The organism is Alphaproteobacteria bacterium, from assembly GCA_017308135.1.
In the GTDB taxonomy this organism is placed as follows: Bacteria; Pseudomonadota; Alphaproteobacteria; order CACIAM-22H2; family CACIAM-22H2; genus Tagaea.
Window position 1 is genome coordinate 1 of sequence record JAFKFM010000013.1, and the last position, 56,007, is coordinate 56,007.

Below are 56,007 nucleotides of genomic sequence, written 5' to 3' on the forward strand. Positions count from 1 at the left end.
CGGCCGATCGGACTCAGAACTCAAGCCCGGAGGAGCCTAGTTCATCCGAACCTGACCCGGCACCGGGCGCCCATGAGATGGCTGACCCCAGCAACGCTCGAACCGCCAGCGCAATCCCTATTCGCATGGTGGTCGAACTCTGTCCCGACATCGTCGACTATGCGCGCGGTGGCATCCGCACCCCGCAGGATCTCATTGCGACCGCATCCACCGTTCGTTCCATGCTCGGCATTAGTCCAAGCGCCTGGGAGGAAGCCCGCATCGCAATGGGCGATGGACAAGCCAGTGTAGTGCTCTCGGCCATTCTGCAACGGGGCAACGCCATCAAGAATCCAGGAGGCTATCTCCGAATCCTGGCCCGGCGCGCCGCAGCGGGCAAATTCTCGGTCTGGCCGATGCTCATGGCGCTTCGGCGGCAAGGGCAAGCTGCCCGTGACAGAGACCCACCCTCATCTTCCTTCCCGGACGACTTTTCGTAAAGGTGATCCTGCTTGTGTCGCTTCCCTCATTTGGTGCGTCGCGTGGCCGCGAACATGCGGCCTCAGCGCGGACATCTCTGTCAGGTTTCGCGCGACGGCGGCAAGCGGCCGATCCGTTTGAGGTGGTCGTAGACAATGCGGTCGATGATTCGAAGCGGATGTGTTCGCTCCTCGGCGGCCATTTGACGGACCACAAGGTCGATCGCATCGGGGAAGCGCAACGCGTAAGGTCGCGATGAGGATCGCTCGCCATAGGCATCGAATGGATTTCGATCGCGGGCTTTCTGAGGGCGCGACGGCGTGCGTGCGGACGCGCTATCCGTCGACGTCGAATGCGCTACTGGCGCGGCGACCTGATCTTCATACGCAGGCGTCACGACGACCGGCTTTGCCGCGGGGGTATCGGTCGGCGCCGTGTTTACGCGATGAGCGCGGAACGCGTCGCGGGGCAGGGGAGGACGATCGGGTTTCTCTGCAGAGGCGGGATCCGTCATGCGGCGCTGTCGCCCTCGCCGGCACCCTGGCTTGCCGCGAGCAATTCGCGGACGACCTGATCGGCGTTGTAACGGGCCTTGCGGACCGATTCGTCCTTGTTGCTCATCTGGTACAACGTGCCGTGTCCACTTGTCATGGTGCGATAGGTGACGCGCCGGTACAGGGCATTGGCGCAGACGGGAACTTTTTCTGCATCGAAATAGGCGACGACCTCCTTGAGGGGGCGGGTGTTTCTGTCGAGGCTGTCATATTCGTTGAACAGAACGCGATGCTGGCTCATCGGCAGCGTTGAACTGGCCGCATGCTGTTCGAGATTGCGGATGGTGCGCACGACCTGCGAGGCATCGAAGGTGTGCACCTTGCAAGGCAAGACGACGAGATCAGCTCGCAGTGTCGCCTGAATCAGGACGTCGCCATAATAGCCGGGGGTGTCGATCACGACGACGTCGTAGCCGTCCAGACGATCGATCGCCGGGGCGAGGGCCTTTTCATCAGGCGCGCGCACGAGGTCCACGCCCTGCGGGCTCAAGCCCCGCGCGATCGATGACGCATGCCATTGGTAAGACGACCCCTGCGGATCGGCATCGACGATGGCGGCCGAATAGCCGTGCTTGGCGAACTCGCCGGCGAGGATGATCGCGACGGTCGTCTTGCCGCTCCCACCCTTCGGGTTTGCCACGGCGAAAATGCTTGGCACTTGGACCTCCGTTCGGCGCTTCGCTAATTAGTGTGTGGAACGACAACATACAAAATAATGAACGTTCGGCAATCACGCATTATCTCTTTTCGGTAGATCGCGATTGCCGCCTTGCCGCAAGGCGCTGATGGGCCAATCGGGCATTTCGCAAATGCGGTGCTGCGTCATTGTCGCGATATCGGAAGCGGTTGTTACGGTATTGATGGGTTCGCATTCTGCGGGATTGCGATCTTGTCCAGTCGCGGTGTTTCCGTGTTTGGGTGGTTCGGCAATCGCGACATGAGACAACGCGGCAGTGCCATATTGCGGTATTGCCGCAATCGGGAGCTTATGGAAGGCACTGCGCGCCATAAGGTTGGAGAGTTCCTTCGGACAGCTCTTTCAGACGCGTGCGCCCTTCGTGCCCTGAGCATCTAACATTCAGTGTATTAGATATTGGTTGACAAGATACCGGTTTGTGGGCCAAACCGGGAAACGGCTGCTGAGCGCAGCCGAAGGCGCTTTGGCGCGACGCCGGCGTCCTGAGAGAACGCTCGGCGTATTCGGCTCCGGTCTGACGACCGACGAGCCGCTCAACCGGGAAGAGGGTGGGGACGCCGATGGCTGGCTCCGCAGGACTGAGACGCAAGCCGAGGCTTCGGACCGAGCTGTCCGAAACGGATGAGCAGCGTCTACAGGAGGCCGTCGCGTTGTTCGGCTTGCCGAAAGCCGAGGTGGTGCGTCGGCTGATCCGCGCCTCCGTCCAAGCAGGCCCCGCTTTGTCGACCGAAAACACGCGCGCTGTTGTGGAGTTGGCGAGCCAGGTGCGCATGGTCGGCCGCAATCTCGCGCAAGTCGTCAAGGCGATTCACCGCGGCCAAGCCGTTCGCATCGAAGACACCGAGCCGGTGTGGCGAGGGCTGCACGAGGTCATCGCGGCGATCAACGACGAGCTGACCGAGATGACGGTCGCCTACGGGTCGAAACTACGTCGCGAGGCCAAGCTCGCGCTGCCGGCGGAGATCTCAGGCGAGGAATTGACTTGAGCCGTGCCGCACAGATCGTCTGGTGGCTTGAACAGGTCGAGGCGGCGCGTCGGGCAGTCGCGGAGGCGCGCGCGGAACGTCGGCGGCCGCGTCAGCCGGGCGGGTTGGACGATAACGTCGGCGCACGGCAAGTACACGTCGCGCCGCTTCCCAAGATGCCGCCGGCACAAGATATCATTCGCGGCGCGACAATCACGGGCGAGCGGGATGAGGAGCGGGCTCGCTCGATCCCGGCCGCGAGCGGAGGTGCCGGCGCAGGCCCTGGGGCCTCACCTTCGCGTGGGGCGCGGGGCCCGATCTCCGGAGGAAGCAGCGCCGGTGCTGGAGCCGGAGTGAACTCGACCGGGGGAGGGCAGGGCGGTCCCCTTGGTCGAGCCCGGCAGCTCGCTGCCGGCTACCAGCCTGCCGTCATCAAGGTGGTTTCTTATGCGCGCGGTGCCGCGCGCGCCACGGCGACCGGCCAGTATGTGCAGCGCGAGGATGTTACGCTTGAGACCCATGACGGGCGGCTGTTGACGGACCGGGAGGCCGTGGCCGAGGAGATGAAGGCCTGGTCGACCGACTTTTCGAAGCGCGCGGAAAGCCAAGACGTCGGCGCATTCCGTCTCAAGGTTGCAGGTGTTGCAGATAACACCGAAGGCCGAGCGATTTACGAGAAGGCGATCGCGTCCGCGTTCTCCGGACATCGCCACGCGACCCGCATCGATGTCGACGATAAGGGACAGCTCGAGGCGCACGTTGTCGCGGCCATGGCCGGGAGCGGCAAGGAGCGGTTCCGCATTCGAGAGGCTCAGGCCGCCGATCAGGAATACGACGCCAGACCACGCCGTCTCGATTCCGTTTCAGATGCCGCGGTTCGTGCCAGGATCGCAGCGGCCACAGGCATTGATGCGGAGACTGTGGTCATTCGGCCCGGGGCGACGAGCCATGGCCGCGATGGCGTCACCTACAGGCTCAACAAGCTGATTGAGCGGGGTCCGGCGACCGACGATCGCGGGAAGAGCCTGTCCAACGTGGCGGATGCGCGGATTTCCGCCCGCGAATGGGGGCTGTCGCTTCGATCGCAATCCGCGCGCGATACCATGCACATGATCATTTCGGCGAAGGCCGGAACTGATGTGGCGGCCTTGATCGACGCAGCGCGCGCCTTCCTGCACGACCGCTTTGCCGATCACAAATTCATGTTTGGCGTTCACACGGATAAGGAATCTTCCGGGCACATCCACGCTCACGCCGTCATCACCGTGAAGAACGAATCCGGCCAGAAGATCCATCCCAATCGGGACACTTTTGCGGAGTGGCGCGAGGTCTACGCAAAGCATGCGCAGGCGCAGGGCCTGAAGATTGTCGCCACCTCGGCGAAAGAGCGAGCCTCGTCGCAAAGTTATGGCCCGAAGGACAAAGCGATCGTCGACGCCGCCGATCGGCCACGCCCGGCACGCGCAGCCCGCGATCGCGCCTACGCCGCGGATCCCGCCAATCAGCGTCTCATCGACAATGCCCGGCAGCGGATCCGGACGGCGAAAACCAACCCTATCCGCCTGCCGATGTCAGCGCCCGACCGCAAAGTCGTGAACGAGAGTATCGTCGCCTGGAAGGCTGTTGCGGTGGAGCAGCCATCAAACAGGATGGCAAAGGATATGCTCGAACGGCTGTTGATGGCGCAGACCGTTGGGGCCATCCTTCACACAATCGGCAAGCGTGTGGAGTTTTTGACCAGGGAGAGCGAGATGCCAATTACATCGGAGCAGATGGTCCAGGATTTACGCATCATGAATGATGCGGTCTCCCGGACTAGCGATCTCTTAGATGGAGAGACGAAGCCGCAATTTCGCGAAACGTCGGGGCGCTACCTGGAAACGCTCGCCAATCGTATTGATCTGCAACGCCTGCAGGAGCGTGGCGTACAGCAACTCAGCCCGGCGGACGTCGAGGCTGTAGTTGGCGCGAACGCCGATCGGCTCATCGAGCACGCCCAGGAAATCCGCGTCAAGGAAGAACGGGAAGCGACATCTGCGGAGCGTCTCGCGAATCGTGCAATCGACGTCGAGCGGGGGCAGGAGGCGCGAGGGAGTATTGATCCTACTTCGCAAGAGGAATTGAAAGCGGAAAGGGCCATCGTTGTTGGCTCGCAACAATCCGCGGCGCGTGAAGCTCGAGAGGCGGCCGCGGCGGTCGAGGCAGCGCAGGCGATCGCGGAACATCCGGCGCAGCCGCTGCCAATATCCCTGATCCAGACCGATGCCTTGGCGAAGCTTCGCGCGGAGCAGGAAAAAATCGTGCGTGAGCTCGAAGCCGAAAAGCCAAGCTTGCAATCAATCAAGGGCCAAAGGCGAAGTTGAGGGGCGAATATTACCAGCGATCTCTAAAAGGAATCGCAAATATGATTGCTACGCGTTTGAACGCGCTCGCTGAGGGTGACTGAAATGTTCCTGGAGTTTGCGACGGAGATCCTAGCCCAAAATCTTTAGACGCATGGCGATTGCGATCGCATGTGTCTTGTTAACAGCATCAAGTTTCTCGCGAGCGGAAGCGATGTGTTTCGCTACCGTCGGTCGAGAAATGCCGAGAATGACCGAGATTTCCCAATCGGTTTTTCCCTCCCCAGCCCAGAGAAGACAGTCAAATTCACGAGGTGAAAGCTTATTGCTGCGCGTTGATCTCGGACGACGCAAACTCAACCAATGCCCGATGGCAAAATTTGCAAGAAACGTAAGGGCTGATCGGTCGTTACTGCTGAGATCGTCCTTTGCTCCGCCGAAGGACAATGCGGCTGACCGCTGATCAAGCGTCGTGACCGGGATCACGAAGCCTTCGACTAACCCGAAGTCGGCAGCTTCCCCTCCGATTATCCGCGCGTTGTCTGGCTCCGAACACGACTTGTAACTTTCAGCCCAGGAAAAGGCATTTCGATCCTTTTGAAGGCGACCAACGATCGGGTCGCGCGGAAGATAATTTTGAGCGACGTATCTGGTCGCCCAGGCTTTGGGAAAATGTTGCACCATAGAGCGGGTTCGAATCTCGGTCCTTGAATTTTGCATATCAGCTGGTGGTACGATTCCACCAAATACTGAAGCAAACCCGTAACTATTGGCGATACTTATAAGACAATCTTGAAGGGCGCTTTGGTCGACCGCTTGCTCTATCAGCGAGATAACTTCCCAGGTGCTCCAAAATAAGTCTGTCATTCTCAGGCCCCCCGCGACTGATCATGTTCCGAGTAGATCCGTCTCGCAAAAGGCGGATGAGAGGGTCTCCCGCGACGCGCGAGATTCTAAGTGCAGAAGTGGTTCGGTATAGCGGTCAGGCGGCGCCATTATCAAACCAAGAAAAATGTTACTGGAATTCGGCGAAAGAGGAGTGTGATATTTTGTGTTTATCGCCAGCTATAGAACCTGGTTCTCGTGTGTACGGTGCCTGTAGGTTCGGGGTTTAGCGATGCGCGTTCTGCTTTTGGAAGATGATGCGATGATCGGCGAGGGCCTTTCCCGGACGCTTGCGGAGGAAGGCATGTCGGTGGATTGGGTGCGCGCCGGCGGAGAGGCGGAAGCCGCGCTCGCCGATGGCGGACATGCGATTGTGCTGCTCGACCTCGGGCTGCCGGGCGCTGAAGGTTTCGATCTTTTGAAGGCGGCGCGGAGCCGGGGGTTCGATACACCTGTGCTGATCATCACGGCGCGCGACGGGCTTGATTCTCGGGTGGCCGGGCTCGATCTCGGCGCGGACGACTATCTCGTCAAACCGTTCGAGACACGGGAGTTGCTCGCCAGAATGCGGGCAGTCCTCCGCCGCCGGGCGGGCAGAGCGACATCCTATTTGGTGGCCGGCGCGATTGAGCTCAACACCGAGACTCATGAGTTGTCGCATGCTGGCATCGGGCAAGTTCTGCCTGCCCGCGAGTACGCTTTGATGCACGCCTTGATGGAGCGCCCGGGTCGTATTCTTTCCCGCGCACAGGTGGAAGAGCGTATTTACGGCTGGGGAGAAGAGGTGGAAAGCAACGCGGTCGATGCCCTGATCTACTCCATTCGACGCAAATTCGGGAAGAACATCATCTTCAATGTGAGGGGGGCGGGCTGGATGGTACAAAAATCATGACGACGGTATCGCTCCGGCGAGCAACCCTTGTCTCGATGACCGTCCTTCTGGCCTTGGTCGGCGCCGCCGCGATGTTGCTCGCCTACAAGCTTGCACGTGACGAAGCTGCTGATTTTCTTGACGGACAGTTACGCCAGGTCGCACTCAACGCCGGCTTGGGTCTTCCCGATGCTGACGCGCCGCCGGCCAGCGATCAGGATCCGGAAGATCAGATTGCGGTAACGATCTGGAAGCGCGGCGTCGTTGCCCACACCACGCTTCGCGGCGTCGAAATCGCGCGGCCGAGGAAGCCCGGCTTTGAAAATGTCGTCATCGCAGGCGAGCCCTGGCGGGTCTATTCGACGGACAACGACACCTGGACCGTGCAGGTCGCGCAGCGCGACACGGTTCGTCAGGAATTTGCCCGAAGTGCCGCCGTGGGGGCCGCGGCGCCCATTCTGATCGTCATACCGCTGTCCTGGCTCGTCGTCGGTTGGGCGCTGAACCGGATGCTTGGACGGCTGGACACTCTGGCGCGGGATATTGCGAATCGAAGCGCGGTGGCGGCCGCAGCCATTCCCCTCACCGGAATTCCGATCGAAGTGGCGCCCTTGGTCGAAAGCATGAACGGCCTGATCGTGCGCCTGCGCGCCGCCGTGGAAGCGCAGAAGCGATTTCTCTCCGACGCGGCGCATGAACTCCGCACCCCGCTCGCCGCGATGCAAATCCAGGTTGATAACCTCAAGATCAACAGTTCCGGCTCGGTCGGAGCGGAATTCGAAGCTGGCAAGGCGGCACTTGCGCAGGGCGTAAGGCGCGCGAGCGCCCTCGTCGGTCAACTGCTGCGGCTGGCTCGCCTTGATGAGCCCGTAGCACCCCTCAGCGAAACGGTTGAGGTGGGTCCGCTGCTGCTTGACTGCGTCGGCGATCATGTGGTGCTGGCCGAACACAAGGGCATCGATCTCGGGGCCCAGATGGAGACGTCCGCGACGCTGCATGGTTCGGTCGAGGAATTGCGCGTTCTGTTCGCAAATCTGATCGATAACGCCGTGCGGTACACGCCATCTGGCGGGCAGGTGGACATTTCCCTGACTCTGCGCGACGGGCGAAGCGTTGTCGAGGTTCTGGATACGGGTACCGGTTTGCCGCCCGGCGCCATTTCCCGCATCTTCGATCGGTTCTATCGCGCGTCGCCGCCGGACGTCGAGGGAACCGGTCTGGGGCTGGCGATCGCGCGGCGAATTGCCGAGCGCAATGGTCTTGTCCTGACCGTCGAGAACCGCCCCGACGGGGCAGCCGGCGTTCTCGCGCGTGTCACATTACCGGCATAGCGCCCTTTTCTCTTCTCGCCGCACCCAGGCTCATTCTGTCCTCAGTCTCCGGGGCCATGGTCACCTCATCGGAGCGGGCCGTCGCCGACGCGTCGCGCATCCGTCCGCAAGCGGGGGCGAATCGGAGAGACACATGATCAGGACTACCCCGTACCGCCTGGGCGCCTTGGGCGCCGCAGGTATCTTGCTGGCGCTCATGGTGCCAGCGCTGGCCTACACCGGTCAAAAGCTTGCCGGTCAAGCGAAGGTCACCATCACGCAGGCCCGGGAAACCGCCCTCAAGGCCCATCCCGGGAAAGTCACCGACGAAGAGCTTGAGCGCGAATCCGGAGGCAGCGGCCTGCGTTATTCGTTCGACATCAAGAACGGCTCGCGGACGCAGGAAGTCGGCGTCGATGCCGCGAGCGGCAAGGTGCTCGAAAACAAGACAGAAGGTCCCCATCCGGACTGACCCGCAGCATGGTCCCACGAACAAACCCGGTGCGTCCTCGCACGCGCCGGGTGGCCGGCTACATAACGGAAATGCAATCATGACCCCAGCCCAGAAATTCGCATTGAGCAAAGTCCCTGAAGTCACGCTCGGCTTCTGGATCATCAAAATTCTTGCCACAACGCTCGGCGAAACCGGCGGTGACACCGTCACCATGACGCTGAACTGGGGTTATTTGGCGGGGACAGCCTTGTTCGCGGTGCTGCTCATCGCCTTCGTGATAGCACAGATCGTAGCGAAACGCTTTCACCCCTTTCTTTACTGGGCGACCATCGTGGCCTCGACCACCTTCGGCACCACGATGGCCGACTTCGCCGACCGGTCGCTCGGGATCGGTTATACCGGCGGCTCATCGCTGCTGTTTCTCTGTCTCGTGAGCGTCCTCGGGCTTTGGTACTGGTCGGAAGGAACCGTCTCCGTCAATACCGTCTCCACGCCGAAGGTCGAGGCGTTTTACTGGGGAGCGATCACGTTCTCGCAAACCCTCGGGACTGCGCTCGGCGACTGGCTGGCCGACACCGGCGGCCTTGGCTATGAAGGGGGCGCTCTCGTCTTTGCGGCCGGGCTGGCCGTCGTTGTCGCACTCTATTATCGCACAAACGTGTCGCGGGTGCTGCTGTTCTGGGCGGCCTTCATTCTGACCCGTCCGCTCGGCGCGACGGTTGGCGACTTTCTCGATAAACCGGTCGCTGCCGGGGGTCTCAGTCTCAGCAGACCGCTCGCATCGGCCGTGATCGCAGCCTTCATCCTTGCGTGCCTGATCCTGTTGCCGCAGCGCGCGGGCAAGCATCCGGCGTGACGCTACTGCGTCGGCTCTCAAGCGATGGCGATCCTCATGAGCGTTCGCAAATTTTCAAGCCTGGCGCGTCGAGCGATGCAGGATCCGTAGCCGTCTGAGAACGGCTCCCACGTTCAATTTGTCAATTTGTCGTTCAATCTGCATCGTCGTTTCGGAGAAAGCCGCATGGACAGAATCTTCAGCACAGAAGCCAGCAAGGTGCCGGCAATCACGCTTGGATTCTGGGTCGTCAAGATATTCGCGACCACTCTGGGCGAGGTGGGCGGCAACGCGGTGACGTTGACGTTGGGTCTCGGTTATCTGATCGGCACCGCAATCTTTGCCACCGTATTGATTGTGGCCGTGGGTGCTCAGATAAGGGCGATGCGATTTCAGCCCTTCCTGTACTGGGCAGCCATCACGGCGACCACGCTCGCCGGAACGACGCTTGCCGATTTGGTCGATCGTTCGCTCGGCATTGGCTATCTTGGCGGCTCCCTGTCGCTCTTCACGATGGTCATGGCGACATTGGGCTTGTGGTATTGGTCGCTCGGCTCCGTCTCCGTCGAAACCGTTACGTCGCCCAAAGTCGAAGCGTTCTACTGGGCGACCATCATGTTCTCGCAGACCCTCGGCACGGCGCTCGGCGACTGGATGGCCGATGACACCGGGCTCGGTTACAACGGCAGCGCGCTTGTGATTGCCCTCGTCTTGGCAATCGTCGCCGTTCTTTATTTCTTCACGAAAATGTCCCGCACCACGTTGTTCTGGGCGGCTTTCATCCTGACGCGTCCGCTGGGCGCCACAATCGCCAACTCGCTTGACAAGCCGGTCGCCGCCGGGGGGCTTGCTGTCGGCGACTTTTCCGCCTCGGCAGCCCTCATCGTCGTCATCGCCGTTTGTATTCTCGTCATTCCGCAGCGGCCGGGGCGGCATCCCGGCGCATATTCGCGAGTCCCCGAAATTCGCGCACTCGATTGATAGCGGAATAGAAGCCCGACGTCACCGAAGGAGTTCTGGAATGGAGGAGCATCGTTCCACACCGCGCCGCCGGGTCTTGAAGGCTGCGACAATCTCGTTCCATGGAGGCGCGATCAGTTGCACGGTTCGGAATCTTTCCGAGTACGGCGCCTTGCTCGACGTGACGTCACCGATCGGAATTCCCGACGTCTTTTCGCTGGTAATGGACAGCGGCCCGCAGCATTGCCGGGTGATCTGGCGCAAGGAGAAGCGTATCGGCGTTCGCTTCACTGGGGCGAATAGCGAAAAATAGGAAAGACCATGTACGCTCGATCGCTTCGCGACGTGCCCGAAAGGCGCTCATCAGACGGTCGATATAATCGATCATGCCGTGACGAAATCCCTAGGCCCTATGCCGCCGGACACTCTCGGCGAGAATTGCAGCAAGACCGGCGAACAGGATTGCGCCACCCCAGGCCGAACCGGCCGTCAGCCGTGGCAGCACAAGCCACGCGATGCCAAGCCAAGCAACGATTGTGATAGCGAAGCTGCCGTCATCCACGAACAAACCGAAAAGCTCTCGAATGATCGTCCTGAACCAGCGCATGCGGAACTCCTATCGTTTCGCGGTGCCGCGCGCGCCCGAGCGCATCCGGCAAAGCGGGGTTGCGATCGATGCGACGATCAGGAAGCCAGCGACGAGACCGAGGATCGACCAATCCTGACCGGGCCATCGAAGTCCCATGCCTTCGCCGACCCAGAAAGTGCCAAACGCGGAGAGCAACACCCCGACCATAAACTTCAGCGTATTCTCGGGAATGGACGCCAAGGGCTTGTGAACGACAAAGCCAAGCAGCACGACGACAAGCAGCGCGGCGAGCGCCCCCATGCTCGCTGGAACAAGCAAGCCCACGCCGCCGGAACCGACAGCGATAACGATGAAAACCACCTCAATGCCCTCGAGCATCGTGATCTTAAAGGCCGTTGCGATAGCCACCTTGTCCCATCCCCGCCCACGCTTCCCAAACTTGCGCAGCGATTCCGTTTGCCTGGAATAGATCGCGTCCTCATCATGCAAAGGAATAACGCCGGCGGAACGCAGAATCGCCTTGCGGAGCCATCGCATTCCGAAGAGGAGCAGAAGCACTCCGACCGCGAGTTGGAGCACATCCAGCGGAATACGCGTGAGCGCTGGACCGATAGCTATCACGATAGCCAGCAGCACGCCAAGCGCGGTCCCGCTCCCAATCAATGCAGCGCTCCAGCCGCGAACGGCGCCAACCGCCAGCACGACGGTCAGAGCCTCGACGCACTCAACGAGCGAGGCCAGGAATGCCGCTATTACCGATGGCCAAACATGCGCCCAATCCACGATCACGTTGATTCTTCCAGTGAGAATTCGCGGACAGCGCCCGAACGCGATCCGATGAAAAACGAACGCAAGGACGCTGAGTTGTATCTTATCTATTTCGGTCGGTAGGTGCTTCGAGAACGATGCCGATGCTTGGCAACTTCGGAAATTGTGATGACTTGTCTTTCCGAAGAATGGCCGGTCGGCGTCGAAAGTGCCAAGATTGGCATCGATTTCGCTCTGGTCTCAGCCGGCACTCCATCTCGGACAAGATGACTTGAACCTTCCTCCCGCGCCCATGCCGGCGCATTCCTGAGAGGCGCAATGGAAACCTGGAATACCGCACTTTTTCTGGCCCTCAATGCCCCGGCTTCAGCGAATGTCGTAACGATAGCGTTCGCCAAGGTAGCCGCGGAATATCTCGTTTATGTGGCTGCCGTTTTGGCGGTCTGCTTGTGGGTGCGGGGATCGCGCGACCAACGCGATGCGTTGATTTCGATCGGGACCGGACTCCTGACCGCGTTTGCACTGAGCTGGACCATTAGCCTTCTCTGGTATCATCCACGCCCCTTCGCGATAGGCTTGGGCCATACCCTTCTGGCCCACTCGCCCGACAGCTCGTTTCCGAGCGATCACACTACATTCCTTTGGATCTTCGGCTTCGGTCTCCTCGTCACGCGAGTACAGCGCGGGTGGGGATGGGCACTGGTCCTCGCTGGTCTTGCGACGGCCTGGGCTCGAATCTACGTGGGCGTTCACTTTCCCCTCGATATGGCCGGATCCGCCATTGTCGCGGCCACAGGTGCTGTCGTGGCAAGGGTCGTTCACCTGCACGTTACAGCCCATCTCTTGCCGCTGATCGAGAGGCCTTACGAATACCTGCTTCAGGCGTTGCGTTTGCCCCGGGCGATTTTCCCCCGCGGCCTCTCGGATCGATGAAGCGGCTCGAGGTGATGCCCGTCAATGCGTACCAGCCGTTCGTAATCTCGATCTCAGCATCATCTTGCTTCGCTTCATGTTTTCTGCCTCGGCCTCGATTACATCACTCAGGTTTCGGCAAGCCACCGGCCGAAAGCCGCCCGTATGTTCGGTCCATGGCGATCGATCGGCTTCCGAGCCAGGGAAAATGCCCGTAGCGGAACGAGATTTGATGAGCTGCAATATCGGCAGGGCGCCTTTCGACAAACCGCTCAAACAAGGCTGCCGCCAGTCCAGTCCGATCGGAGCCGCTTTGACAGTGGATCAATATCGGTCGTGGCGCGGTACGCATCGTCTCCATCAGTTTAGCGATCGTCGCATCCGCCGGATCCTGTAGGGCCGACATTCGAACATCCGCGTGAGACGCTCCATGTGCGGTCGTAACCGCCACTTCGTTGTCGTACCACCAGGACCCGCTATTTGCGCCGCGCAGATTGATCACCGATTTGATGCCGTAAGCGTCCATCACATCGGCCAACTTCTGCCCGTTCAACTGTGCGGAGCGGTAAAGCACCCCGGGTTCGACGACGTGAACATTGCCGACCAGTTGAAGGCCGATGGCCCAACCGCCGGCAAGCCCGGCGCAAACGAGAAGCGCATTCGTCGTATAGGTCAGGCCGCGGCCAACCGGATGAAATTTCAAAAACTGGTTCGATGCCGCAATGCAAGCGAGACAGGACGTCCCGATATTCGTTTGGCGCGCCCACTTGTGCGACTTTCCCTCGATCATTGGGAGTTTCCGATATACGCCATCGGAGGCGCCGCGCGATCGAACTCGGCCTCCTGATTACGAACCCATGCGACGGCGTCGAGTCGCCGACCGATGGCGGTCGCGTTCTTCTCGATTGCATCGAGGGCGAAGCATTGGATCGGCATTGCCGATACGAATGTGGGAAATGTCATGTTTCACCTGATGCCAGTGAGACTTGCCTTTGCGCGACGGTCGTATCGGCAGCGAGGCGATGAAGATGAATATCGCCCGTCGCGAACTCGACCGAGGTGACAGATTCGGGCGATAGCCTGTCGAGAACCATGACCAGCGAGCGCAGGCTGTTTCCATGGGCGACAACTAACGTCCTGTCGCCACGCATGACTGCGGGCAAGATCGTTTGGATGAAGAATGGCAATATTCGTGCGGACGTATCCTTCAGGCTCTCTCCGCCCGGCGGCGCTACATCATAGGAGCGGCGCCACAGATGAACTTGATCGTCGCCCCAACGCGTTCGAGCCTCATCCTTGTTCAGACCGGTGAGATCGCCGTAGTCTCGCTCGTTGAGTGCGGCATTGCGACACTGCCGTACATTGGCTTGCCCCATGTTCTCCAGGATGATCGAACACGATTGCCATGCCCGTCGAAGCCTTGAAGTGAAGGCGATATCGAACCGAACATCCAACGCTTGCAACCGTTGCGCAACACCGCTGGCTTCGGCAATTCCCCGTTCCGTCAGACCGAGATCGCGCGAGCCAGTGAAGATGCTCTTCAGATTTCCCTCGCTTTGGCCGTGCCGGACGAGGACGAGACGCCGGTCGATCGATGGCTGCGTAGCAGGATTGTCAAAGGACATGCGCGCTCCTTTGCGTCGGCCAAACGGCGTCCCTCGCGACATGCCTTTGCCGATGTAACCCTTTCAAGAAATTAAACTCCGCGTCGCCCAGAGTCCGATGAACAACGCCGTAGCAGACGCCAACACCGAAGCCAGAACGTAAAAGGCGAGGACCACCAACTCGCCGCGCTCATAAAGCAGGGCGACGTCGAGCGAGAACGACGAAAAGGTAGTGAAGCCGCCAAGAATGCCGGTCGCGAGAAACAACCGCCAGTGCTGGGAGGCGCTTCCGCTCGCCATGAAATAGCCGGCGATCAAACCCATCGCCAGCGACCCCACGATGTTGACGATCAATGTGCCGTAGGGAAAATTCAGATCGAAGACGCGAGCGGACCAGACGTTGACTCCATGTCGGAAAGCACCGCCGATGCCAGCGCCAAGGAACACGATCAGATACGCTTGCATCGCGCTATCTTCGATTCTTCGCGCGCGACCGCGCTTCGAAGATAGCGGTGACTAGTCCGAGGACAAGCAGGCCGCCGACGAGGTCGTAGGCCACGCCCAATCCGAACGCGAGAAAACAGACCGCGGCGACGGCAGCAAGAATTGACGCGGCAAAGCCATCGCCCGCGATCAATTTAAGCCATTCGCGCAATTGCCTGGTAAGAATGTCCATGCGGCTGCCCTTGCAATCATCGAAGGGCAACAAAAAACCCGCCTATGGCGGGTTAAACAAAGCTCCCGCCATGACGGAGCTTTGCAGCCCCATCCCAGCAGGAGTCATCAGCCCACGACGGGCGGGTATCGGGGGACTCCATCCCCATCTGTACTCCAACACTAGTCGCTCCGACCAAATCGGTCAACGATCGATCCGAGTTCGATGCTCGACGCGCCGTCCGGCCATCGTCCCAGTGAAAGCATAAAGTTCCTAGAAGAGCGGTCGACGCTCCACGCCGCCGTCGCACGGGTTTGCGAAGGGTCGGAGGATGGGTGTGATGACCGAAACGTGACCTCGTTCGGATCGCGTCGATATTGTCGTTATATTCAGAGGACGGGTAGCCGCCGGAATGTTTGGCCTTTTCATCCGGCTCGACGTGGCTCGACAATGCATCGATCGCGCTCATTGCGGGGGTCGAGAGCACCAGATGGCCGATGAGTTCGCTCGTTCCGGAAACATTCGGCTGCGGGTACTGGTAAGATATTAGCTCGAGTTTTGTTTCGCCAATTCAGGCGAACCGCCGCCGAGTTCATCGACGGCCGACTCGAACCGCCCGAAGCGCAGGGCTAGGGTGGGTAAGACAAGCAAATTCAGGGTCATCGAGGTCAGCAGGCCTCCCAGGATCACGAGCGCCATGGGGCCTTCTATCTCACGGCCTGGATCTCCCATTCCGATCACGAGAGGCAGGAGACCGAGCGCAGTAACGAGCGAGGTCATCAGGATCGGCGTCAGCCGGTCGCCGGCGCCTTTGATTGCAGCTTCGAGACCCCAAAGCATGCCGTCAGTTTCGACCAGATGCTCATAGTGGGAGATCATCATGATCGAGTTGCGCAGCGTGATTCCGAACAGTGTCACGAAACCAACCATCGAACCGAGTGAGAGTACGCCTCCGGTCGCAAATACCGCCAGCACGCCACCAACGAGCGCGAAGGGCAGATTGACGAGAACGAGCAGCAGGTTTCGCCAGTTGCGCGTTACGATCGACAGCAGCAGCACCACGCCGATTGCGGCGATCGACGAATGAATCAGCAGGTCGCGCCGGGATTGCGCCTGCGCCTGCGCCGAACCGGCGAATTCCACGTAGACCCCGCTCGGGAGTTCTACGTTGGCAGAGACCGCGGCCTGAGCATCCCGCACGAACGAGGCGACGTCACGGCCGGCAACGTTCGCCGTCACCGTTTGGAGACGTCGGCCACCGAGATGAGATACCTGATAGCGCCCGGCGGTTTCGTATATGTCCGCGATTTGCTTGAGAAGCACATAGCTGCCGCTCGGGGCGCGTAGCGCGAGGTCACCGACCTTGGTGATACTATTGCGGCTCTCGGCGTCAAGCACCGTGATGACGTTGAAAACCCGGTTGCCATCATAGCTCTGGCCCACAACATCGCCCTGATAGGCGGTGCGGACCAAATCGAGGACGTCCACCGCATCGAAGCCCCAGCGCTCCACGTCCTTTTTCCGGAGTCGAATGGTCAACTGCGGCATGCCAGGCGGCGATTGCAATTGCACGTCCGTCGCACCCTGGATACCCCCAACGGTACGCGCGACGTCCCGTGCCGCGCGATCGAGCGTGTCGAGATCGTCGCCGAAGATGTTGACGACGACGGCAGCCGTGTAGCCTGACAAGGTTTCCTCTACGCGCTCGGTCAGGAATGGCGTGACCGCGAAATTGACTCCCGCGAACCCTCGGAGCGCCTTGCGTACGTCGGCCTGCGCTCCTTCCGTCTGGTCGCCCGATAATCCGGATTTGAGGTCGACTTCGAACTCGCTTTCATGCGTGCCCGCGGTGTCGTCGGCTTTCTCGGCGCGGCCGATGTGCTGGGCGACCGAGCGCACCATCGGTAGCGCGGTCAAAGCCTTGGTCACAAGCGCACCGAGGCGCTCGGATTCGGCGATCGAAGTGCCGGGCACAGCCGACATGTGAAGAATGAAATGCCCTTCCTGGAGTTCGGGCAGGAAGGCGCTACCGAAGAACGGAAGGGCGGCACAACCGGCCACGGTAAAAACCAGAGCGGCGGCGATCGCCATCCGCGGATGGATGGCGATGCCGCCTAAAATTCGCTCATAACGCCCGCGCGTCCAGCGAACGACGGGCGGCTCTCTATCATGGGCGACCGCACCCGCGCCTTCGCCCCCTCGTCCGCGGCCGGCGAGCAGCAGCATCGAGAGCGCCGGCGTCACCGTCAGCGCCACGACAAGCGATGCGAGAATGGCGAAGATATAGGCCATGCCGAGCGGCGCAAAGAACCGGCCGGAGAGACCCGGCAATGTCAGCACGGGCAAGAAGACAAGGATAACCGCGAAGGTCGCATAAAGGACAGCGCCGCGCACTTCGAGCGAGGCGTCGAGTACGACCCGGCCCACCGGCCGAGGTTCCGGCAAACGCCTGTTCTCGCGTAAACGTCGGACGATGTTCTCAACGCCGATCACCGCATCATCAACGACTTCGCCGATGGCGATCGCGAGCCCGCCCAAGGTCATTGTGTTCAGGCTCTGCCCCAAAGCGTCGAGGACAATGACGGCGGCAAGCAGTGACAGCGGGATCGCTGTGCAGGCGATCGCTGCGCTGCGTAGATCGAACAGGAACAGAAACAGCACCACAATGACGAGGATGCCACCAAGAACCAGCGAGTCCCGGACATTGTTGGTGGCCGTATCGATGAAGTTGGCCGGACGAAAAAGATCGCCGTGAAATTTAATACCGGCCTTCTCCAGCCTCGGCCGCAAGCTCGCCAGCGCCTCTTCGACGCGCTGGGTCACCTCGACCGTATTGGCCCCGTATTGCCCCGAGACATTCAGCATTACGCCGGGTTGGCCCATAATCGTCGCGCCGCCGATCGGCGGCTCCGGCGCATAGACCACCTCGGCGACGTCGCCGAGAAGCACGCTCGAAGCGCCCTGGTTCAGCAGAACAGTGTGAGCAACATCCTCCGCCTGGAGTGACTGGCCCTCGGTCTGGAAGACGATGCGTTGATTGGTTGTGTCGATAAAGCCCGCACCGCGCACGCCGGTCGCCTTCTTCGCCGCGGTCAGAACGTCGGTGAGGGTGAGATTATAGCGAATGAGCTGGTCCGGATGTACCTGAACCTGAAGCGAACGAAGATCGCCGCCGAACACCGCGACCTTGGCGACGCCCGGCACGGCGAGAAGCCGCAGGCGCAGCGTCCAATCGGCGATAGTGCGTAAATCCATCAGCGAGTGCGTGTCGGAGGTGAGCCCGGCGACAAGGATGGTACTCGTCGAAGAGGTCAGCGGCGTCATTCCCGGCGGCCCCGTCCCCGCCGGGAGCTGTTGTGCGGCGACCGCCAGACGCTCGGCCACCACTTGCCGATCCCGATAGATGTCACTTCCGGGCGCGAAGATAACCGTGATGACGGAGAGCCCCTGGATCGAGGTGGACCGCAACGATTGCACGCCGGGGACACCATTGATGGCATTCTCGATCGGCTGGGTGACGAGAACCTCGATCTGTTCTGGCGTAAGGCCGGGCGCCTCGGTCTGGATGCCGACCTGGGGCGGTGCGAACTCCGGGAAGACGTCGTATTTAGCGCGAACAACCGAGAGGACGCCGTAGCCGAGCAGCACCAAGGCCATAGCCACGACGATGCCGCGGAAGCGGATCGCGAAGCCGATGACATTCGCTTGCAAGCCCGACGGCGTTGAGGGACCGGGGGTTGCCTGCGTCATTTGTTGTCCTCGCCGACCTGGATCTGCGCGCGGAATTCTTCGGACAACAAGATCTGCGCCCCCTGTGCCACAATCTCCGGAGTGGGTTGTGGGAGGCTCTTGACGGAAACGATGAAGCCGCCTCCGGGCGCGGGCACATCGGTTGGAATTTCGTGGCGGGTGAACGTGTCCGCGCCGGTGCGCAAATAGACCCAGGCGCGCCCCGTCCACCACACGACGGCGGAGGCCGGAATTTCGATTCCGTCGATGGGAGCACCGGCGGGCAAGAATGCAAGGACGTTCATGCCCGGCAACAGATTACTCGCGGCATCCGCGGAATAATAAAAACTCAGACCTTGGATCTTCGGGTCCGTTTGCGTGGCGGGCGAGATGAATTGGACTTGATGGCGCGTGGCGCTTGCACCGAATTGGACCATCGCGTTCGGTGCCCGGGTTATGAATTTGTCTGGAGGTAGCGTGATCTGAAGCAGGAAAGTCTGGCGCTCGATTAGCGCGGTCACCAATGGGTCGCCCTCGACGAGCGCCTTGCCAATCACCGTTCCCCACTCTTCCAGTGCCGTCGCCCTTAGCGTCCTGACCTGAACCTCTGTTGTAGCGACGCCAGCTTGATCGGCGCGGAACGTGGCCTCGGCCGTCTGGAGTTGTGCCAGGGTCGTGACCTTGTCCCTGGAAAGCGCCTGCGCACGCTCGAAGGCCGCCTTCGATGCAACGATCCTGGCTTGGGCGCTCTGAAGCTGAGCGACGGCACTCACATAACTGTTGTCCAGCGTGACCAGCTTGTCGAGGTCAAGCACGGTCCCGTAGGCGCGGACCTGATCCTGGTACTGGGTCGACTTTGGTTTGGTGACTTCAATCCCGTTCTGCTGGCGCGTTGCGGCGTCGAGCGTCACGACGGGTTGATCGCGGCCGTTATCCGACACGCGCAAGGGAGCTTTGACCGGACGTTCTCGCTCGGCTTCCAACACCGCTTCGCCTCGTCCGGCGAGGAACCCCCAAACGACAAGCGCGCCAAGCGCTCCGACCGCCGCCAGGATAACCAAAAGCCGAACGACACGACGTCCAGGTCCACCGGGGTTCTTGTGCTCATCACCGGTCATGCTCATATCCATCGACATTTTCCGATTGCTCTACGTTGATGAGGTGCTCGCTGAAATCCTTCCGGAATTGCTTTCGTAAGCCGAGCAGACCGGCCAAAGCGATGGCGGTAAACGCTGCGCCGGCCAGGAAGGTCGCGACCGGTCCGTAGACATCCCACAGCGCTCCGGCGACCACGCTGGCGATGAGCAGGGCAATTCCGCTTGCGAGGTTGAAAACTCCAAACGCGGTTCCGCGCAGATCGGCAGGCGCGGTGTCGGCCACCAGCGTTGCAAGCAGCCCTTGCGTTAGGCCCATGTGCAGGCCCCAAAACATCACGCCGAGCAGAAGGATGGACACCGATGTCGTGAGTGCCAGAAGCAGATCAGCGATCACGAGTGCGGCGACGCCGACGATCAGGACGCCCTGACGCCCGAACCGATCCGACAGTACGCCCGCCGGATAAGCCGCGAACGCGTAAGCGATGTTCATAACGACCATGACGACCGGCACGATCGCAATGGCGAGGCCTACGTTCAGCGCTCTGAGAACCAGAAAGGCTTCGCTGAACCGAGCCAGTGTCAGCACTACCGCAACCGCCACCACGGCCCAGAATGGCCGCGAGAGCCGTCTGGCATCGGCGAAGTGCGGCTTGGGTCTTGCAGCAACGCCACCAACACGTTCCGGCTCCTTCACGGCGAACGCCATCAGGCCAAACGCGATGAACGCCGGGATGACCGCGATCCAGAACACCGCGGCGTAATTGTCGCCGGTGAAAAGCATAAGCCCGATTGCGGCCAGCGGGCCGAGGAAGGCCCCGATCGTGTCGAGGGACTGTCTTAAACCGAAGCTTGCTCCTCTCAACGGAGCGGGCGCGAGATCGGCCACCAGCGCGTCGCGCGGCGCCCCGCGAATTCCCTTGCCCACCCGGTCAAGGAAGCGAGCGGTCACGACCCATTCAATCGTCGTTGCGAGCGGGAAGATCGGCTTGGTGAGGGCGGCAAGACCGTAGCCGATAACGGCCAGCAGCTTGCGGCGACCCAGCCAATCTGACAGCGCGCCGGAGAAAATTTTAGTGATCATCGCCGTCGCTTCGGCAACACCCTCGATGAGCCCGACCATGAGCGTCGAGGCTCCAAGCACGGTGACGAGATAGACCGGCAGGAGAGCGTGGATCATCTCGGATGAGAGGTCCATGAACATCGAGACGAACCCAAGCGCCCAGATTCCGCGCGGCAGGTCTCGAACTAACGTGGAGGCGGCAAGAACCCGGTCAGCCATCCCGCGGTCTCCCTCGCTTCTTGAGAGGGGGATTCGGAGTCGCGGTATCCGACGAACCAGTGCGGTCATCAGCCGCGTCTACAATGCCCTCTTGCGCATAGACCGCGTCGGCGAAGGTTCGCAAAGCGGTGCCACAGGTCTCGAGCGTTTCATTCGCCTGCTGCATTCGGGCGTCGGGGAAAAAGTCGCGCGCCTTGATCTTGGAGAGCCAGGTAGAAAGCTTGTCGAGGTCATCCTCAATCTCCTCAAGCTCTGCAAACGTGAACTTCCGGCGCCGGGTCTCCTTTTCGATCTCGGCAAGAAATTCGCCGGACCGCTCGGCAAACTCGTCGTATTCGCGTGCTCGGTCAGCCTGAAACCGGGCAACGATGGCGCGCTCTTCTTCGTCGCTGGTTGCAGCGGTCGCAAAAACGGTGGCGCTGCCGCCTTGCGCGCGAACCATCTCGACGAGTTGCGCATAGAGCAGTTTGTGCTCGTCCGTGACCGTTAGAATCCAGGCCCCGTTCAGCACGCTGGCGGCTCCGGCGGCACGAAGACGGCGCCACAGTGCCACGCGCCCGCTGGAGGGAGCGGCAGGAAGTTGCCCCAAGAACAGAAGCCACTGATTTGGAATCAGAATATTCCCCTGTTAAAACACCTGTTGCATATCCGGAAGGCTAGATGAATGCAACACCTGTTGCATTCATCTTATGGCTCTTCAAATGTCTAGCGACCGCGTTTTCACTGCTGACGCGGTATATCTTCGCCGCAATGCGCGTCGACGCTCGCCATCTGGCGTGAAACGGCAGGCTGGCGGTGGATGCCGGTCACGTTCGCCTCTATGTTTGCGCTGGCCTATGTGGTGAGCCTGCTGACAACGCCGCGCATGCCTTTAGCCGGGGGACAGATAGTGGCTGGTTCGCGAACTTATCGTGCTTGGCGCACTCGTCGCTCATCGCATTGTTCGCAAATTTGACTGGAAACGATCCAATCGTGACAGCAAGAATTGCCCCTTTTGATGCAAACACTATCCGGCGCGAAGCGCTTCGAGATCAGGCTTGCTGGAACGCGTTTGCATCAAGGCGATTGCGATGGCGCCGCAAGCAAAGCTTGAGACGATCGCGACCATCAAATACAGCCAGGGAACCGACAAGGCTTCCGGAGGGGGATCGAACACACCTGCGAGGATCGCCACCATAGCCGCCGCGATCGTGAATCCTGTGATCAGTCCAAGGGTCGTGCCGCCGGCGACAACGAGCAGTCCTTCGACCCATAAGAATCCTCCGAGTTGCGAGCGTGTTGCGCCGAGCGCGGTCAGGAGCGTGAAACTGCGCTTGCGCTCCGCTAGTCCTGGCGACGTCGATCGCTTGGATGAATGGTTTAGGCATCGACAATACGTCCGTCTTCGAGGCGAATGACCCGGTCCGCCCGTCCGGCGAGCGCCTAGCTATGTGTCGCAATCAAAATTGCAGTCCCGGCCGCGCGTTGTCTGCCAAGAAGATCCAGCACGCGCTCCTCTGTCGCGGCGTCGACTTGCCCTGTGGGCTCATCGGCAAGAAGAACGCGCGGGGAGGTGGCCAGAGCGACGGCCGCCATCAAAGCCCTCCTCCGGCGGTCGTTCTGACTTTTTGGACGCACCATTGGCGCGATCCGGATTCACATTGTTTTTGAGATATGTCGGTTTCTCGTGCGAGGTGCCTGTTCGAAAACATAATAGTCGGGACTTAGTGGCGAATGAGGGGTTCGGCTGCTCGCAGACTCCCGTCTGCCTCTGATCGCGGATGGATCGCGGAATCCGACCCATATTCAAGCCAATGGCTATCGCCGGAGGACACGAACACCAGGCCCTGCACGAACCCGGCGACCTTCAAACGAACTTGTGCTCGTTTGAAGGTCGCCGGATCTGAATGCAAACTTCAGCTTTGACCGGATGCTTTATAGGACAATCCGCGATTGCCATGTCTGATAGTCATAAAAACAATGAGGCCGAAAATGCATACGAAGAAGATCACGCTGGTGAGCGTCGCGCCGAGCCCCAGTCCGCCCTTGTCGAGCGGCTGCGAAAGCAGATCACCGAACGAAGCTCCCAACGGGCGGGTCAGAATATAGGCGAGCCAGAATGACAGAACCGCATCCATCTTCAGGAAATAGTAGGCGAATGCGGCGACCGCGATTAGCGCGCCGAATATGAGTCCCGCCTGTGCGTAACCCAGCCCCAGCCCTTCTGCTGTGAGATCCCCGCCCGCCGTGCCGAGAGCGAAGGTGAGCAAAATAGCGAGCCAGTAGAACGCTTCGCGGCGCGTCGTATAGATTGTATGGATCGACAGTGTTCGCTCAACCGCATACCACACGGCGAATGTGACGAGCAGCGCCATGCCGAAAAAGAGCGTGGTCGCCTTGAGACTGATGCCGAGGTTGTCGACGAGATTATCTGTAGTCAAGGTGCCGACGACGCTGATGAGCACGACGGAGATCCAGTAGATCGACGGGACATATTTTTTGCGCGCGAACTGTACGATCAGTGCGACGGCAAGAAACGCACTCATAATCCACGAGGTGACCGTGAGTCCAAAACCCAGATTTGTGTTCAGGAAATCGGCGGCCGTCTCGCCGACGGTCACGGCCATGGCCTTGATGATCCAGAACGAGATAGTGATTTCCGGAACCTTGTTGAGCATGGTCGAAACACGCTGATTTTCCATCGCGATCATAGGATGCGCCCCATTGATTGTTCAGTTTGCAGCTCTCTCATCGCGCAGCGAACGGCCAGCTTCGTCGCGAAGCCTTGCGGTCGCCAAATGACGCAGACGATGTTGCAACGATATTCGCAGCTTTGCGTCGTCGTGGTCGTTATCATCAGAGCCACCTAAAGCTCTTCGCCATCAGGAGCCACTGATCGGCGTTGTCCGCGCCGTATGGCGCCGACAGAGTCAAGGTGGCAAGCTTACCGCCCTTCCAGAAGAAGTAACGTTCGTTCTCCAGACGGATCGCCTTATTGGTCACCGGATTTGCATCCGAATTCGAAGCGTATGAGATGACGATGGCCGGCCCCGAAGGAACACTCGTTAATGTGACCCCCGATTGTGCCCGGCTGCGCCTTCGTTGCGGCGGCGCGGGCCTGATCGAGGGTGATCGCAGCTTCCTTTGCGAGGCTGCTGCCGCCCATGGCGTACGAAGCGGTCGCGGTCAGAAGAGTAAGTCCGATCAAGGTCGCGCGGGATAGATTGTTCGCAAGCTGTGGCATGTTGATTTCCTGGATGCCGTAAGTCGCCACCGTCAGGGGTCTGTAGCCATCAATTGTTAGGGGCGAATGAGGGACTCATCGAAAAGGCATTTAGAGATTGCTTAAAATTCAACTTTGTTCCACACGGCAAGGTTTCCGCGCGAACCATATTTCAGTTTTCCGGGTCGTTGTCGAACACGACACCAATGCGCCGCTCCTTCCGCCAAACGACATGGCAACCCCGCCGGATGCGATCCGATTCGATCACCAAGGTGAATTTGTGAGGAATGCCGACGGGGCTCTCGACTTCCAACGCCGCGCCGGTTTTTGAAAGGTTGCGAACGGTGCAATCGATCACACCACCATCAAATGCTATTTTCCCCGCTTTGAAAACGCGATGTCGCGATGCAGTCCGCTTATCGTTCATTTGACATGCCAAACAGTTTCAGATCGAAGACGGGACTTCGATTTTTAAAAGCGTTGCCGTAGATTCTTAGCGATCGACCAGCCAAAAAGATGCTCCCCCAAACGGTCAGGCGCGCGCCAATTGTGCGGCCCCCCGGCGATGCAACGACCAATACGGCTATCGCGGCTACCACGGCAGCGCCGACAATATCCAATGGATAGTGAGCGCCGAGAAAGATTCGAGCCCAGCCCACCGAGACGCCCAGAACCACAGCCAGAGCTCCAAACTGACGACCTGGCCTGGATGTGGATATCAAGAGTGCGAAGCCCAGCGCGAATAACAGGGTGCTGTGATCGCTTGGAAAGGAACTGTCCGGAGCGTGATTGAGATAGTTGCGGATTGGCAGAACCGTGAAGGGACGAGGATGCATCCATACGGACGAGACGATGACCGCCGTCATCAACGCCAGAAGCGACGAAAAGCCGGCATCGACGGCAGCCCGCCGCTCGGCGTGCGCCCCAAAAATCCAGAGGAGGACGAGCAGGCCAAGGACCGAGATACACAGCAGATTGAGCCCACAACATTGCGAAGGTGAGGCTCCCTCCTGCAAGCATTGGCGCTGCCGCGATTGCGTCGAAAAGGCGATCGGTCAACGCTTCGAACATCACGGAGAATTCCAATAGCGATCCATCAGCAAGGATGGACTTACTGGCCCAAAGTAGTCGCGAAGACTTAGGAGGGAATGAGGAAGCTTGGCCCGGTGACCCGCGCGATCATGCCCGAGCGATCGGTCCGGTTTTCGACCGTCACGACCCATCCGTGACGCCTGGCGATCGCGTGCACGATCGTAAGCCCCAATCCGCTGCCATCGATTTCAGCCGGAGCCGCCCGAAAAAATTGATCGAAAAGGCGAGGCAAATCGCTCTCCGCCACCCCGTAGCCGGAATCCACAAACTCCACAACGGCGTTGCCATGCGCAAATCGCACCGAGACGTCGATCATCCCGCCGCGCGGAGTGTAGCGGACTGCGTTGTTCAGAAGGTTTCCAAAAAGAATCTTCAGTTCGCTCGGCGCGCCCGAGATTTCAACGGGATCCCGCGCAACGATGCCTAGATCGATCTCCTTGCCGGTCGCGATCGCCATCTGGTCGGCCACGCATTCGGTTATGTGGCCCGACAAGCTGATCCGTGCCCAATGCTCCAGCCCGACAGGTGCTTCGAACCTCGCCATCCGGAGAAGTTGTTCCAGCAGGACCGAGGCGCGGCGGATCCCGTTGCCCAATTCCAAAGCTGCCTGCCCGATTTTCCCAACGGGGGCATCGTTCCACAAGTTCTCGATCTGAAGCTGCAGTGCCGTCAGGGGCGTTCGCAATTCATGCGCGGCATCGGAAACGAAGCGCCGCTGTTGATCGAGCGCGATTTGCAAACGTCCAATCAAAATATTCATCGCGTCAACAGGGGCCTCACCTCCCTCGGCACTCCCTCGACGGAGAGAGGTTCCTTGCTATCGCCGCCGCGATCGGCGATCGCCTGCGCAAGCTGCGCCAACTTCCCATTACGCCGCCAAGCGACCAGCCAATAACGAGCCAGGTCAACGGAATGACGGTCAGGATCGGCGCGGCCGCGGCGATCGCAGCGCTCTCGGCAAGCTCCTGTCGAACGACCATGCGCTGTGCGACCTGCACGGTACGTCGGGCATCGCCCAATGTGTAGACTCGCCACTCTTCGCCGCTTGCCGAAATTGTCGCAAAGCCCGGACTTGCCTGAAGAGGCACCTCTATTTCGCCGGTAGAATTTCTGATCTTCTTTGCCGCAGCGTCCCATATCTGAATAGCGAAGTCGTCCTCCGGATCGTAGTCTGCCGGGGGTGCCGCGTCGGCGACCAATCCCTGGCCGGCGTTGAGTGCGATCTGACGTACCTGGCTGTCGAGGAAGCCTGCGGCCTCGTTTCACGCCAGTTGATACGAAATCACGACTGCTAATATCCCCACGACTGTCAGGAGCGAGGTCATCCACACAAGCGCAGTGTTTCGTAAGGATTTCATGGCGAGGTCTTGATGATCATCCACCCGGCCCCCGGACATTCTGGATGATGTCTTTGTCAAACTTTTTGCGGACCGAGTGGATCAAGACATCGACCGCATTGCTTTCCGCTTCCTCGCCCCAGCCGTAGAGCCGCTTCTCGATCTGTTCGCGAGACAGGATAGCGCCGGGTCTGTCCATCAGAGCTCGCATCAGCGCGAACTCGCGAGCGGGAAGCAGGACGTGGTTGCCTCGGAAGGCCACTTCATGAGTCTCCATATCTAATGTAATCCCACCTGCTTCGAGCACCGATCTGGCGGAACCGCTTTGCCTTCCCATGACGGCGCGCATGCGTGCGACGAGTTCGCGTACTTCAAATGGTTTGGTGATATAGTCGTCGGCTCCCAGGTCCAGACCAGCGATCCTGTTGTCCAGGTCGTCGCGAGCCGTCAGCACGACGACAGGAATTTTGTTTCCGGCCGCTCGCGCGGTCCTGAGAACATCCAGTCCTGATTTGCCAGGCAGCCCCAGATCCAGCAGCACCAGCGCGTGGCCTCCGACGGCCAATACTTCTTCGCCCTCAATGCCGCTCGTTGTCCAATCAACGGACATGCCTTGATCGCGCAACGCACGGACCAGGCTTTTGCCGATCATCGGGTCGTCCTCAATTAGCAGAATTCGCATATGCTGCTTCCGTCAAACGACAAACCGTCGATAGCGATTAGAGGCGTCTGATTGCTGTCAATCAAATATCTTGCAATCGGCGCAGTCGAGCCGCATGAGCGACGGTTGGGCCTCGTTCCGTCGGGATGGGTCACTCCGCCGGCGCATTATTAAGCGCGCCACGCATCATAAACAGACCTACTAAAGAGAATGAAGAATGCCCCGGCCAGAAAACTGGCGGCTGACCATGAATATCCCACAACGGTCCCGCGACAACACCGGCGACGGCCATCGAGAGCCCGGCCGATAGAAGTAGCCGAACGCTGTGACGCGCAGTTCAGCTGGAGATGCGTCCGCGACCAATCTCGCGAACAAACCCTGTGTCACACGGCACCCGCAACCAGGCCTTGGACGATTTCCGTCCTTGATCGCCGCTTAAATGCCGCGGCGGCTATCGCCCGAGCGTCTTCACCCGTGCTGACGAGGGTGGTCGGGTATGCTCACTTCACGCCGACACTAGGCGGCTCCGATAAGAATGCCGACCGCAAGCACAATCGCGCCTCCGAGCACAATCTGGAAAACGGCTTGGAGGAACGGCGTGTCCATGTATCGGGCCCGGATGTATGCGATCGCCCAAAGCTCGAAGAATACGACGACACCGGCGATGGCGGTTGCGATCCAAAACGCGTTCTGCCAGGAGTCGGGAACGAGATAGGGGATCGTGTGACCCAGTCCTCCCAGCGTCGTCATTAGCCCGCAGATCCCCCCGCGCAACCATGGCGAGCCGCGCCCGGTCAATGAGCCGTCGTCCGACAGCGCTTCCGCAAAGCCCATGCTGATACCGGCTCCGATTGATGCCGCCAAACCTACCAGGAACGTCTGCCAGTTGTGATGGGTGGCGAAGGCTGCAGCGAAAAGCGGCGCCAAAGTTGAGACCGAACCATCCATCAGACCGGCGAGGCCGGGCTGCACATATTGAAGGACGAACATGCGTTTGCGTGTCCTGTCCTCCTCCTCGCGGACATTCGGCGTGAGAATCTTGTCGGTAAGCTTTGCCGCCAGGCTTTCGTGGCTTTTCTCGATTTCCGCCAGGTCCCCCAAGAGCTTTCGGACTCCCACGTTGGTAGCCTGCTCCGCTGCCTTGGAATAGAAGCGCTGCGCTTCGAACTCCATGATCTCCGCCTCCTTGCGGACGACGTCGAGCGACAAGTTCTTCGTCAACCAAACCGGACGGCGTCTCAGGAAGCCTTTCACGTCGGTGCGCCGAATAGGGGGCAGATTCGGACCAAAGCTCTTTTCGTACATTTCGAGCAGGAGATGACGATGGCCCTTTTCCTCCTCTGCCATCCCCTCGAACAGTTTGGCAGACTCCGGATAGCGCTCGCTGAGATCTTCGGCGAAGCTCATATAAATGCGGCTGTCTTCTTCTTCGCCGGAAATGGCAACAGCCAAAACTTCGCGCTCAGACAGATCGGCAAATTTTTTCACGACGCACCCATTATTTTGTTTAGAATGATTCTAAATCGTGTATAGGGGGGAGCGGCGCCGCGATCAATCCTTCTTTTTGTCGTTACGGCACCCCGTCTTCGCGGAGCTGCATAAACCGATGTAACCCGTAGTGCGGCCAAAAATGGACTCTCTCAACCAACGATCATAGGAACCGAGTATGGCCACCGAACAGTATCATGAGCCTGCTGCAGAACTCTCTTCGGAGACACGCACCTTTGCGCGGATGATCACCGGGCTTGTCGAAGAAGCCGAGGCAATCGGCTGGTATGAGCAGCGAATTTCACTGGAGAAGGACAAGGAAGCTCGCGCGATCATGGAAAATGCCCAAAAGGAGGAGTTCAAGCATTTCGGCATGGACCTGGAATTTCTACTTCGACGCAAGAAGGAGTGGCGAGAGATTCTCAAGGGCATTCTGTTCACCGACGGGGATATCGTCGAAGCGGCGGAGAAGGCCGAGAAGAAGGCAGACTGAGACTGCGATCCATTCCTTCTCATTGAGACTTAGATTGCCGAATGACAAAACAACTCAGCTACGGAAATACCGCCAAGGTCTTCCATTGGATGATCGTGGCGCTCCTCCTGGTCCAGTTCCCGATCGGTTGGCTGATGCCCGACATTCGGCGGGGCGCGACGCCCGGAAAAGCCATGACTTTGCACATCTCGATCGGGCTTATCATCCTGATGCTGATCGTCTTGCGCTTTGTATGGCGTCTGTTCCACCCTGTCGCACCGGCGGATACGCTGCCGCGCTGGCAGCGTCTCATGTCAGAGAACGTTCATTGGCTTCTCTATGGATTGGTCTTTACAACCACCGTGACAGGCTGGTTCTTTGCATCGTTTAGGGGCTGGCAGATATCATTCTTTTTCGCTGTGCCGCTGCCGATGCTGACCGCTCCCGAATCCGTCGCTGGCCGCCTGATCGGTGGCTGGCATCAAACAGCCGAATGGGGACTGCTCATCGCCATCGGCATTCACGTTATTGCAGCCCTCATACATGTCTTCGTCTTGCGCGACCGGATCATGCAGCGAATGCTTCCCGGGTCATGATCACTTCGGGCTCCTGTCAAGGCGGCGGGCTAATTCGCTCCTAACTCTGTCGGGCTAACTGTTCTCAGGCACTTGCAGCCAGACGTTCGCGCTTCGGTTAGTCTCGTTGCGCAGCGGAATAGGTGCGACAAAATTTGGCCTACGGTTCCCGGATTAACGACAAGGTTGATCAAATAATGGAAGCTCCTCGCAAAACAGTCAGTGTTATCGATCTTCATGCAAGCAAAGTTCCGGTAGTCACTTTGGGTTTTTGGATCATCAAGGTCGCCGCCACGACGCTCGGCGAAACTGCCGGTGATGCCGTCTTAATGTCGATGCATCTTGGCTACGCAATCGGCAGCGCGATTTTTATCAGCATCTTCGTTGCAGCCATCGCCGCACAGGTATCCGCGAAGAAATTCCACCCGTTCCTTTATTGGCGTAATCGTTGCAACCACGACCGCGGGGTCCACCATGGCCGATTTTGCGGACCGATCGCTCGGCATCGGTTATGCCGGCGGCGCATCGATCCTTTTCCTGTTCCTCATGGCAGCCCTAGGCGTTTGGTATTGGTCGGCCGGCTCGGTATCCGTCGACACCGTGAATTTCGCCGAAGATCGAGATGTTCTACTGGGGCGCTATTCTGTTTTCTCAAACCTGGGTACGGCGCTCGGTGATTGGATGGCTGACACGACCGGGCTCGGTTATGAAAGGGGTGCGCTCGTATTCGGTGCCGGTCTTGTCGTGATTGCTGGAGCTTATTTCTATACAAATGTATCACGCACCCTGCTGTTCTGGAGTGCGTTCATCCTTACGCGGCCACTGGGAGCCACCGTGGGCGACCTGCTCGATAAGCCGCTTGCTGACGGCGGCATGGCCTTTAGCCGCTTCTATCTCGGCAATTCTCGCGGCGTTTATCGTCGCCTGCATACTGCTGCTGCCGTAGAGGGCTGGCAGGCATCCAGGCGAGAGCCGAATAGAGGTGGGAACATAAACGTAATCGAGCAGCTTGCCCTGTCGGACCAGCCCTGTCAAAAACACCTCAGCCGGATCGAAGGCTAGGTGCGCGGCCTTTCCAGGATGGTGGAGGAGGAGCGTTACTGCATCGACATCGTCACGCAGATTTCAGCGGTCCGTGCCGCGCTGCGGCGGGTCGAGGAAGAAGTCCTGAAAGACCATGTCTCCCACTGGGTCGAACACGCCATCGCGAGTGGCGACAAAGTAGACCAGCGAAAGAAGGTCGCCGAATTGATGGCCGTCATTGGCCGGACGGAACGATGAGCGGCGATGCAAGTTCCATCTTGGCGGGTAAGGGCTTCTATGCACTCCCCGCCAATGAGCATGCAGGCACGGGGTCGCATGGCTGGAAAGAGGGATCGAATGGAACGGCGGTGCAGCTATTCGATCGATGTCAGATTGTGCGAAACTGTCCCATCATGCCGTTGTCCTCGTGCTCCAGGATATGACAGTGATACATAAATGGCGCTATTTCGGCAGGCTGATTGAAATGCACGAGCAATTCCACCGGCTCTCTAATGACTACGGTGTCACGAGTACCGGCGTCGCGAAGAATCGGCTTGCCGCCGTTGCGACTAAGGACCTCGAACTGCACTCCGTGAATATGGAAGGGGTGGAACATCATCTCTCCCGATACTTCCCAGATTTCAGTATCACCCAGCCGGACTTTTTCGTCGATGCGGTTCATATCGAACGGACGGCCGTTGATGACCATGCCGCCACCCGAGTCCGTCCCTCCGCCCATCATACCCCCCATGCCCATTCCACCCATCCCCATATTCAGAACAAATCGGCGTCGTGTGTTGGCTTTCGACGGATCCGCACGCGGCCGTTCCACAACGCGCTCTGGAATCTTGCTAGGCGCGCCATGGCCTCCAACGGGGTCAAACTGCAATACTGTCTCGCCCTGACCGCCAAGAATTTCCTTCGCGAAATTGCGTGCTTTTGCCAGCGGTCCCATCATCATCGGCATGTTGGTGTCCGGAGCCGTCTTGAGGGACACGGCTTGGCCATTCGAAAAGTCCACCAACACCTCGGCGCGCTCGCCCGGCGCAAGTGTGAGCGAGCTGACGCTGATGGGGCGATCGAGAAGACCGCCCTCGCTTGCGATCCAGTGAAACGTTCGATTGTCGCTGAACGAAAGGTCATAGATTCTGGCATTAGACCCATTTACGAGCCGCAGACGCACCAATCGATTTGGAACACGCGCCGTGGCGTTCGGGGTGCCATTGGACAAGATGGTATTGCCACGACGTCCCTGCATCATCGTCATCATTCCTTGCGGGACCACCATTAGCCCGTCCTCGAACTGCCTGTCTTGAATGACCACGGGAAGGTCATCGACACCGTACTCAGAGGGTAAAGCAAGAGCCCGCTCGGCCTCATCGGTAACAAGCAGCAAGCCTGCCAGCCCGGAATACACCTGCACTCCAGTCCGCCCGTGAACGTGGGAATGATAGAACAGCGTGGCGGCTGGCTGGCGAATAGGCAGCACCGGACGCCAGACGTTACCAGCGGTGATGATCCGGTGGGGTCCGCCATCGAGTTCGGCTGGAATGAGAAGGCCGTGCCAATGAACCGTGGTGTCTTCGTTCAGCGTGTTGGTCACGGCAATCTCAACGTCGTCCCCCTGATAGACACGGATTGAAGGACCAAGGTAGCTCCCACTGTACCCGAGACTAGCGCTCGCTCGTCCCGGAAAGAATTCAGTCGTGCCCGCTTGCACGCGTAGCGCAACCGCGTTGCCTTCTTTCCGCGCGTCAATAAGTGGAGGCATCCGCAGGGGCTGCCGTTCCGCTGCCGCATCCGCCGCGGTCCAATCGGCATAATAGGACGTGAAGGCGCCTGCGCCGATAACCCCAGCACCGGCAAGAAAGGATCGGCGGTTGAATTTCATCGGTACGCCTGCGGTTCAATGGATGTCATTCGAACGCCCACGTGCTGATGAGAAACAGATATGGCGGCCGAAAAAATTAGCAATATCTAATATTATATCAGAACCCTGGGCTCAATCGCGGGAGAAGAACCCAACGGTCATCCGAGATATCGACCAGGCGTCCCTTTGCGGCTAACGCGCATTTAAGGCCTGTTTCGGCCACCTTCCGTGACGCGAATAGAGTATCCGGACTGGCATCTGCACGAGGCCTCTTGAATTAATATCATAACACACTAAATTAGCAATTACTAATGCAATGCAAGTGACAAAGTGACGACTATGCTGAATCTCGCGGACTTTGAGAAAAGCGCCATGGAAGTGGCGGGCATTCTCCGCGCGCTCGCGAATGAGCGTCGGTTGATGATTCTTTGCCAGCTGGTCGAATACGGCGAAGCGACCGTGGGTTCCCTCGTCGATGCAGTCGGCATTAGCCAATCCGCGCTGTCTCAACATCTTGCGAAAATGCGCGACGAGGGAATCGTCACGTTTCGACGAGATTCCCACACGGTTTGGTACCGAATCGCGGACGGGCGGATTGAAGAGCTTTTTGCAACGCTTCATCGGCTGTTTTGTAAGCCGGTCAGAAAATCAGGAAAACGCAAATGACCACACATCATGATCCACAGGAAGCATTGCGCTTGATCAATGAAGAGGGGGCCTTGCTCATCGACGTGCGCGAACCGGACGAACATGCGCGCGAGCGTATCCCAAATGCCAAGCCTGTTCCATTGTCCCGCCTTACCGCTCCGCTGGATCGGCACGAGGCGCAGCTGCTGATCTTTCACTGCCGGTCAGGAAGCCGAACCGGTGCAGCGGCGGAAAAGCTCGCGGTCGCTGCCGGCGGCGACGCACACATTCTACGTGGCGGACTGAACGCCTGGAAAGCGGCCGGGCTGCCGGTTCTCAAGGATACCCGCCGGCCGATCGAAATAATGCGGCAGGTGCAGATCGCGGCAGGCAGTCTCGTGGTTCTTGGCGTTGGTTTGGGCGCGCTGCTGCATCCGGGGTTCTACGCCCTATCGGGATTCGTCGGCGCCGGTCTGATCTTCGCAGGGAGCACCGGCACCTGCGTTATGGCCCGAATTCTCGCGTTTGCTCCGTGGAATCGAATGGCTCAGGCGTAACAGGGAGCGTTGCTGAGCCATGATGGACTTTCCCGTCGGCATTTCGACAACGATTTCGGGCGGAATTGTTGGTCTGGTGCTCGGCCTTGTCGGAGGCGGCGGTTCTATCCTCGCAGTTCCTCTTCTGGTTTACGCTGTCGGGGTCACGTCGCCACATGTCGCTATCGGCACAAGTGCTATTGCGGTCTCACTGAGCGCACTCGGCAACGTGGTGAGCCATGCCCGCGCCGGAAATGTGAAGTGGCGCTGTGCGGCCGTCTTTGCGTCAGCCGGCGTGTTCGGGGCGGTTGCGGGCTCTACGGTGGCCAAAGCGCTCGATGGGCAGAAACTCCTGGTCCTGTTCGGCGCGCTGATGATCATCGTGGGAATCACCATGCTGCGCAGCCGCAGTACGGCGGGGAATCGGGAGGTGCGATTGTCGATGACAACGGCACGCGAGCTTTTACCGCTGCTGCTGGGCATCGGTTTTGCGGTCGGACTGTTGTCGGGTTTCTTCGGAATTGGAGGCGGTTTCCTGATCGTGCCCGGCCTCATGCTTGCGACCGGGATGCCCCTGACGATGGCGATCGGCACCTCTCTCGTTGCCGTCGCAGCATTCGGGGCAGCAACTGCAGCGAGCTATGCAATCTCCGGAATGATCGACTGGCCGATTGCCAGCCTGTTCGTTCTCGGCGGCCTGGTTGGCGGCGTCGCCGGTGTGGCGTTCGGAAAAGCGCTCGCAGCAAGGAAGCGGTCACTCAATCTGACGTTCGCTGGCCTGGTTATTCTGGTCGGCCTCTACGTCGTCGCGCGCGGAACGGTGACGCTGTTCGCGGCTTGAACATCTCTTATCTCCAGGAAAGGACGGTTGCATGGTGAAGTCAGCGTTGCAGGGGCGTCCAATCGTCAAGGGGTTCTTCGACAAACGCACCTTCAGTGTGCAGTATGTTGTCGCGGATCCCGAGACCCGGCACTGCGCCATCATCGACCCTGTTCTCGATTTTGATGAAAAGTCCGGTTCAACAGCTACGTGGTCGACCGATGAGCTACTCGATCATGTGCGGAACGAGGGCTACACGCTCGAATGGATTCTCGACACGCATCCGCATGCCGACCATTTCTCGGCAGCGGCCTATCTCAGGGGCAAAACGGGCGTCCAGACCGCGATCGGCGAAAAGGTCGTCGAAGTGCAGAAGCTCTGGAAAGAAATCTACAATTACTCCGACACCTTCCCGACCGACGGCTCGCAATGGGACAAGCTGTTCGTCGACGGCGAGCGGTTCAAAATCGGCAGTTGTGATGTCGAGGTGATGTTTACGCCGGGGCATACGCTTGCCTCGATCGCCTACGGTGTCGGAGATGCAATCTTCGTTCATGACACCCTGTTCCAACCAGACTTCGGAACGGCACGCGCCGATTTTCCGGGTGGGGATGCGCACGCACTTTGGAGAAGTATCCATAGGATTCTTGCGTTGCCAGAGGACACCAAGGTTTTCACCGGACACGACTACATGCCAGGCGGGCGCCAGCCCGCCTGGGAAAGTACGGTGGGACAGCAGAAATCCGAAAACATTCATCTTAGAGAGGCGAAGACCGAAGCTGAGTTCGTGGCGCTTCGGCAGACTCGTGACAAGAAACTGCCTATGCCGAAACTGATATTGCAATCCCTGCAAGTGAACATTCGAGGCGGTCGGCTGCCCGATCCAGAGTCGAACGGCCGGCGTTATCTCAAAATCCCCCTTGGGGCGCTCGAAAGCGCGCCCTGGAATGAAGGAGACCTCCATGAACATTAAGAGCGCAAAAGAACTCGTCGCCGAGGCCACGGCGGAGGTCGAGACGCTTTCGGCGGACGCCGCCGTGAAACTGATGGACGACCCGAATGTGGTATTCGTCGATGTCCGGGAAACCAACGAGCGACGCAAGACTGGCGTTCTCAAGGGATCGGTGCATGCCTCACGCGGATTCCTAGAATTCCATGCCGACCCCAACAGCCCAACCCATGTCAAGCCGTTGAGCAGCGGCAAGCGGCTGGTGCTCTATTGTGCTTCCGGCAACCGATCAGCGCTGGCTGCGAAGACGCTCAAGAGCATCGGTATCGCCAACGTCTCGCATGTAGCCGGTGGATTCCCGGCGATGCAAAAGGCGGGCGGCGAAACCGAAAGCGCGGCGTGAGTCGGATCGTGACGTACTAGTGCAATCTAAACAGAAGGACCCAAGACAATGATGGACGGTGCAGGCGGAGGAATGATGTTTGGCATGGGCCTCACATGGATTGTCGTCATCGTGGTGCTGGTGTTGGCAGGTGCAGCGCTCGCCAAGTACCTGTCCTCTGGCCGATAAACGAGAGCGTTAATTGGCGTGCGCCTGGGCCGTTCATCTCAAAGATTGAAGAGTGACATTTATTGCGCAATTACAGCGGTTCTCGAAAACAAACTCAAGCTTCTCGGACCTCATTTTTCGCGGTTGCCTCAGCCTCATTTTCATCGTTGGCGGGCTCGGACATTTCGTGGAGCATCGTCAGATGCTTGAGCGGATAGCTGAATCGCCGTGGGCAAATACAATCAACACGATCGGCAATCCATCTGTTTTGCTCTGGGTTTCCGGAGCTATTTTCGTTCCGGCCGGGGTCGCGCTTGCTATCGGTTTTATGACCCGGCTGTCGTCCGTCGCGCTTTTCATGACTCTGGTGCCGATTACGATTACGCTGCACGTGGCTCCCGGCCACGCCGGGCCGTTGTTCACGAATATAGCTATCCTTGGCGCGTTGATTCATTTCGCCTTTAACGGATCGGGTGCGATTGCAATCGACCGCGCGTTAGCTTTAGCCGTTGAACCTACTGTGGACGGGAGTGCTACGAATCGTGCGAAGGCGAGCTAGGAAATAGCTCTCGGTCGCGGCTGGAGTCACCGCGACGGCCGGTGCTGCTGCCGCCGACTGAACGCGGCTAGTGGTAGGCGTGCTGTCGTTCGACCCGAGCCATTCGCGATGTCAGTGAACCTTAGCTGTCGAACGGCGTTAACAGCGAAGCTAACCCCGCATATTTTACCGCGCCTGGAGAAACGCTCATGAGCTACCATTTTTCTAAGACTGTCGATTTGCCGATGGAAGCCGCCGTTTCTGCGACTACCGAAGCCTTGAAGAAACATGGTTTTGGTGTGCTCACCGAGATTGATGTGCAGCAAACATTAAAGAAGAAGCTGGATGTGGACTTTCATCCTTACCGTATCCTAGGCGCTTGCAACCCAAAAATGGCGTACCAAGCGCTCCAGGCTGAGGATAAAATAGGCACCATGCTTCCTTGCAATGTTGTCCTGCAAGAGCGTGATTCGGGTCGTACTGAAATTTCAGCTGTGGATCCGGTAGCGTCTATGCAAGCAATCGAGAACCCCAAGCTCGCTGGAATTGCAGCAAGCGTCCGCGCTGCGCTGCAGGAAGTAATTGCAGACATTGGAGCCAAGCAAGCTCCGCCAGCGTAGCGGAGGTCGAATGACACAATCCTGCAATCTGACAGTTATTCAGATCAACGACACACATGGCTACCTGGAACCCCATCCAGAGCTTGTCTGGAGCGGAAGCAAAGCGTCTTACCCCACGCTCGGAGGATACGCGCGAATCGCTTCGCTGTTAAATTCCGCGCGTCGTGAAAATCCTGGCAATGTCTTGGTTCTCGACAATGGTGATACGTTTCATGGGACATACCCCGCCGCCGTAAGTCGCGGTGAAGCTTTGATCCCGCTCGTCAACGCGCTGAAACTCGACGCTATGACGGCGCATTGGGAGTTTGCCTGGGGCCCCGCGCACTTCCGCAAGGTGGTCGATCGGCTTGACCACCCGATGCTCGCCATCAACTGCTACGACAAGGCGACCGGTGATCGAGCTTTTCCCGCATCCGTGGCTCTCGAGTGCGCCGGACTGCGCGTCGGCGTGATCGGAATCGCAGCCACAATCCTTGACAAAAGCATGCCGCCACATTTCAGCGAGGGCCTCCGCTTCACCTTGGGTCTAGATGAGCTACCTGCAGAGATCAATCGGCTAAAGTGCGCCGAGAGAGTCGACCTGATTGTCGTATTGTCGCATTTGGGTTTTCCTCAAGATGTCAAACTCGCGGCCTCCGTTAAGGGCATCGACATCCTCGTCAGCGGTCACACGCACAACCGGCTCGAACGCCCCGCCCGGATCGGGAACACACTCATCATTCAGTCCGGTTGCCATGGATCCTTTGTTGGACGGCTGGACCTGAACGTAACCGACGGAAGGATTTCTGATGTACAGCATCAGCTTATTTCCGTCAGCGATGCTATAGAGCCGGACCCGGTGATGCAGCGCCTTGTTGACGAAGTAATGAGTCCCCATCGCGCCATGTTGGCAGAGATTGTCGGCAATACACCTATCGGATTGCACCGCGACACGATCCTTTCCGCGTCGATGGACGATGTGCTCCTTGCGGCCGCTGCGAAAGCCGGGGGAACGGATATCGCATTTTCAAATGGTTGGCGATATGGTGCACCGGTCCCACCAGGCCCGGTTACCATGAACGATCTCTGGAATATCATTCCGAGCAATCCGCCGATCTCGACCGTAGACCTTACCGGCGTGGAAATCCAAGAGATGATGGAGGAGAGCCTAGAGCGGACATTTTCAGCCGATCCTTTCGGGCAGATGGGCGGCTACCTCAAGCGCTTCAGGGGATTGACCATCTACGGCAAGCTTGAAAATCCTCCGGGCCATCGAATCGAGCACATCTTTACGGTAGACGCGGCCCTAGCGGCGGACCACAGCTACAAAGCAGCCTTCGTGACCGCCCAAGGTGTGCCTCAGAAATTTGGTCGGAATCGGCAAGACTTGCCGGTCAAGGCGATCAATGCACTACAAGACTATTTTCGGAGGCAATCAACTCATCCGAACGAGGGTCTGGGGCGGTTTATTCCTGTGTGATGAAATCGCAGGACTTACGGGACATACATTTTGGCATTCCAGTCGCTACCACCATCCGGGGATCAAAGGGCAGCGGAACGCGCGGAAGCTCCCGAGAACTTGCCTGCTCGGTCGACGACGTCTGTCAACCTTCTCGCGCTAGTCTCGGCTGGCTGTTTCATGATCTTGCTGGCAAGACTGTTCATCGCGACCGCGATTGCGGCGGACGGCAGCGGCATAGCAGCGAATGGCAACGATAAGGGGGCGCCTGCCTGTTCCGCCTGCCATGGCAATCAAGGCGAGGGGCGGCTCGATGCCGCTTATCCGAGGCTTGCCGGACTTGATAGCGGATATCTTCTGCGCCAGCTCAACGATTTTGCCGACAGAAAACGCGAAAGTGAAACCATGCACCCCATCGCCAAGGCGCTTGGCGCGGACGAGCGCGGAGCGGTGGCGTCCTTTTACGGCGTATTGTCGGCCCCCAAAGTGCAGGAGCCGAAAAAGCCGGATGACAAGACCCTCGCCATAGGTGCTGCTCTCGCGCTGCGAGGAGATTGGTCCAAGGGCTTGCCGGGCTGTGGGCAATGTCACGGCCGGGCCGGACAAGGTGCTGGTGATTCGTTTCCGAAGCTGGCCGCCCAATCCGCCGAATATATCGTAAAAGAGCTGAAAGCGTGGAAGGAAGGAAAGCGCGGCAACGATCCGTTGAATTTGATGACGGGGATCGCGAGCAAGCTCGATGAAGCGCAGATGGCCGCGGTCGGCGCATACTATGCCAGCCTGCCAGTAGTCGCTTCGGCATCTGCAGGGCAGAAAGGAACGAAGCCATGAGCGAAAGCCGACCCAACCCGCAAACCTGGGCAGCGGGCTTGCTCTTTCTCGGGCTGGCCGGATTTGTCGGCTATTCGCTTCCGCGGCCAGAAAACCCGAAGACCGCGGGGACATCAACGAAGGACACAAATGCGACTGACAAGGGCGCGCAGGCGAAGCAGGTCTTCACGCCTCCGCGCGACGACGAAATACCCGACGACGATTTCGGCAAAATGGTCAGGCTCGGCTCGGATATTTTCCATGATACTCAGAACAATGCCAAGGAATTCGTCGGTAACGCGCTTCAGTGCGCGAACTGCCATATCGACAGAGGCCGGCTCGCGAACTCCGCGCCTCTCTGGGCCGCATACGTCGCCTATCCGGCGTACCGCGACAAGAACGGTCATGTGAACACATTTCAGCAGCGAGTACAGGGCTGCTTTCGTTATAGCATGAACGGGAAGGCGCCCCCCTTGGGCGACAACGTTCTCGTCGCCATCGAAACCTATGCCTATTTCCTGGCGAAGGGTGCGCCGACCGGCGTCGATTTGCCCGGTCGCGGTTATCCGAAACTACCGAAGCCTGCCAAGCTCGACTATGGTCACGGGGAGCAGGTCTATGTGCAAAAATGCGCTGTCTGCCATGGAGTTACGGGGCAGGGACAAAACTCGTCCGACGGCACGGTGGTGTTTCCGCCCCTATGGGGAGCGCGCTCGTACAACTGGGGAGCCGGCATGAGCTCCATTACGAATGCCGCCGGCTTTATCAAAGCGAACATGCCGCTGAGCCAGGGCAACACGCTCAGCGATCAGGAAGCCTGGGACGTGGCGACCTTTATCGATAGCCAGGAGCGTCCTCAGGATCCGCGATTCTCGGGCTCGGTTGCCGAAACCCGCAAGAAGTATCACGACTCACCCATGTCGATGTATGGCCAATCGGTGAATGGCGTCGTGCTTGGCCAGAGCTCCTCACTCGGGGCACCTGCAAAGAATGAGTGAGTCAACGCACCGCTTGAGCTTGACGACCTCTCGAAACGCCCGGTGGCCGCACGGCTCCACGCAGGCGTGGATGGCGACCCGCGGTGCCAAGCGCCGTGACGTTCCCATGAATATAACAGGAGTTTTGACGCACCGTTGAGACAACGGCGGCGCGACGGTCGTCCTTCTTTGCGGCCAGCGTGGGCGTCTAGTGTCGGATTTTGGTCAGTTCGAACGATCGCGAGTTTTTCACCAGCAGGATTGAACGCCGTGCCGACATCTCGCGCAGCTCGAGCGGGCTGCGCAGCGGCCGCGGCGTGTAGTGGGGAGACCAGACGCGCGGCGCGAATATCCCCTGCCCGGGCCGCTGGATTGGTGTCTGGTAGACCTGCGTTGTCTCGCCCAGCACCTCCGACACGAACTCCGACGTCACGAGGTCGTTGATCTGGATGAACAGCTTGATCTGGGAACCGGACACCGTCGTGATGCGCGTGTTCGTAGAGCTCATCGAGCTGCGCAATGTCCTGCATGATGATGGCCATGCGGAAGCCATAGCCGGCGCTGATCGTGATCTTCGAGATCAGCGAGTCCATCCTTCCGACATGATAGAACTCGTCGAGCATCAGCAGCACTTGGTGTGGCTCGTCCTCGCGGGGGATCTTCACCATCATCAGATCATGGACCTGCTGAAACAGGATGCGGATCAGCGGTCGGAAGATCGATAACTGTGCGATGGTGCAACCGATGAAGATCGTCATCGGCCGGCGGCGTAGCTCGCGAATGTCGAAGTCTGAGGTCTCCGTTGCCGCTGAAATCAGCCCGTTGTTCCAGAGCGACATCGCCATGTTGACATTGAAGACGGCGCTGTTGCGCGTCTCCGGCTCGAGCGCGATATATTGATTGAAACTGTCGACGACCCATGTCGGCAAATGTTGTCGCTCTCCTTGGTCGCTCTTGAAGGCAATGAGCGGCAGGTAGTTCTTCTGGACCGGGTTGATCTCCCGCGTATCCTCGATGGTGATGATGCGCTCGTCGACCGGCACTTCCTTGAGGATCGCATTCACGAACGTGGTCTTGCCCGAGCTCGTCCCGCTCGACAGCAGGATCGAATAGCGGTTGATCACGGCGAGGCGGATGAATTGCCATCTTGCGCCGGAGCAATCGGATTCTGAAATCCGGCCCGGCCTCTACCTGAAGCCCCCGAATCTCACGGAGCAGCGCATCGATCCAAAGACGGCGTTCTGGGTCACGAAGCATGTCTTGAAGATGAGTGGCATGCCGGCCTGGGGGCTCGGGCACGATGATGCGGCCATCTGGAGTATCGTCGCTTTCGTCACCAAGCTGCCCGGCCTGTCCGCAGAGCACTACAAGGACATGGTGGCGAGGGCACCGCCGGACGAAGAGATGGAGTCGATGAACAAGGGCGGCGATAAGAAACCGGATAAAGGCGGGAAGGCCGGGGCCGGGATGCAGACTGCGCAGAGGGGCGAACACAAGCACTGAGCCGAAGGCGAGCGTTGGTCGGCCGGAGGAAGCGGAGGATGTGGATGGAAGACGACAATAGATCGGCGCCGCGCCACCGGATCCCGAAGGCCGCGACGATTTCCTTCGGGGGAGGGGCGATTAGCTGCACGGTGCGCAACCACTCGGCAACCGGCGCGTCGCTTGGGTGGCGTCGCCGTCCGGAATTCCCGACACTCGGCGTTCGGTTCAGCAACCGGAATGGCGAGGCCTGAGCCGACGTCTTAGCTAGGCGGATACCCAAGTTGCATAGCGGGCGGCTGCTCGGAGTTTCAATGACCGTGGCCCGCCGGCTCCTCCATACGAAATTCCTGAATGTCCTCTTTGCCGTCCGCCGACAAAATAAGCCGCGCGTCAAACTCATGTGGCTCGGCGGGCGCCGACGCGCTTTCGAGCATCGAAGGATTTGACGAAGAGGTGAAGAGCACAAGCGTCTCGGCCTGTCCGGCGCGGTCAATGATCACGGTCGCACTCAGCTCGTCGACGAAACGATTCAGCGTGAGTCGCATCCGCTCGCCCGCCGGTGTATCCGCGATTGCAAGCTTTCCCTCCGCCAACTCGCTGCGAACCTGGAACGGCTCCGGAGCGTGATGGCCGGCGGAAATCCCGGCGTCTTCACCGGTTCGAGAGGAAACACGCACGTTAGCGACGCTGAGCGCGGGTATGTGTTCGAGCATCTCATGCCGGAGGCTTTCGGCCAAACGGTCGGCGTCAGCCACGGCCATGTCAGGGGCGACCTGAACACCGATGTCGGCAAGCAAGCGATGCCCAATCCAGCGTGCCTTGACGTCGAGAATCTGGCGGACATCTTTGACATGCACGGCAGCGTGCCTGATTTCGTCGATGATTGCGGGATCGACGCCGTCGAGCATCCGGACAAACACCGCCTTGGACGACTGCCAGACGATGCCGAAGATGGCGACGGTGATGAGGAGACCGACAATTGGATCGGCCAATGGGTATCCGAGCCATACGCCGATCGCACCCAGGACAACCGCAAGGCTTGTGAAACCATCGGTGCGAGCATGGTAGCCATCGGCGATAAGGGCGGCGCTGTTGATCTCGCGGCCGACCCGAATGCGGAACACTGCGACCGCTTCATTTCCGAGGAATCCGATGATGCCGGCGGCCATCACCCAGCCAAGTAAATTGATACGCTGCGGGTGAAGCAGGCGGTCGATCGCCTCATAGCCGGCGAACACGGCACTGAAAAGGATGATCGCAACAATGATCACACCCGCCAGATCCTCGACGCGCCCCAGACCATAGGTAAAAGTCTTGCTCGGCTTGCGGCGCGCCAACATGAAGGCAATCCAGAGAGGAATTGCGGTCACCGCGTCTCCGACGTTGTGGATCGTGTCGGCGAGCAGCGCGACGCTACCAGAAATTGCGACGACTCCAAGCTGGAGGATGGACGTGATCGCCAACACGACGAACGACCATTTGATGGCCCAGATGCCCCGCGTCGTCGTCGCGATGGTCGGATCTATCGTGCCGTGGGTGTGGCCGTGACCCTTGCCGCCGGCATGCCCGTGACCAAGACCAAGTGATTGTTCCTGCGGCGACAGACCGAACCAGTCCTGAATTTCCTTCAACATGTCGTGGCTCCCAATCTCTATTCGGCCGCACGGCGCGGAATGAACGCGTTAGTGGGTTTTGCCGATCTTTCGGCAGATGCGAAGTAGGAATAGAGCGCCGGCAACACCAACAAGGTCAGCAGCGTCGCGCTCAGCAGGCCGCCGATCACCACGGTCGCCAGCGGCTTCTGCACTTCCGCCCCTGTTCCCGTCGCGAGAGCCATCGGCACGAAACCCAGCGATGCGACCAATGCCGTCATGACGACCGGACGAAAGCGCGTCAGAGCGCCTTGGCTGATGGCGGCGCCGGTACTGACACCTTCCGAAACCAATCTTCGAATCTGGCTGAGCATCACCAATCCGTTCAAAACGGCGACGCCTGAAAGTGCGATAAAGCCGACGGCGGCCGAGATCGAAAACGGCATGCCGCGCAGCCACAGCGCAGCGATACCGCCGGTAAGCGCCAGGGGCACCGCGCTGAAGACCAGAAGTGCGTCGCGTGCGGAGCCAAGGGCGCCGAACAGCAGCAGGAAGATCAAGAGGAAACAGCCGGGGACCACGAACATCAGACGCTGCCGGGCGATGGAGAAATTCTCGAATTGACCACCCCAGGAGAGCCAGGTCCCGGGCGCCAGCTTGACCTTCTCTCCGACGACCGCCTGCGCCTCGGCAACCAACGATCCGATATCCCGCCCACGGACTTCGGCCGTCGCGACGACACGCCGCTTGCCGTTCTCACGACTGATCTGGTTTGCGCCCTCGGTTTGCTCGAATGTCGCCAGAGCGCGAAGGGGGACGGATGCCACCGCGGCATTTGCAGTCAGTCGCGGCAGTTGGACCGGCAGGTTTTCCAGCGCCGCGATGTCGTTGCGCAGCGCGTCATTCAGCCGGACGATGATCTGGAAACGCCGATCCCCCTCGAAGACCAGTCCAGCGACCCGGCCGCCGATCGCTGCCTCGATCACATCCTGGACCGCGAGCAGGCTCAGTCCTCGGCGGGCGATTTCGGCTTTGTCGATCTTGATCTCCAGGAACGGAAGACCGGTGGTCTCTTCCACCTTGACGTTCTGGGCGCCGTCGATGTGTCGCAGCACACTGGCGATGCTGCTCGCGGTTCGCTGCATCTGCTCGAAATCATCGCCGAACACCTTGACCGCCAGATCCTCGCGCACGCCGGCGATCAGCTCATTGAACCGCATTTCGATGGGCTGGGAGAAGCCGAGTTTGTTCCCCGGCAGTTTCGAGGCTTCCGCTTCGATCTGCTTGATGAGATCGTCCTTGGTCAGCGACGGATCCGGCCACTCGGCCTGCGGCTTGACGATGATGTAGGTGTCGGACGCGTTCGGCGGCATCGGGTCGGCGGCGAGGTCCGGCGTTCCGGTGCGGGAGAATACGAACGCCACCTCGGGAAACTTGCTGACGACGCTCTCGATCTGGAGTTGCATCGCCTGCGATTGGATTATCGACGTACTCGGGATCCGCTTGACCTCCATCACGATGTTCTTCTCATCCAGCGTCGGCGTAAACTCCTGTCCCAGCCTGGTGAACAGCAAACCCGCCGCGATGAACAAAACCGAAGCAACGCCGATCGCCGGGAGCGGTGACGCGATCACCCGCGTCAACAGCGGCGCATAGCCGGCCTTCAGCGTGCGGATGATGGCGTTTTCTTGCTCGTTCACGGGTGTGGTGACGACCAGTGCAATCATGGCCGGGACGAACGTCAGCGAGACGACGAAGGCCGCGACGAGCGCGATGATGACCGTCAGCGCCATCGGCTCGAACGTCTTGCCCTCGACGCCCGTAAACGTCAGCAGCGGCAGGTAGACGAGAATGATGATGAGTTGGCCGTAGACCGTCGGCCGGATCATTTCGATGGCGGATTCCTTGACGGTCTGGAGCCGCTCGTCCAACGCCAGCGCTCGCCCGAACTCGCGCTGACGCTCGGCGAGGTGGCGCAGACTGTTTTCTGCGATGATCACCGCGCCGTCCACGATCAGTCCGAAATCCAGCGCGCCCAGGCTCATAAGGTTGGCGCTGATCCTGCCCTGCAGCATGCCAGTTGCGGTCAGCATCATGGTGACCGGAATGACGCACGCGGTCACTACCGCGGCCCGCAGGTTGCCCAACAAGAGGAACAGCACGACTATAACGAGCAGAGCGCCTTCCGCCAGATTGGTGGCGACGGTCTCGATCGTGGCATCGACCAATTGCGTGCGGTTGAGCACGGTGTGGGCATAGATGCCGGGCGGTAGGGTGCGACTGATCTGCTTGATCTTCGCATCGGCCGCAGCCGCAACCGTGCGGCTATTGCCGCCGATCAGCATGAGCGCCGTTCCGAGGACGACCTCGCGGCCGTTGACGCTGGCACTGCCGGTCCGCAATTCCTTTCCAATCACGACCTCGGCGACATCCTTGACGCGGACCGGGACGCCGGTCCGCGTGGCCACGACGATTTGCGAGATGTCCTCGATGTTTTCGACGCGCCCGCTGGCGCGGACCACGTACCCTTCGCCGTTTTGCTCGATGTAGTTGGCGCCGCGGCTTACGTTATTTGCTTCGATGGCCGCGATTAGCTGGTTAAGCGACAGTCCGAAGCTGATCAGCCGCGACGGGTCGGGCTGCACCTGGAATTGCTTGACGAATCCCCCGATGGCGTCGGCGCCAGCCACCCCCGGAACGGTCTTCATCTGCGGGCGGATGATCCAGTCCTGCACGGTGCGCAGATAGACCGTCCGCTGAAAATCGTCGGTCAGGCGCTCACCTTCGGGCGTCAGGTAGGTTCCGTCCGATTGCCATCCGGGCTGCCCGTCGAGAACCGGAACAATTGCGCCAGGCTTGGCGTACTCGACCGCCCACCAGTAGATCTCGCCCAAACCCGTCGAGATCGGCCCAAGCTTGATGTCAACGCCAGGCGGAAGATTGGCCTTGGCCTCGTTGATACGCTCCGAGACCTGCTGGCGCGCGAAGTAGATGTTCGTGCGGTCGGCGAACACGGCCGTGATCTGGGCAAAACCGTTTCGCGAAAAGGACCGCGTCGATTCCAAACCGGGCGTGCCGGCCAGCACTGTTTCCAGTGCCACGGTGACCTGCTTCTCGATTTCGACCGGCGTCAGCGCCGGGGCCACTGCATTGACCTGGACCTGAACGTTGGTGACGTCCGGAACCGCATCGATCGGAAGTTTGGTCAGCGACCAGAAGCCCGACACGACTGCCGCCAGCGTGATCAGCAAGACGAGCCATCGGCGCCGAACAGAAAAATCGATGATGCGTTCGATCATCGCTCAGTCCTCGTCCCGCGGCTTCGACAGCTCGGCCTTGAGCGGGAACGTATTCGTCGCGGCGATGGACTCGCCGGGCGTCAGGCCGGACACGATCTCGAGGGATTGATCCTCCCTCTCGCCCAGCACGACGTCGCGCTTCTCGAAACCGCCTTTGGTCCGGACAAATACGATCGGCTGGCCGTCCAACTTCTGAATTGCGGTCGCCGGCACCACGACGGGCACGGTCCGCTCGTTGAGAGCGATCGCCGCCGTGACGAACGAGCCCGGACGCCACATCCGGTCGGGATTCTGTATTTCGGCGACGACGCGCGCCGTGCGCGTATCCTTGTCGACCAGCGGGCTTACGAAGACGACCTTGCCGATGGCTGTCTCGGTGAGACCGCGCGCGGAAATTTGAACCGGCTGGCCTTCCTTGATCGAAGGAAGGTCGGAGGAGGCGACAGACAATTCCACCCAGACACGGCTGAGGTCGACCACGACGAACAATTCGGTCTCCAGACTGTCCCGGCCGACCGCCGTTCCCAACTCGACCTTGCGTTCGGCCACACGCCCGGAGATTGGTGAGCGTACATCCTGGCGTCGAAGCGAAGCTTCCGGAGCCCCGGGCACCGCGGTGATTTCCCCTTCGCCGAGTCCCAGCGCGAGTAGTTTCTGCCGCGCGATTTTCAACCGCATTTCGGTTTGCGCCGCGGCGTTGCGCGACCGCAGGTATTGCTGTTCGGTGCCTACACGGCTGTCCCAGAGTGTCTTGTCGCGCGTGGACAAATCCTGTTGCAGATCGTTTGTAAGTCCGGCTGCCAGATATTCACTCTTGGCATCCGCGACCTCGCGGCTCTCGAGGACGGCGATTACTTCGCCCTTTGCGACATCTTCACCGATATTCTTGCGCAGCTCCGCGACCGTCCCGGACAGCTTGACCGAGACATGCGCGATCCGGTCCGCGTCGGGAACAACCGAACCCGGAACGACGAGACGCTTGGCGATTGCTGCCGGTCCTACATCGACCAGATCGATCTGCGCGAGCTTGATCTGCTCATCACTCATAGGAAGAAGGCCGGAGATCGGCTCAGGCGCCGACGGCTTCGGCGAGAGTGCTATCTTCGTCTGCGGTCCCATCCCGACTGCCCGTTGGACGGTCGTCGACAGCCCCGGCGCGAGCGCGAAAATCGCGGCTCCTGCCGCGAACGCAAGCACAACGATCGTCGAGCGACTCATCATGATACTCTTCCGACGTGGACCAGCGCGGACACCGTCACAGATATTTGGAAATGGCTTTGAACTCGTCGACGACGGTTCTTGTCGATTTGCCGGGTCCGCTCACGGCGAGATCGAGGCAGTGGTCGACGTGGTCATGGATCAGCGTTCGCTTCGCCTCGCCGACGGCCTTCTCGACCGCGTGAAGCTGCTGAGCCAGATCCAGGCATGACCGACCTTCGTCGAACATGCCGATGACCCGGCGAAGATGTCCCTCGGCGCGACGGAGCCGCTTGACGATATTGGAATGAGTTTCGTGAACGTGAATTTTTGCCATCCACGGAACATATCCTCCCCGGGGGGATAAGCCAATCCTTGAAAAGGATAGGGGGGTCGGCTATATTGTCGCATGAGCCATACCATCCGAGAGAAGAAGAGGCTGCTTGCGCGCGTCCGCCGTATCCGCGGGCAAGTCGAAGCCATCGAGCGTGCCTTGAGCGAAGAAGCCGAGTGTGAACGCATCATGCACATGATCGCCGGCATCCGGGGGAGTGTCGCGGGGCTGATGGCCGAGGTGGTCTAGGATCATATCCGCACCCATTTGGTCGACCCCCAGAAGAACCCCGGTGCGCTCAATTCGGACGCGGCGGATCAACTGATCGAAGTCGTTCACACCTACCTGAAGTAAGGACACGCCATGGACGCCGACCGAACGTTCGATCCTCTCGCCGCGCATAATCACGTATTTTTAGGAGAAGATCACGACAAGGCCGCGCGGCGGACCTGGGCGGTCATCGCGCTGTGCGGCGTCATGATGATCGCAGAGATCGTCGGCGGCGCACTGTTCGGATCATTGGCTCTTATCGCCGACGGTCTGCACATGTCGACGCACGCCGGCGCGCTTCTGTTGGCGGCGTTGGCCTATACATATGCGCGCCGACATGCCGGCGACAGGAATTTCACCTTCGGCACCGGAAAGTTCGGGGATCTCGCCGGATACAGTAGCGCAATCATATTGGCGATGATCGCGTTGCTGATCGGTTATGAGGCGATATCGCGTTTCCTGTCCCCGGTCGCCATCAGTTTCAACGAGGCTATTCCGATTGCCGTGCTCGGTCTTGGCGTCAACCTGGCAAGTGCGTGGCTGCTGTCCGGCGGTCACCACGGACACAGTCATGGCCATGGTCATTCACATGGCCACGAGCATCCACACGGTCATGGTGAGGATGTCCGCCGGATCGACCTAGGAGCCGGCGTCATCGAACTTGAGGTTTTTGAAAACGGCGTGCCGCCGCGTTTCCGATTGCAGCTTCCGGATGGTTTGCAGTTGCATGCCTCGCATGTCACCGTTGAAACTATAAGACCTGCTGGCAGCAGACAGACATTCACATTCGCGGATCGTGGAGGATATCTGGAATCGATCGACGAAATTCCGGAACCTCATGAGTTCGTGGCCAAGGTTCGCCTGAAGCAGGGCGATCAGTTCAAGGAATTTGAAGAGAGTTTCGAAGAACACGATCATGATGCGCCTGCGAGCGCCCATCATCGTGACAACAATATGCGGGCCGCGATCGTTCACGTCGCGGCCGATGCAGCGGTTTCGGTGCTGGTGATTGTCGGACTTCTCCTCGCGCGCACCTTTGGGTGGCTCTGGATGGATCCGCTCGCCGGTCTGATTGGCGCGTTCGTTATCGCAAACTGGTCGTTCGGCCTGTTGCGGGACACAGGCGGCATCCTGCTGGACCGCAATCCGGATCCGCGCATGGCGGAAAAGGTCAGGCAGACGATCGAGAGCGATGGAGATCGGGTGACCGACCTGCATCTCTGGCGGCTGGGACCGGGGCACCTCGGAGCAATCGTCGCCGTCGCGACCGAGAAACATCGCGGTGCCGAATATTATCGCCGCAACCTCAGCAAGTTCGGCGATTTGTCCCACCTCACAATCGAGGTCAGCAATCAAGCCGCAGCAGGCTAGTGCGACGGGATCAATGAGGATCTACGAATCAGGCTTCACTATCGTGCGCGGCGGATAGTTGCGGCGCCTCGTCGAGGTTCGCGCGAACGGAAGTGAAAGCGATGCCTGCGCACACTTCGCCAGTGTCAAAACCAACGCGCCGACCTCGCCAAGTTAGAACAATTCAGCATGACAATCACTCGATGCAGTGAACATCCGTCGCCGACTTGCCCGGTGTGCGAGATGCCTGACCAGAAATCACTGGCCAGAATGCTTGGCCCAGCAATGGTCAGCATCATTGCCCTTTTGATGCAGCCAAAAAAAGCCCCGCCGTGTGGGCGGGGCGAAAGTAGGCGCAGCGTTATTGCTGCGCCGTTAGTCTACCCATAAGCGTTCCGGGATAACAGTTGAAATTAAACCTTATGACGGCTTGTTCGTAGCAGGCATCGACATTTAAGGTAGCATATGGCAGACAATTCACACAAATTGATAAGTTTGTTTGTAGCTCTGGCGAGTGCGCCTGCACTGGCCTACGCCGTTGCTTACGTCGCGCATTTCGAGTGGCACTTCTCTCGGGCTATCATTAGGAGGGACGCACTTGTTATGGCGGCTTTGATGGGAGTTGTAGTCGGCGTCAAATTCTTGTTTCAAAGACGGAGCAGGAACGGTCCGTAGGCTTTTGGCTGTTTTGCCTTCACAAAATTCCGCGCCTTGTGAGAGATTCCGAATACGCCGCCGCTGTGCTTGTGGTCCTAATAAAGCCACTCGGCATGACCTTGCCGCCATACGCAAATTCAGTCAGCAGGATCTTGCCGGTCGCATCAGTGAGCGGTCGCTCGTTTCGCAGAGTGACCAATCCCGGCTGGTAGAAATGCTGCGATTGCTATCCGTTGGGCAGAGACAGCGTGACGCGAAGACCATTTCCATCGCTCTGGTTCTTCAAGACCAACGAAGCGTCAAGCTTTTCAGCCGCAAGCTGGACGATCGAAAGTCCCAAGCCGCTGCCGTAAGGACTTTTGTGACGGCCGCGAAAAAACCGCGTTGTCACAAGCCCCAGTTCGGAGTCAGGAATACCGGGCCCGTCGTCATCGACAACAATTGTGACGCAAGTTTTGCTGCAAGAAACACTCCAGTCTACGCTGCCGTTGTTATTGATATGCTGAACTGCATTTTCATGAAGATTTCGCAGTGCCAACGTCAGAAGATCGCGATTTGTCGCGATACCAATCTCGTAAAGTGCGGGATCCAAAACGACCTTGGCTGAGTTGGCGAGGGGGTCGGTCGATATGATTTCCTCGAGAATTTGGCCGAGGTTGACGTCATCGGTCCGTTGGACGTCATCCTGTGCGTCGATCCGTGCGACTGCCAGCAATTGACGCACCAGTCTGGAGGTTTGATCCACCGAGATCACAATGAGACGAAGTGCTCTTGCTCGCGCCTCAGGATCCAGCGTTGCGATGGCGACTTGCGCCTGTGTCTTTAATCCGGCAAGCGGCGTGCGCAATTCATGAGCGGCAAAGGCTGTTATCTCGCGTTCATGGCGGCGTGCAGTTTCAACCTTTGAAAACAGGCTGTTCAGGGAGTTTGCGAGAGGAGCCAGCTCGGGAGGTGCGTGACTTGCATCGACGGGACTCATGTCGTCGACGTTTCGATTCGTCAAATCAGCCGCCATGAGTTGAAGCGGTCGCAGCCCCCGTCCCAGAATGTTCCAGATCAGAAATCCGAGCAACGGAACGATCAGCATCGCAGGCCAGAGCAGACCTTTGATCAGGTCGCTCACAAGCCGCTCTCGCAGTCCGAGCCGATCTCCGACGAGCACGCGGATACCCTTGGCCGAATCGGAAATGGCATAGACGCGCCATGTCTCGCCGCCCACGTTCTGATCGGAGAAGCCATCCGTCTCATTGCCGAGGCGGTCGTTGGGTGCACCGCTTGATCGTGCAACCAGTCGACCATCCAGCGACCAGATCTGGCACGACAACTGTCGCTCGTAGCTTGCAGCCTCGGGCAACGGCTGCACGCCGGGTCGCGATGTACTTGATGCCACCCCGGCGCCGTTGATGGCCAGCGAGCTAACCATGCGGGCCGCTTCCTGGAGCCGGGTATCCAGCACATGCTCGACCTCGCTGCGGGTCTGGAAAAACACCCATGCGCTTGCGCATAGCCAGATCAGCCCAGTTGCGGCCGCTAGTACGATGAAGAGGCGACCTCTCATGGAACGGGTAATCATGATCTGGCGTCCCGCATTCGATATCCTATGCCACGCACGGTCTCGATGAGATCGCGCCCAATTTTATTGCGAAGATTATGAATATGCACTTCGACGGCATTGCTTTCGACCTCGTCCTGCCAGCCGTACAGTCGCTCTTCAAGATCGCTCTTCGAGCGGATCGTTCCTGGCCGCTCCATTAACGCGGAAAGAAGCGCAAACTCGCGCCGAGACAGGCTTATCGTTTTTCCGGCCGCGGATGCGGTGAGTGTCGCCGGATCAAGCGTGATCCCGTTGTACGCAAGATGCGGCGCGGCACGGCCTGCTTTTCTCCGAACGATGGCGCGCACGCGCGCGGCCAGTTCATCCAGATCGAACGGTTTTCCCAAGTAATCGTCGGCGCCAGCGTCGAGCCCTTTGATCCGATCGGCGACCTCGTCAAGCGCGGTCAGGAGAAGAACGGGCGTGGTATTTCCCGCGGCGCGAATGTTTGACAGCAAATCGAGTCCGGAACCGTCCGGCAGCATCAGGTCCAGCACAACGGCATCAAATGATGCCGTTGCCAGCGCGGTCAGACCGTCCGCGCACGAGGTGACCGCGTCGACGGTGGCGCCCACCAGGCTCAAGCCAGCTTTTAAACCGTCAAGCAGAATCGGATCATCCTCAACAACCAGAATTCGCATCACGTCCTCGTTTCACCAAACCGGCACGTCGCAGGCGAGCCTTAAGGCTGCCTTAAGGTAGGGCAGCGAAATCAGCCTCCACCCTATTTTTTTGGATTGTCATGCGAAACGCCTGTCTACGGATACTCTTCGGCTTTCTTCTGTTCACCTCCGTGGCTGCATCCGCGCAAGCACAGAGCCCGCCGGGGGCTGACAAGGTTTTTCAACTAAACGTCGCGCACGGCGCGCACGGTGCTTTGATCCTGAACTGGGCGATAGCGCCAGGCAATTACCTCTATCGCGACAAGATCAAGGTCACGAGCCAGCAAGGTGCCCCGGTCGAAGTAAGTACACCTGCCGGAGCCATGAAAGACGACCCGTCATTCGGAGAGACGGAAATCTATCACCGGCAGGTGCAGGCCACAGTGTCTGCGGAATCGCTGGCCGGCCGGAGCGAGGTCGTGGTGTCCTTTCAGGGGTGTGCCGAGCAGGGGATTTGCTATCCGCCGGTGACCAAAACGATCGATTTGAAAACGCTGTCGGTTGCCGAGCCGGCTGGTCGGACCGCGCCAGCGGCACAGTCGAGCAGCAACTGGATTTCCGATCCGGCCTTGGGACGGCCGAGCGAATCGCGTGGCGAAGGAATAGGGACACAGCCGGACAAGCCCGATCTTAGCGGAAGTTTTACTTCAATGCTTGCCGCCTTTGTCGGGTTTGGCTTGCTGTTGGCCTTCACGCCTTGCGTATTTCCGATGATACCGATCCTGTCCGGGATGCTGGCGCAGTCGGGCGAGAAGCTGACGGCCCAACGCGGCTTTGTGCTGTCAGGCGCCTACGTCGTAGCGATGGCGCTTGCTTATGCATCTCTGGGAGTGGTCGTCGCCTGGTCCGGACAGAACCTGCAGGCTGCGCTACAGACGCCGCTCGCGCTCGGCCTGATGAGCGCAATTTTCGTGGCGCTCGCGCTCTCCATGTTCGGTCTCTACGACCTGCAACTTCCGCAAGCGTGGCAGAGCCGTATCGTCGGCGCCGGTAGCCGCCGTGCCGGATCGCTTGGCGGGGCCGCGATGATGGGATTCGGCTCCGCATTGATCGTAGGCCCTTGCGTGACGCCGCCACTGGCGGCGGCGCTGGTCTATGTTGCTCAGACCGGAAACGCCTGGCGTGGCGCGTCGGCGCTGTTCGCATTAGGCATCGGGATGGGTTTGCCGTTGCTGGCGTTTGGCACGTTCGGCGCGAGTATCCTGCCCCGGTCCGGTCCGTGGCTGGCACAGGTGAAGCACGTATTCGGCTTCGTTTTTCTCGGAGTTGCGATCTGGGTGATATCGCGCGTTATTCCGACCTGGATGGGTTTGGTTTTGTGGGGCGTGGGCCTCGCTGGTGCCGGCGTCTATCTGGCGGTGCCGCAGCTTCGCGCGCGAAGCCGGGGGCAAGCATGGCGCAGGTGGCCTGTCGTGACAGGGATAACATCGCTGGGTTTCGGGGCGCTTCTGATGATTTCCGCCGTCGCTGGTTCGTTCGGCTTGCTGGGACAACTCGCTGGAATTACCGCATTCGCGCCTTTCACCGCTGCTCATGCGGCCAAATTCGAAACCGTCACCACATCGCAGGCGCTCGATGAGGCGATTGCAAGAGCACGCCAGGACAGCAAGCCCGTGGTGCTCGATTTCTCGGCCGATTGGTGCATCGAATGCAAGGTCATGGATCGCACCGTCTTTTCAGACGCGGCAGTTTTAACTCGTTTGCGCGATTTCACGCTGATCCGTGCGGACGCCACCAACTACAACGAAAACACCCGGTCATTGATGAAGAGATTCGGCGTTGTCGGACCCCCAACAATTATTTTTCTGAACGCGCGAGACAGCAGGGAAATATCCGCTGCAAGAATCGTCGGACCCGTCGATTCAGACACGTTCCTGAAGCGGCTCAATCAGCTTCAACCATCCTGAAACGTCAATTCACTGAGGAGAGATATCATGCTCGTCGCACGTCTAAACAATTTTGCTATTCGCTCGATCCTGTCGTTGGCGCTGCTGACGCCGATGGCCGTTTCCAATGCGTTCGCGCAGGATCCCGATACGTCTGCGGAGGCGATCCTAAATGATCCGGCGACGCCCGTTGCGGGAAATCCGAAAGGCGATCTGACGGTCGTGACATTCTTCGATTACAATTGCCCCTTCTGCAAGAAGGCAGAGCCAGCCCTTGAGAAGGTTGTAAAAGAGGATGGTCATATTCGCCTTGTCTACAAAGACTGGCCAATCCTCACCAAAGCGTCCGTCTACGGCGCGCAGTTGGCGCTGGCCGCAAAGTATCAAGGCAAATACGATGCGGTTCATGCCGCGCTGATGTCGATTTCCGGCACCAAGAATCCTGAAGACCAGATGCTCGCGGCGATTCGCAAATCGGGTGTCGACATGGACAAGCTCGACGCGGATCTCAAGGCTCACGGTGACGAGATCACGGCCTTGCTCCGGCGCAACCTTGCCCAGGCCGACTCACTGGGATTGCAGGGAACGCCGGCTTATCTCATCGGTCATTACAAAGTGACGTCAGCTCTGACCTATGACGGTTTCAAGCGTGCGGTTGCCGACGCGCGTAGCCAGGCAATGAAATAAATGACACCGTTTGAGACGAACTCCGTTGCCCGCTTTCGACGAGCCGGCAGCGCAGCTGTGGTTTTTGCCGGGATGGCGATTTTGGCTGGATGTACCACAACGTCGTCCACGCCGGCTCCCGTTGCATTCTCAACTCAGGCGAATCCGATGGCTGCCCGGGCTTACGCCGCGCCGACCAACGAGCCATATAAGGTCGATGCCGTCGATGTCGCTGACATCGACCCCAAATATCTTCGGCAGGTGGTCGATTTTCCGACCCGCGAGCCGGTCGGAACGATCGTCGTCGATCCGCATGAGCGTTTCGTTTACCTGGTGCAAGAACATGGGAAAGCGTTGCGCTACGGTGTCGGCGTCGGGAAAGCGGGTCTGGAATTCACCGGGACCGCGACGGTCGAATACAAAAAGAAATGGCCGCACTGGACACCGACCAGCGACATGATCAAA

Annotated in this window: 58 protein-coding genes and 4 pseudogenes (1 of these 62 only partly in view); 30 read left to right on the top strand and 32 right to left on the bottom strand. The window is 59.5% G+C overall.

The genetic code is table 11. The features are described 5' to 3' along the window. Nucleotides 1–479, top strand: a 479-nt coding sequence (locus J0H39_22445; GenBank protein MBN9499527.1) for a replication protein C, incomplete at its 5' end; no start/stop codon positions are given. A gap of 80 nt (nucleotides 480–559) precedes the next feature. Here J0H39_22445 and J0H39_22450 read toward each other — a convergent pair. The 3 genes from J0H39_22450 to J0H39_22460 form a co-directional block, all read right to left on the bottom strand. Continuing rightward, complete coding sequence (locus J0H39_22450; protein ID MBN9499528.1) at nucleotides 560–973, bottom strand: hypothetical protein; 414 nt, start codon at nucleotides 971–973, stop codon at nucleotides 560–562. Continuing rightward, a complete protein-coding gene (locus tag J0H39_22455) occupies nucleotides 970–1,671 on the bottom strand; it encodes a ParA family protein (protein ID MBN9499529.1) in 702 nt (233 codons plus the stop codon). Before J0H39_22455 ends, J0H39_22450 begins: the two co-directional genes overlap by 4 nt. 72 nt (nucleotides 1,672–1,743) lie before the next feature. After that, nucleotides 1,744–2,022, bottom strand: a complete 279-nt coding sequence (locus J0H39_22460; protein ID MBN9499530.1) for a hypothetical protein — start codon at nucleotides 2,020–2,022, stop codon at nucleotides 1,744–1,746. A 248-nt stretch (nucleotides 2,023–2,270) separates the two neighbouring features. Between J0H39_22460 and J0H39_22465 the strand changes: the two genes are divergently transcribed. Then, nucleotides 2,271–2,696: a hypothetical protein gene (locus J0H39_22465; GenBank protein MBN9499531.1), complete on the top strand. Its 426-nt coding sequence runs from the start codon at nucleotides 2,271–2,273 to the stop codon at nucleotides 2,694–2,696. Continuing rightward, entirely contained in the window at nucleotides 2,693–5,038 is a 2,346-nt protein-coding gene (locus J0H39_22470) for a relaxase/mobilization nuclease domain-containing protein (protein ID MBN9499532.1), read from the top strand. Before J0H39_22465 ends, J0H39_22470 begins: the two co-directional genes overlap by 4 nt. 111 nt (nucleotides 5,039–5,149) lie before the next feature. On the opposite strand, the gene J0H39_22475 is transcribed toward J0H39_22470, so the two are convergent. Continuing rightward, nucleotides 5,150–5,884: an autoinducer binding domain-containing protein gene (locus J0H39_22475; protein MBN9499533.1), complete on the bottom strand. Its 735-nt coding sequence runs from the start codon at nucleotides 5,882–5,884 to the stop codon at nucleotides 5,150–5,152. A 250-nt stretch (nucleotides 5,885–6,134) separates the two neighbouring features. On the opposite strand from J0H39_22475, the gene J0H39_22480 reads away from it, so the two are divergent. The 6 genes from J0H39_22480 to J0H39_22505 all read left to right on the top strand — a co-directional run bounded on the left by J0H39_22480 (nucleotide 6,135) and on the right by J0H39_22505 (nucleotide 10,645). Next, nucleotides 6,135–6,794, top strand: a complete 660-nt coding sequence (locus J0H39_22480; GenBank protein MBN9499534.1) for a response regulator transcription factor — start codon at nucleotides 6,135–6,137, stop codon at nucleotides 6,792–6,794. Next, entirely contained in the window at nucleotides 6,791–8,104 is a 1,314-nt protein-coding gene (locus tag J0H39_22485) for a two-component sensor histidine kinase (GenBank protein MBN9499535.1), read from the top strand. Before J0H39_22480 ends, J0H39_22485 begins: the two co-directional genes overlap by 4 nt. 133 nt (nucleotides 8,105–8,237) lie before the next feature. After that, nucleotides 8,238–8,555 carry a PepSY domain-containing protein gene (locus J0H39_22490; protein ID MBN9499536.1) on the top strand — a complete coding sequence of 106 codons (318 nt, stop codon included), beginning with the start codon at nucleotides 8,238–8,240 and terminating at the stop codon, nucleotides 8,553–8,555. Between the two features lie 79 nt (nucleotides 8,556–8,634). After that, a complete protein-coding gene (locus tag J0H39_22495; protein ID MBN9499537.1) occupies nucleotides 8,635–9,393 on the top strand; it encodes a hypothetical protein in 759 nt (252 codons plus the stop codon). 165 nt (nucleotides 9,394–9,558) lie between these two features. Continuing rightward, nucleotides 9,559–10,353 (top strand): hypothetical protein, encoded by a 795-nt coding sequence (locus tag J0H39_22500; protein ID MBN9499538.1) that lies wholly within the window; start codon nucleotides 9,559–9,561, stop codon nucleotides 10,351–10,353. Between the two features lie 40 nt (nucleotides 10,354–10,393). After that, the gene (locus J0H39_22505) at nucleotides 10,394–10,645 is read left to right on the top strand and encodes a PilZ domain-containing protein (protein ID MBN9499539.1); all 252 of its coding nucleotides are present in this window, start codon (nucleotides 10,394–10,396) and stop codon (nucleotides 10,643–10,645) included. Nucleotides 10,646–10,735: 90 nt separating this feature from the next. On the opposite strand, the gene J0H39_22510 is transcribed toward J0H39_22505, so the two are convergent. Both J0H39_22510 and J0H39_22515 read right to left on the bottom strand, forming a co-directional pair. Beyond that, nucleotides 10,736–10,939, bottom strand: a complete 204-nt coding sequence (locus tag J0H39_22510) for a hypothetical protein (GenBank protein MBN9499540.1) — start codon at nucleotides 10,937–10,939, stop codon at nucleotides 10,736–10,738. Nucleotides 10,940–10,948: 9 nt separating this feature from the next. After that, nucleotides 10,949–11,710 (bottom strand): TMEM165/GDT1 family protein, encoded by a 762-nt coding sequence (locus J0H39_22515; GenBank protein ID MBN9499541.1) that lies wholly within the window; start codon nucleotides 11,708–11,710, stop codon nucleotides 10,949–10,951. A 297-nt stretch (nucleotides 11,711–12,007) separates the two neighbouring features. Between J0H39_22515 and J0H39_22520 the strand changes: the two genes are divergently transcribed. Beyond that, nucleotides 12,008–12,622: an undecaprenyl-diphosphatase gene (locus tag J0H39_22520; protein MBN9499542.1), complete on the top strand. Its 615-nt coding sequence runs from the start codon at nucleotides 12,008–12,010 to the stop codon at nucleotides 12,620–12,622. Nucleotides 12,623–12,725: 103 nt separating this feature from the next. Here J0H39_22520 and J0H39_22525 read toward each other — a convergent pair whose 3' ends face one another. The 17 genes from J0H39_22525 to J0H39_22605 all read right to left on the bottom strand — a co-directional run bounded on the left by J0H39_22525 (nucleotide 12,726) and on the right by J0H39_22605 (nucleotide 28,745). Next, nucleotides 12,726–13,391 (bottom strand): tyrosine-protein phosphatase, encoded by a 666-nt coding sequence (locus J0H39_22525; GenBank protein MBN9499543.1) that lies wholly within the window; start codon nucleotides 13,389–13,391, stop codon nucleotides 12,726–12,728. 169 nt (nucleotides 13,392–13,560) lie between these two features. After that, the gene (locus J0H39_22530; GenBank protein ID MBN9499544.1) at nucleotides 13,561–14,193 is read right to left on the bottom strand and encodes a 2,3-bisphosphoglycerate-dependent phosphoglycerate mutase; all 633 of its coding nucleotides are present in this window, start codon (nucleotides 14,191–14,193) and stop codon (nucleotides 13,561–13,563) included. Between the two features lie 96 nt (nucleotides 14,194–14,289). Beyond that, complete coding sequence (gene crcB / locus J0H39_22535; GenBank protein ID MBN9499545.1) at nucleotides 14,290–14,670, bottom strand: fluoride efflux transporter CrcB; 381 nt, start codon at nucleotides 14,668–14,670, stop codon at nucleotides 14,290–14,292. A gap of 4 nt (nucleotides 14,671–14,674) precedes the next feature. Further along, nucleotides 14,675–14,881, bottom strand: a complete 207-nt coding sequence (locus J0H39_22540; protein ID MBN9499546.1) for a hypothetical protein — start codon at nucleotides 14,879–14,881, stop codon at nucleotides 14,675–14,677. A 525-nt stretch (nucleotides 14,882–15,406) separates the two neighbouring features. Then, nucleotides 15,407–18,610: an efflux RND transporter permease subunit gene (locus J0H39_22545; GenBank protein ID MBN9499547.1), complete on the bottom strand. Its 3,204-nt coding sequence runs from the start codon at nucleotides 18,608–18,610 to the stop codon at nucleotides 15,407–15,409. Continuing rightward, nucleotides 18,607–19,719, bottom strand: a complete 1,113-nt coding sequence (locus tag J0H39_22550; protein MBN9499548.1) for an efflux RND transporter periplasmic adaptor subunit — start codon at nucleotides 19,717–19,719, stop codon at nucleotides 18,607–18,609. Before J0H39_22550 ends, J0H39_22545 begins: the two co-directional genes overlap by 4 nt. After that, entirely contained in the window at nucleotides 19,697–20,965 is a 1,269-nt protein-coding gene (locus J0H39_22555) for an MFS transporter (GenBank protein ID MBN9499549.1), read from the bottom strand. Before J0H39_22555 ends, J0H39_22550 begins: the two co-directional genes overlap by 23 nt. Continuing rightward, on the bottom strand, nucleotides 20,958–21,476 hold the full coding sequence (locus J0H39_22560; protein ID MBN9499550.1) for a chromate resistance protein ChrB: 519 nt from the start codon (nucleotides 21,474–21,476) through the stop codon (nucleotides 20,958–20,960). The genes J0H39_22555 and J0H39_22560 overlap by 8 nt, the downstream gene beginning before the upstream one ends. Nucleotides 21,477–21,971: 495 nt before the next feature. Then, on the bottom strand, nucleotides 21,972–22,262 hold the full coding sequence (locus J0H39_22565) for an FtsX-like permease family protein (protein ID MBN9499551.1): 291 nt from the start codon (nucleotides 22,260–22,262) through the stop codon (nucleotides 21,972–21,974). A gap of 598 nt (nucleotides 22,263–22,860) precedes the next feature. After that, the gene (locus J0H39_22570; GenBank protein MBN9499552.1) at nucleotides 22,861–23,655 is read right to left on the bottom strand and encodes a hypothetical protein; all 795 of its coding nucleotides are present in this window, start codon (nucleotides 23,653–23,655) and stop codon (nucleotides 22,861–22,863) included. 145 nt (nucleotides 23,656–23,800) lie between these two features. Continuing rightward, nucleotides 23,801–23,947, bottom strand: coding sequence for a hypothetical protein (locus J0H39_22575; GenBank protein MBN9499553.1), 147 nt, complete (start codon nucleotides 23,945–23,947; stop codon nucleotides 23,801–23,803). Between the two features lie 392 nt (nucleotides 23,948–24,339). Continuing rightward, nucleotides 24,340–24,594, bottom strand: coding sequence for a PilZ domain-containing protein (locus J0H39_22580; protein MBN9499554.1), 255 nt, complete (start codon nucleotides 24,592–24,594; stop codon nucleotides 24,340–24,342). Beyond that, nucleotides 24,584–25,183 carry a phosphatase PAP2 family protein gene (locus J0H39_22585; protein MBN9499555.1) on the bottom strand — a complete coding sequence of 200 codons (600 nt, stop codon included), beginning with the start codon at nucleotides 25,181–25,183 and terminating at the stop codon, nucleotides 24,584–24,586. Before J0H39_22585 ends, J0H39_22580 begins: the two co-directional genes overlap by 11 nt. 122 nt (nucleotides 25,184–25,305) lie before the next feature. Next, nucleotides 25,306–26,019: a hypothetical protein gene (locus J0H39_22590; protein ID MBN9499556.1), complete on the bottom strand. Its 714-nt coding sequence runs from the start codon at nucleotides 26,017–26,019 to the stop codon at nucleotides 25,306–25,308. 16 nt (nucleotides 26,020–26,035) lie between these two features. Further along, the gene (locus J0H39_22595; GenBank protein ID MBN9499557.1) at nucleotides 26,036–26,458 is read right to left on the bottom strand and encodes a sensor histidine kinase N-terminal domain-containing protein; all 423 of its coding nucleotides are present in this window, start codon (nucleotides 26,456–26,458) and stop codon (nucleotides 26,036–26,038) included. 175 nt (nucleotides 26,459–26,633) lie between these two features. After that, complete coding sequence (locus J0H39_22600) at nucleotides 26,634–27,278, bottom strand: response regulator transcription factor (GenBank protein MBN9499558.1); 645 nt, start codon at nucleotides 27,276–27,278, stop codon at nucleotides 26,634–26,636. A 495-nt stretch (nucleotides 27,279–27,773) separates the two neighbouring features. Further along, nucleotides 27,774–28,745 (bottom strand): rubrerythrin, encoded by a 972-nt coding sequence (locus tag J0H39_22605; protein MBN9499559.1) that lies wholly within the window; start codon nucleotides 28,743–28,745, stop codon nucleotides 27,774–27,776. A 178-nt stretch (nucleotides 28,746–28,923) separates the two neighbouring features. On the opposite strand from J0H39_22605, the gene J0H39_22610 reads away from it, so the two are divergent. From J0H39_22610 to J0H39_22625, 4 genes and pseudogenes are all read left to right on the top strand, one after another. Further along, nucleotides 28,924–29,238: a hypothetical protein gene (locus J0H39_22610; protein ID MBN9499560.1), complete on the top strand. Its 315-nt coding sequence runs from the start codon at nucleotides 28,924–28,926 to the stop codon at nucleotides 29,236–29,238. 41 nt (nucleotides 29,239–29,279) lie between these two features. Further along, nucleotides 29,280–29,813 (top strand): cytochrome b, encoded by a 534-nt coding sequence (locus J0H39_22615; protein MBN9499561.1) that lies wholly within the window; start codon nucleotides 29,280–29,282, stop codon nucleotides 29,811–29,813. A 176-nt stretch (nucleotides 29,814–29,989) separates the two neighbouring features. Next, nucleotides 29,990–30,738, top strand: a pseudogene (locus J0H39_22620) (hypothetical protein). Nucleotides 30,739–30,872: 134 nt separating this feature from the next. Then, nucleotides 30,873–31,073: a metal-sensitive transcriptional regulator gene (locus tag J0H39_22625; GenBank protein MBN9499562.1), complete on the top strand. Its 201-nt coding sequence runs from the start codon at nucleotides 30,873–30,875 to the stop codon at nucleotides 31,071–31,073. 130 nt (nucleotides 31,074–31,203) lie between these two features. Here the strand turns inward: J0H39_22625 and J0H39_22630 are convergent, their stop codons facing one another. Beyond that, complete coding sequence (locus J0H39_22630; protein ID MBN9499563.1) at nucleotides 31,204–32,706, bottom strand: multicopper oxidase domain-containing protein; 1,503 nt, start codon at nucleotides 32,704–32,706, stop codon at nucleotides 31,204–31,206. A gap of 318 nt (nucleotides 32,707–33,024) precedes the next feature. Between J0H39_22630 and J0H39_22635 the strand changes: the two genes are divergently transcribed. The 10 genes from J0H39_22635 (at nucleotide 33,025) to J0H39_22680 (ending at nucleotide 40,571) form a co-directional block, all read left to right on the top strand. Further along, nucleotides 33,025–33,351 (top strand): winged helix-turn-helix transcriptional regulator, encoded by a 327-nt coding sequence (locus tag J0H39_22635; GenBank protein MBN9499564.1) that lies wholly within the window; start codon nucleotides 33,025–33,027, stop codon nucleotides 33,349–33,351. Further along, the gene (locus J0H39_22640; protein ID MBN9499565.1) at nucleotides 33,348–33,869 is read left to right on the top strand and encodes a rhodanese family protein; all 522 of its coding nucleotides are present in this window, start codon (nucleotides 33,348–33,350) and stop codon (nucleotides 33,867–33,869) included. The genes J0H39_22635 and J0H39_22640 overlap by 4 nt, the downstream gene beginning before the upstream one ends. A gap of 19 nt (nucleotides 33,870–33,888) precedes the next feature. Then, nucleotides 33,889–34,689 carry a sulfite exporter TauE/SafE family protein gene (locus tag J0H39_22645; GenBank protein MBN9499566.1) on the top strand — a complete coding sequence of 267 codons (801 nt, stop codon included), beginning with the start codon at nucleotides 33,889–33,891 and terminating at the stop codon, nucleotides 34,687–34,689. 31 nt (nucleotides 34,690–34,720) lie between these two features. Then, the gene (locus tag J0H39_22650) at nucleotides 34,721–35,641 is read left to right on the top strand and encodes an MBL fold metallo-hydrolase (protein MBN9499567.1); all 921 of its coding nucleotides are present in this window, start codon (nucleotides 34,721–34,723) and stop codon (nucleotides 35,639–35,641) included. After that, nucleotides 35,631–36,020 (top strand): rhodanese-like domain-containing protein, encoded by a 390-nt coding sequence (locus J0H39_22655; protein MBN9499568.1) that lies wholly within the window; start codon nucleotides 35,631–35,633, stop codon nucleotides 36,018–36,020. Before J0H39_22650 ends, J0H39_22655 begins: the two co-directional genes overlap by 11 nt. 220 nt (nucleotides 36,021–36,240) lie before the next feature. Beyond that, nucleotides 36,241–36,726: a DoxX family protein gene (locus tag J0H39_22660; GenBank protein MBN9499569.1), complete on the top strand. Its 486-nt coding sequence runs from the start codon at nucleotides 36,241–36,243 to the stop codon at nucleotides 36,724–36,726. 188 nt (nucleotides 36,727–36,914) lie between these two features. Next, the gene (locus J0H39_22665; GenBank protein ID MBN9499570.1) at nucleotides 36,915–37,325 is read left to right on the top strand and encodes a DUF302 domain-containing protein; all 411 of its coding nucleotides are present in this window, start codon (nucleotides 36,915–36,917) and stop codon (nucleotides 37,323–37,325) included. 10 nt (nucleotides 37,326–37,335) lie between these two features. Continuing rightward, entirely contained in the window at nucleotides 37,336–38,784 is a 1,449-nt protein-coding gene (locus J0H39_22670) for a 5'-nucleotidase C-terminal domain-containing protein (GenBank protein ID MBN9499571.1), read from the top strand. 159 nt (nucleotides 38,785–38,943) lie between these two features. After that, nucleotides 38,944–39,594 (top strand): c-type cytochrome, encoded by a 651-nt coding sequence (locus tag J0H39_22675; protein ID MBN9499572.1) that lies wholly within the window; start codon nucleotides 38,944–38,946, stop codon nucleotides 39,592–39,594. After that, nucleotides 39,591–40,571: a c-type cytochrome gene (locus J0H39_22680; GenBank protein MBN9499573.1), complete on the top strand. Its 981-nt coding sequence runs from the start codon at nucleotides 39,591–39,593 to the stop codon at nucleotides 40,569–40,571. Before J0H39_22675 ends, J0H39_22680 begins: the two co-directional genes overlap by 4 nt. Before the next feature lie 190 nt (nucleotides 40,572–40,761). Here J0H39_22680 and J0H39_22685 read toward each other — a convergent pair. Next, nucleotides 40,762–41,491: pseudogene (locus J0H39_22685) on the bottom strand (type IV secretory system conjugative DNA transfer family protein). Then, nucleotides 41,489–41,692: pseudogene (gene tadA / locus J0H39_22690) on the bottom strand (Flp pilus assembly complex ATPase component TadA). Before tadA ends, J0H39_22685 begins: the two co-directional pseudogenes overlap by 3 nt. Here tadA and J0H39_22695 point away from each other — a divergent pair. Continuing rightward, nucleotides 41,685–42,053 (top strand): cytochrome c, encoded by a 369-nt coding sequence (locus J0H39_22695; GenBank protein ID MBN9499574.1) that lies wholly within the window; start codon nucleotides 41,685–41,687, stop codon nucleotides 42,051–42,053. The pseudogene tadA and the gene J0H39_22695 overlap by 8 nt on opposite strands. A gap of 290 nt (nucleotides 42,054–42,343) precedes the next feature. Here the strand turns inward: J0H39_22695 and J0H39_22700 are convergent, their stop codons facing one another. From J0H39_22700 to J0H39_22715, 4 genes are read right to left on the bottom strand one after another with little or no spacing between them, the layout of a single operon-like run. Further along, a complete protein-coding gene (locus J0H39_22700; protein ID MBN9499575.1) occupies nucleotides 42,344–43,669 on the bottom strand; it encodes a cation transporter in 1,326 nt (441 codons plus the stop codon). Nucleotides 43,670–43,686: 17 nt separating this feature from the next. Beyond that, nucleotides 43,687–46,926 (bottom strand): CusA/CzcA family heavy metal efflux RND transporter, encoded by a 3,240-nt coding sequence (locus J0H39_22705; protein MBN9499576.1) that lies wholly within the window; start codon nucleotides 46,924–46,926, stop codon nucleotides 43,687–43,689. 3 nt (nucleotides 46,927–46,929) lie between these two features. Further along, a complete protein-coding gene (locus tag J0H39_22710; GenBank protein ID MBN9499577.1) occupies nucleotides 46,930–48,144 on the bottom strand; it encodes an efflux RND transporter periplasmic adaptor subunit in 1,215 nt (404 codons plus the stop codon). Between the two features lie 37 nt (nucleotides 48,145–48,181). Next, nucleotides 48,182–48,460, bottom strand: a complete 279-nt coding sequence (locus tag J0H39_22715; protein ID MBN9499578.1) for a metal-sensing transcriptional repressor — start codon at nucleotides 48,458–48,460, stop codon at nucleotides 48,182–48,184. A 72-nt stretch (nucleotides 48,461–48,532) separates the two neighbouring features. On the opposite strand from J0H39_22715, the pseudogene J0H39_22720 reads away from it, so the two are divergent. Together J0H39_22720 and dmeF are read left to right on the top strand one after the other, a co-directional pair. Continuing rightward, nucleotides 48,533–48,811, top strand: a pseudogene (locus J0H39_22720) (metal/formaldehyde-sensitive transcriptional repressor). A 9-nt stretch (nucleotides 48,812–48,820) separates the two neighbouring features. Continuing rightward, complete coding sequence (gene dmeF / locus J0H39_22725; GenBank protein MBN9499579.1) at nucleotides 48,821–50,098, top strand: CDF family Co(II)/Ni(II) efflux transporter DmeF; 1,278 nt, start codon at nucleotides 48,821–48,823, stop codon at nucleotides 50,096–50,098. Between the two features lie 862 nt (nucleotides 50,099–50,960). Here dmeF and J0H39_22730 read toward each other — a convergent pair. Beyond that, nucleotides 50,961–52,307: a sensor histidine kinase N-terminal domain-containing protein gene (locus tag J0H39_22730; GenBank protein MBN9499580.1), complete on the bottom strand. Its 1,347-nt coding sequence runs from the start codon at nucleotides 52,305–52,307 to the stop codon at nucleotides 50,961–50,963. Beyond that, nucleotides 52,304–52,969: a response regulator transcription factor gene (locus tag J0H39_22735; protein ID MBN9499581.1), complete on the bottom strand. Its 666-nt coding sequence runs from the start codon at nucleotides 52,967–52,969 to the stop codon at nucleotides 52,304–52,306. Before J0H39_22735 ends, J0H39_22730 begins: the two co-directional genes overlap by 4 nt. Nucleotides 52,970–53,070: 101 nt before the next feature. Between J0H39_22735 and dsbD the strand changes: the two genes are divergently transcribed. The 3 genes from dsbD to J0H39_22750 form a co-directional block, all read left to right on the top strand. Next, a complete protein-coding gene (gene dsbD / locus J0H39_22740; GenBank protein ID MBN9499582.1) occupies nucleotides 53,071–54,897 on the top strand; it encodes a protein-disulfide reductase DsbD in 1,827 nt (608 codons plus the stop codon). Nucleotides 54,898–54,924: 27 nt separating this feature from the next. Continuing rightward, nucleotides 54,925–55,563 carry a DsbA family protein gene (locus tag J0H39_22745; GenBank protein ID MBN9499583.1) on the top strand — a complete coding sequence of 213 codons (639 nt, stop codon included), beginning with the start codon at nucleotides 54,925–54,927 and terminating at the stop codon, nucleotides 55,561–55,563. Between the two features lie 72 nt (nucleotides 55,564–55,635). Next, nucleotides 55,636–56,007: the 5' portion of a L,D-transpeptidase gene (locus tag J0H39_22750; GenBank protein MBN9499584.1), read on the top strand. Its footprint extends 243 nt past the window's final position; only the first 372 of its 615 coding nucleotides appear in the window; the start codon lies at nucleotides 55,636–55,638; its stop codon lies off the right edge, out of view.

What these genes read in the sequence shown, in the direction of transcription:
- J0H39_22450 (MBN9499528.1), bottom strand. Translation starts at nt 973, where the DNA reads ATGACGGATCCCGCCTCTGCAGAGAAACCCGATCGTCCTCCCCTGCCC.
- J0H39_22460 (MBN9499530.1), bottom strand. Translation starts at nt 2,022, where the DNA reads ATGGCGCGCAGTGCCTTCCATAAGCTCCCGATTGCGGCAATACCGCAA.
- J0H39_22465 (MBN9499531.1), top strand. Translation starts at nt 2,271, where the DNA reads ATGGCTGGCTCCGCAGGACTGAGACGCAAGCCGAGGCTTCGGACCGAG.
- J0H39_22475 (MBN9499533.1), bottom strand. Translation starts at nt 5,884, where the DNA reads ATGACAGACTTATTTTGGAGCACCTGGGAAGTTATCTCGCTGATAGAG.
- J0H39_22480 (MBN9499534.1), top strand. Translation starts at nt 6,135, where the DNA reads ATGCGCGTTCTGCTTTTGGAAGATGATGCGATGATCGGCGAGGGCCTT.
- J0H39_22485 (MBN9499535.1), top strand. Translation starts at nt 6,791, where the DNA reads ATGACGACGGTATCGCTCCGGCGAGCAACCCTTGTCTCGATGACCGTC.
- J0H39_22490 (MBN9499536.1), top strand. Translation starts at nt 8,238, where the DNA reads ATGATCAGGACTACCCCGTACCGCCTGGGCGCCTTGGGCGCCGCAGGT.
- J0H39_22495 (MBN9499537.1), top strand. Translation starts at nt 8,635, where the DNA reads ATGACCCCAGCCCAGAAATTCGCATTGAGCAAAGTCCCTGAAGTCACG.
- J0H39_22500 (MBN9499538.1), top strand. Translation starts at nt 9,559, where the DNA reads ATGGACAGAATCTTCAGCACAGAAGCCAGCAAGGTGCCGGCAATCACG.
- J0H39_22505 (MBN9499539.1), top strand. Translation starts at nt 10,394, where the DNA reads ATGGAGGAGCATCGTTCCACACCGCGCCGCCGGGTCTTGAAGGCTGCG.
- J0H39_22510 (MBN9499540.1), bottom strand. Translation starts at nt 10,939, where the DNA reads ATGCGCTGGTTCAGGACGATCATTCGAGAGCTTTTCGGTTTGTTCGTG.
- J0H39_22520 (MBN9499542.1), top strand. Translation starts at nt 12,008, where the DNA reads ATGGAAACCTGGAATACCGCACTTTTTCTGGCCCTCAATGCCCCGGCT.
- J0H39_22525 (MBN9499543.1), bottom strand. Translation starts at nt 13,391, where the DNA reads ATGATCGAGGGAAAGTCGCACAAGTGGGCGCGCCAAACGAATATCGGG.
- crcB (MBN9499545.1), bottom strand. Translation starts at nt 14,670, where the DNA reads ATGCAAGCGTATCTGATCGTGTTCCTTGGCGCTGGCATCGGCGGTGCT.
- J0H39_22540 (MBN9499546.1), bottom strand. Translation starts at nt 14,881, where the DNA reads ATGGACATTCTTACCAGGCAATTGCGCGAATGGCTTAAATTGATCGCG.
- J0H39_22545 (MBN9499547.1), bottom strand. Translation starts at nt 18,610, where the DNA reads ATGACGCAGGCAACCCCCGGTCCCTCAACGCCGTCGGGCTTGCAAGCG.
- J0H39_22550 (MBN9499548.1), bottom strand. Translation starts at nt 19,719, where the DNA reads ATGGATATGAGCATGACCGGTGATGAGCACAAGAACCCCGGTGGACCT.
- J0H39_22555 (MBN9499549.1), bottom strand. Translation starts at nt 20,965, where the DNA reads ATGGCTGACCGGGTTCTTGCCGCCTCCACGTTAGTTCGAGACCTGCCG.
- J0H39_22570 (MBN9499552.1), bottom strand. Translation starts at nt 23,655, where the DNA reads ATGATCGCGATGGAAAATCAGCGTGTTTCGACCATGCTCAACAAGGTT.
- J0H39_22580 (MBN9499554.1), bottom strand. Translation starts at nt 24,594, where the DNA reads ATGAACGATAAGCGGACTGCATCGCGACATCGCGTTTTCAAAGCGGGG.
- J0H39_22590 (MBN9499556.1), bottom strand. Translation starts at nt 26,019, where the DNA reads ATGAATATTTTGATTGGACGTTTGCAAATCGCGCTCGATCAACAGCGG.
- J0H39_22600 (MBN9499558.1), bottom strand. Translation starts at nt 27,278, where the DNA reads ATGCGAATTCTGCTAATTGAGGACGACCCGATGATCGGCAAAAGCCTG.
- J0H39_22610 (MBN9499560.1), top strand. Translation starts at nt 28,924, where the DNA reads ATGGCCACCGAACAGTATCATGAGCCTGCTGCAGAACTCTCTTCGGAG.
- J0H39_22615 (MBN9499561.1), top strand. Translation starts at nt 29,280, where the DNA reads ATGACAAAACAACTCAGCTACGGAAATACCGCCAAGGTCTTCCATTGG.
- J0H39_22625 (MBN9499562.1), top strand. Translation starts at nt 30,873, where the DNA reads ATGGTGGAGGAGGAGCGTTACTGCATCGACATCGTCACGCAGATTTCA.
- J0H39_22630 (MBN9499563.1), bottom strand. Translation starts at nt 32,706, where the DNA reads ATGAAATTCAACCGCCGATCCTTTCTTGCCGGTGCTGGGGTTATCGGC.
- J0H39_22635 (MBN9499564.1), top strand. Translation starts at nt 33,025, where the DNA reads ATGCTGAATCTCGCGGACTTTGAGAAAAGCGCCATGGAAGTGGCGGGC.
- J0H39_22640 (MBN9499565.1), top strand. Translation starts at nt 33,348, where the DNA reads ATGACCACACATCATGATCCACAGGAAGCATTGCGCTTGATCAATGAA.
- J0H39_22645 (MBN9499566.1), top strand. Translation starts at nt 33,889, where the DNA reads ATGATGGACTTTCCCGTCGGCATTTCGACAACGATTTCGGGCGGAATT.
- J0H39_22650 (MBN9499567.1), top strand. Translation starts at nt 34,721, where the DNA reads ATGGTGAAGTCAGCGTTGCAGGGGCGTCCAATCGTCAAGGGGTTCTTC.
- J0H39_22655 (MBN9499568.1), top strand. Translation starts at nt 35,631, where the DNA reads ATGAACATTAAGAGCGCAAAAGAACTCGTCGCCGAGGCCACGGCGGAG.
- J0H39_22665 (MBN9499570.1), top strand. Translation starts at nt 36,915, where the DNA reads ATGAGCTACCATTTTTCTAAGACTGTCGATTTGCCGATGGAAGCCGCC.
- J0H39_22670 (MBN9499571.1), top strand. Translation starts at nt 37,336, where the DNA reads ATGACACAATCCTGCAATCTGACAGTTATTCAGATCAACGACACACAT.
- J0H39_22675 (MBN9499572.1), top strand. Translation starts at nt 38,944, where the DNA reads ATGATCTTGCTGGCAAGACTGTTCATCGCGACCGCGATTGCGGCGGAC.
- J0H39_22680 (MBN9499573.1), top strand. Translation starts at nt 39,591, where the DNA reads ATGAGCGAAAGCCGACCCAACCCGCAAACCTGGGCAGCGGGCTTGCTC.
- J0H39_22695 (MBN9499574.1), top strand. Translation starts at nt 41,685, where the DNA reads ATGAATTGCCATCTTGCGCCGGAGCAATCGGATTCTGAAATCCGGCCC.
- J0H39_22700 (MBN9499575.1), bottom strand. Translation starts at nt 43,669, where the DNA reads ATGTTGAAGGAAATTCAGGACTGGTTCGGTCTGTCGCCGCAGGAACAA.
- J0H39_22705 (MBN9499576.1), bottom strand. Translation starts at nt 46,926, where the DNA reads ATGATCGAACGCATCATCGATTTTTCTGTTCGGCGCCGATGGCTCGTC.
- J0H39_22710 (MBN9499577.1), bottom strand. Translation starts at nt 48,144, where the DNA reads ATGAGTCGCTCGACGATCGTTGTGCTTGCGTTCGCGGCAGGAGCCGCG.
- J0H39_22715 (MBN9499578.1), bottom strand. Translation starts at nt 48,460, where the DNA reads ATGGCAAAAATTCACGTTCACGAAACTCATTCCAATATCGTCAAGCGG.
- dmeF (MBN9499579.1), top strand. Translation starts at nt 48,821, where the DNA reads ATGGACGCCGACCGAACGTTCGATCCTCTCGCCGCGCATAATCACGTA.
- J0H39_22730 (MBN9499580.1), bottom strand. Translation starts at nt 52,307, where the DNA reads ATGATTACCCGTTCCATGAGAGGTCGCCTCTTCATCGTACTAGCGGCC.
- J0H39_22735 (MBN9499581.1), bottom strand. Translation starts at nt 52,969, where the DNA reads ATGCGAATTCTGGTTGTTGAGGATGATCCGATTCTGCTTGACGGTTTA.
- dsbD (MBN9499582.1), top strand. Translation starts at nt 53,071, where the DNA reads ATGCGAAACGCCTGTCTACGGATACTCTTCGGCTTTCTTCTGTTCACC.
- J0H39_22745 (MBN9499583.1), top strand. Translation starts at nt 54,925, where the DNA reads ATGCTCGTCGCACGTCTAAACAATTTTGCTATTCGCTCGATCCTGTCG.